The following is a 57,671-nucleotide window of genomic DNA, read 5'->3' on the forward strand; positions in this document are numbered from 1 at the left end:
TCGCCCGTCGAGGCGCTGATCCAACTGTTCGTCACGCACGCCAGGGACGTCAGCAACGTTGACAACCTGGACACCTGGCGCCTCGCCGTGGCCACCGCGCCGCACCTGTTGAGTAAATCCGTGCTGATCAGCGAAACCGACCACGGCAACCTGATCCAGCAGGTCGCTCACCGGATGGGTGTCGATGCGATGGCCGACATTCGACCCGCATTGTTGGTCCACACCAGTTTGGCCACAGTCCAATTCGTCCTCGACGGATGGCTGACCTCCGATGTCGGCGAAAGTCCGCCTTTTCACCAGCAATTGGAGCAAGCGCTGCGGCTCACCCTCGCCGGATTCGACTGAACCATGCAGTGCTGAACGAAACCGCCGTGACTTTGCCGACCGGCGCGTGAAACAATCGCTGGCCGTGAAGACCTTCGAGGATCTGTTCGCCGAACTGGGCGAGCGTGCCCGCACCAGGCCGGCCGGCAGCGCGACGGTCGCCGCGCTCGACGGCGGCATCCACGGGCTGGGCAAGAAGATCCTCGAGGAAGCCGGCGAGGTGTGGCTGGCCGCCGAACACGAACCCGACGACGCGCTGGCCGAGGAGATCAGCCAGTTGCTCTACTGGACACAGGTGCTGATGGTCGCCCGCGGGCTGTCCCTCGACGACGTGTATCGGAAGCTGTGACCATGCTGCGGGTTGCGGTTCCCAACAAGGGCACGCTGAGCGAGCCGGCCACCGAGATCTTGGCGGAGGCCGGCTACCGGCGCCGCACCGACTCCAAGGATCTGACCGTCATCGACCCGGCCAATCAGGTCGAGTTCTTCTTCCTGCGGCCCAAAGACATTGCCATCTACGTGGGTTCGGGCGAGCTGGATTTCGGCATCACCGGCCGCGATCTGGTGGGCGATTCCGACGCCCCGGTGCGGGAACGCCTGGCGCTGGGATTCGGTTCGTCGAGCTTCCGCTACGCCGCCCCGGCCGGGCGCGACTGGAAGATCGCCGATCTGGCCGGCAAGCGGGTCGCTACGGCGTATCCCAACCTGGTCCGAAAAGACTTGGCGGGCCGGGGTATTGAGGCGACCGTCATCAGACTCGACGGCGCGGTGGAGATCTCGGTGCAACTCGGCGTCGCCGACGCCATCGCCGACGTGGTCGGGTCCGGTCGCACCCTGAGCCTGCACAACCTGGTGGCCTTCGGTGATCCGCTGTGCGATTCGGAAGCCGTGCTGATCGAGAGCGACCAGGCCAGCCGCTCCGGGACGCAGGCCGCGCGCGATCAGCTGGTGGCGCGCATCCAGGGTGTGGTGTTCGGCCAGCAGTATCTGATGCTCGATTACGACTGCCCCCGCTCGGTGCTGGACAAGGCCACCGCGATCACCCCGGGGCTGGAGTCGCCCACGATTGCGCCCCTGGCCGATCCGGATTGGGTTGCCATCCGGGCGCTCGTCCCGCGCCGGGGAGTGAACGAAATCATGGATGAGCTGGCCGTCATCGGCGCCAAGGCGATCCTGGCGTCCGATATCAGGTTTTGCCGGTTCTGATTGCACACGCGGTGCGACCGCCGCGGCTGTGTTAGCGTCCGCCTCGGGGGACTGCCCGGGTTGGCGTAGGGGCCGTCCCTGAAAAGGTCGCCGGCTGATTCGTCCTCCAGGAGGTCTTCGTGACTCACGCGCTTGTTGTGTTGCTGGCTTTGTTGATTGGTGTCGTTGCCGGGTTGCGTTCGCTGACGGCGCCCGCGGTGGTCGCCTGGGCCGCCGCCCCCGCCCTCCTGGGGTGGATCGACCTGCACGGCACGTGGGCGTCCTGGATGGCCAGCATCGTCGCGGTGGTCGTCTTCACGGTCCTCGCCGTCGGCGAATTGATCAACGACAAGCTGCCCAAGACCCCGCCGCGCACGGCGGCACCGATCTTCGCGGGCCGCATCGTGATGGGTGGCCTCGCGGGCGCGGCGCTGGGCGCCTGGCCGCACTGGACCTTTACCGCGCTCGGCGCCGGCGTCATCGGCGCGGTGCTGGGCACCCTCGGCGGCTACCAGGCGCGCAAGCGGCTGGCCGCCGCGGCGGGCCGGGACCTGCCCATCGCGCTGCTCGAGGACGCGGTCGCGATCGTCGGGGGACTCGTCATCGTGGCCGTGACGGGCCACGTGCTGACGGAGTACCTGCTGACGGCGGTTAAGTGACAGAACATTTCGACGCGATCATCGTCGGTGCGGGCCAGGCGGGCCCGCCGTTGGCGGGGCGGCTGACGGCGGCCGGGCAGCGCGTCGCGATCGTCGAACGCAAACTGATTGGCGGCACCTGCGTCAACACCGGGTGCATCCCTACCAAGACGCTGGTGGCCTCCGCCCATGCCGCGCACCTGGCGCGGCGCGGCGCCGACTACGGCGTCGGCACCGGCGAGATCAGCGTGGACATGGCGAAAGTCAAGGCCCGCAAGGACGAGATCATGCTCGACGACCGCAAGGGTGTCGAAGACTGGCTCGAGGGCATGGACGGCTGCACCGTCGTCCGCGGGCACGCGGTATTCACCGATCCGCACACCGTGCGGGTCGGTGACGACCTGCTGCACGCCGACCGCATCTTCCTCAACGTCGGCGGCCGCGCCGTGGTGCCCGACGTTCCGGGGCTGGACGAGGTCGACTTCCTCACCAACGCGTCGATCCTCGAACTTGATGAACTGCCAACACATCTCGTCATCGTGGGAGGCAGCTACATCGCGCTGGAGTTCGCCCAGATGTACCGGCGCTTCGGGGCGCGGGTGACGGTGGTGGAGCGGGGTCCGCGGCTGGCGTCGCGCGAAGACGAGGATGTCTCGGCCACCATCGAAGACATCTTGCGGGCCGAGGACATCGACATCGTCGTCGACGCCGACGACGTGCGGGTCACCAAGACCGACAACGGGTTTGAACTCACCCCGCGCGACGGCGCCACGCCCATCCGGGGGAGTCATCTGCTGCTGGCGGTGGGCCGGCGCCCCAACACCGACGACCTGGGCCTGGCGGCCGCCGGTGTGCGGACCGACGCCCGCGGCTACATCGTCGTCGACGACCAGCTCAAGACCAGCGTCGAGCACATCTGGGCGATGGGCGACTGTAACGGCAAGGGCGCGTTCACCCACACGTCCTACAACGACTTCGAGATCGTCGCCGCCAATCTGCTCGATGACGACCCGCGGCGGGTGAGCGACCGCATCACCACTTACGCGCTCTACATCGATCCGCCGCTGGGGCGCGCCGGCCTGACCGTCGAGCAGGTCCGCGCGTCGGGGCGCAAGGCGCTCGTCGGAAAGCGGCCGATGACCAGAGTCGGCCGTGCGGTGGAAAAGGGTGAGACACAAGGCTTCATGAAAGTCGTGGTCGACGCCGAAACTAAGGAGATCCTGGGGGCCGCCGTCTTCGGGGTCGGCGGCGACGAGGCCATTCACTGCATCCTGGACGTCATGTCGGCCAAGGCACCGTACACCACGCTCTCCCGCACCATGCACATCCATCCCACGGTCAGCGAGCTCATTCCGACGGTGCTCCAGGAGATGTCACCGCTGGACTAGGCGCTACGCCGCCGGCTCGCTCGAGCGCGAATCGCTTTGCGCGTCAAACGATTCCGGCCAGCCCGGGTAGGGCGGCGGTGTCCCACCGAAAAGGGGGCAGTGCTGCTGGTGGGGGCACCAGTCGCACAATCGCGACTGGGTGGGACGGAAATCGCCCGTCTGACCGGCGGATTGGATGGCGCGCCAGATCGCGATCAGGGTCTTCTCGAAGCGCAGCAGCTCGTCGTGATCCGGCGAATAGTCCAGGACCTGGCCGTCGGCCAGGTAGATCAGCCGCAGCCGGGTGGGCGGCACGCCGCGAGAACGCAGCAGGGCCACCGCGTAGAACTTCATCTGGAACATGGCCTTGAACTCGGCCAGGGCCCGCGCTTCCGGCGGCGCCTTGCCGGTCTTGTAGTCGACCACCCGGAGCTCGCCGGTGGCGGCGACGTCGATGCGGTCGATGAATCCACGCAGCAGCGTGCCGTCGGCGAGTTCGACCTCCACGCGTTCTTCGCAGCATTGCGGGTCGAAACGCGTCGGGTCCTCGAGGCGGTAGTAGCCGGCAAGCAACGCCTGGGCCTCGGCCAGCAGCTGGGAGCGCTGGGCGGGGTCCAATCCCGCGGTCATCTCCGGCGTCGCGGCCATCACCTGCTCCCACGCGGGCTGCACCAGCGAAAGGGCAGTGTCGGGGCCGCGCTGCGCGGCGGGGAGCTCGTAAAGCTGCTGCAGGGCGGCGTGAACCAGGGACCCGCGCAGCTGCGCCGGCGACGGCGCCTCGGGCAGGCGGTCGATGGCCCGGAAGCGGTACAGCAGTGGGCATTGCTTGAAGTCCGCCGCCCGCGACGGTGACAGCGCCGGGCGGGACACCTGCCTCGCCGGGCCCGTCACCGACTGCGGCGCCTCCGGCTGGACGATCATGTCGAAAGCCTATGACCGGGCTCCGACAACCCCCAAGCACCCGTGCGGGCGAGTCGGCTGGCACGCTAGACCGCGTGTCCGTAACCGGCCCGTTCACCGTGGGCGAGCGTGTGCAGCTCACCGACGCCAAGGGCCGGCATTACACGATGGTGCTCGCCGAGGGCGCCGAGTTCCACACCCATCGCGGGTCGATCCCGCACGACGCGGTCATCGGGCTCGAGCAGGGCAGCGTGATCAAGTCCAGTAACGGCGCCGCGTACCTGGTGCTGCGGCCGCTGTTGATCGACTACGTGATGTCGATGCCCCGCGGCCCGCAGGTGATCTACCCGAAGGACGCGGCACAGATCGTTCACGAGGGCGACATCTTCCCCGGCGCCCGGGTGCTCGAGGCCGGGGCCGGTTCGGGCGCGCTGACCTGTTCGCTGCTGCGCGCCGTGGGGCCCGGCGGGCGGGTGGTCTCCTACGAGCAGCGCGCCGACCATGCCGAGCACGCCCAACGCAATGTGTCGGTGTTCGCCGGCGGCGAGGCGCCGGACAACTGGGATTTGATCGTCAGCAATGTGGCCGACTCCGAGCTGCCTGATGGATCCTTCGATCGCGCCGTGCTCGACATGCTCGCGCCGTGGGAGGTGCTGGAGTCGGTCGCGCGGCTGCTCATCCCCGGCGGTGTGCTGATGATCTATGTGGCCACCGTCACCCAACTGTCGCGCGCCGTCGAGGCCCTGCGGGCTCTGCAGTGCTGGACCGAGCCGCGGTCGTGGGAGACGTTGCAACGCGGGTGGAATGTCGTCGGGCTCGCGGTGCGCCCGCAGCATTCGATGCGCGGGCACACGGCCTTCCTGATCTTCACGCGACGGCTCGCCCCGGGGGTGGTTGCGCCCGCGCCGCTGGGCCGCAAGCGCGAAGGCCGCGACGGTTAGTGGCGATCGCAAGCGCGGCGTTGCCGGGCGCAGCGGGTCGCCATCGTCGGCTTAGTGGCGATCGCAAGCGCGGCGTTGCCGGGCGCGGCGGGTCGCCACCGTCGGCTTAGTGGCGGTCGCAAGCGCGGCGTCGCCGTCGACTAGGCCAGATCTTCGGGGCGCACCAGCGAGCGTCGCACCGACAGCAGCTCGAACTCGGGATGCGCGGCCACCAGCCGCTCGGCCGCGTCCAGCACGTCGACCGCGTGGCCGCGGTCACCCGAAACCAGGGCGACCCCGATGCCGGCCCGTCGATACAACTCGTGCGAACCCGTCTCGGCCGCCGAGACGCTGAACTTGCGCTGCAGTTCGGCGACGACGGGACGGACGACCGATCGCTTCTGCTTGAGCGAGCGAACGTCGCCCAGCAACACGTCGAACTCGAGCCAGCCGATCCACATCCGGCGCGTCAGCCCGGCGGGTTTTGGGACGGACCGGGTTCGGGAGCCGGCGGGGGAGGCGGCGGTGCGGGTTCGGGTGGGCTCGCGGGGGCGCCGGAGGACGGGGCCGCCGGCGACTTGCCCATGGCCAACAGCGTTTCGGCGGTGTGCCGGGAAAGCTGCCAACCGCCTTGGAAGGGAGCGAATTCCATCGGGAAGGTGAAGTTCGCGTTGTCGGCCTGGGCGGTGTGGACGGCGACGCTGGCCTTCACATTGGACGGGTTCTTGTCCGACCACGCGATGTCGGTCGCGGCGAAGGTCATCGGCAGGTAGCCGTTGTCCCGCAACGCGTTGGTGAACTTGTCCAACGTGGCCGCGCTCTCCGGGGTGGCGCCCTCCACCAGACTCACCTTGGCGTCGCCGGGGACGTTCGGATCGGCCAGGCGGGCCAGGACATCGGTGAGGGCTTCGGGCGGTGGCAGGGGAGCCGTGGCGGGCGCAGCAACTTGGCTGGAAGTGGCCGGTGGCAGCGACGAGACGGTCGACGACTCGCTTGCGGGGTGCTTCGACGAACACGCCGCAAGACCGACCACCGCCAGGGCGATGGCGGTGCTGAGCGCTACGGACAGTGGTCGATGCATCCAGTGGGTCGGCCGGCTAAACGGCTCTGGCCGCTTCGGGTGGGAGCGATGTCGCTAAGGTCGGGCCGATGGGTGCAACTGAAGTCACACCGGCGGTGACTGCGACGCGAGCCGAGCCGGTGGCGAGGCTTTTTGCGGTCACTGTGCCACCTCCCGAGGCCGTTTCGATCATCACGATTAGTGGCCGAGATTACCAGCGTGACGAAAATCTTAACTTTTCGTGGGTATTTGACTACGCACATCAATCGTCAATCGCCGGTAGCTTTGAAGTATCCGCCGCGCCAATTCGGTGTGGGAAAGGAGCGCAAGATGGGTAGCTCAGAGCGTTCTGAAGCTTTCGGAACCCCCCACGAATCAGACATGTCCAGCGGCGACGAGGCCGAGTTGGAGCAGCTACGCCGCGAGGCGGCGATGTTGCGCGAGCAGCTCGAGCACACGGTCGGTGCGCAAGGCGGCGCCCGCTCTGCCCGCGACGTGCATCAGCTCGAAGCGCGCATCGACTCCCTCGCGTCCCGTAACTCGAAGTTGATGGAGACCCTCAAAGAGGCCCGCCAGCAACTGCTGGCGTTGCGGGAGGAAGTCGACCGGTTGGGGCAGCCGCCCAGCGGCTACGGCGTACTGCTCGGCACGCACGAGGACGACACCGTCGACGTGTTCACGTCCGGCCGCAAGATGCGCCTGACGTGCTCGCCGAACATCGAAGTCGCGTTGCTGCGTAAGGGCCAGACCGTTCGCCTCAACGAGGCGCTGACGGTCGTGGAAGCGGGCACCTTCGAGTCGGTCGGCGAGATCTCCACACTGCGTGAGCTCTTGGCCGACGGGCACCGGGCGCTCGTGGTCGGGCACGCCGACGAGGAACGCATCGTCTGGCTCGCCGAGCCGCTGGTCGCCGAGAACCTGCCGGACGGTCATCCCGACGCCCTCAACGACGACACCCGGCCCCGCAAGCTGCGGCCCGGCGACTCGCTGCTGGTCGACACCAAGGCCGGCTACGCGTTCGAGCGCATCCCCAAGGCCGAGGTCGAGGACCTGGTGCTGGAAGAGGTGCCCGACGTCAGCTACCTGGACATCGGCGGCCTGACCCGCCAGATCGAGCAGATCCGCGACGCCGTGGAGCTGCCCTTCCTGCACAAGGAGCTCTACCGGGAGTACGCGCTGCGTCCGCCCAAAGGTGTGCTGCTCTACGGTCCGCCCGGCTGCGGTAAGACGCTGATCGCCAAGGCGGTGGCGAACTCGTTGGCCAAGAAGATGGCCGAGGTCCGCGGCGACGACGCGCGCGAGGCCAAGTCGTACTTCCTCAACATCAAGGGCCCCGAGCTGCTGAACAAGTTCGTCGGCGAGACCGAGCGCCACATCCGGCTGATCTTTCAGCGCGCCCGCGAGAAGGCGTCGGAAGGCACCCCGGTGATCGTGTTCTTCGACGAGATGGACTCGATCTTCCGCACCCGTGGCACGGGGGTGTCCTCGGACGTCGAGACGACCGTGGTCCCGCAGCTGCTCAGCGAGATCGATGGCGTCGAGGGCCTGGAGAACGTCATCGTGATCGGCGCGTCCAACCGCGAGGACATGATCGACCCCGCGATCCTGCGGCCGGGCCGGCTCGACGTCAAGATCAAGATCGAGCGCCCGGATGCCGAAGCGGCGCAAGACATCTTCTCGAAGTACCTGACCGAGGAGCTGCCGCTGCACGCCGACGACCTCGCCGAGTTCGGCGGCGACCGCACGGCCTGCATCAAGGCGATGATCGAGAAGGTCGTCGAGCGGATGTACGCCGAGATCGACGACAACCGGTTCCTGGAGGTCACCTACGCCAACGGTGACAAGGAAGTCATGTACTTCAAGGACTTCAACTCCGGGGCGATGATCCAGAACGTCGTCGACCGGGCGAAGAAGAACGCGATCAAGTCGGTGCTGGAAACCGGTCAACCGGGCCTGCGCATCCAGCATCTGCTCGACTCGATCGTCGACGAGTTCGCCGAGAACGAGGACCTGCCCAACACCACCAACCCCGATGACTGGGCGCGGATTTCGGGCAAGAAGGGCGAGCGGATCGTCTACATCCGCACGCTGGTCACCGGCAAGAGCTCGAGCGCGTCGCGGGCCATCGACACCGAGTCGAACCTGGGTCAGTACCTCTAGAGGTTGTCGGTACGCCCGGCTAGCGTCGTTCGGGTGCGGCTACATTTCGATCCCGGCGACGACGATGCGTACGGCGCCACGCGTGATGCGCTGCTCGACGAGCTTGACCGCTGGCTGGATCGGCCTGAGCAAGAACGGGCCGGAGTGGTCACCGATGTCGATATTTTCTTGGATTGGCGCTATCGCGAATCCAACGGCGTTCTCGACGAATTCGCCCCCAGCGACGTGGCGGAGTTTCTGCTTCAGTGGTGCCCGCGCCGGTTCAAAGGGCATCCCAGTGGCGCCGCCTACCTGTGCAACGCGGTCGGCGTCTACGTCGACTTCATGGCGGCCACCGGACGCTTGGTGGGCGGAGTCGAACGCGCGACCCGGCTGAGGAAACTGGCGGCCGACCTCGCGCCCGCCTTGCACGCAGAATTGCGCAATCCCACGCCGGAGGTGGATGCGTTCAGCCCGGACGACGTCGACGAAAAGCTCCAGGCCGCGCTGGGCGAAATCGACGAAAAGTACGGCCGCGCCGTGGAAGAGGAGCCCGAGCCGTACGAGTTGCCGTTCGTGTACGTTCCGCCTCCGGCGTGCGACGTGGCGGCCGCCGCGGCCGACGCGCCGATGCTCGCGAAATTTGAGTCTCTGCGCGAGTACCTTGGCGCGGGCGGCAAGCAATTGACCGACAAGGGAAACCTCAAACGGGTCGACGGCCGCGCGCTGGTAGATCTCCTCGACACCGGTGATGACATGGACCCGCAGATCGGCGACAAGACATTCCGGACCTCGTCCACGGCGAATTTGCCGCGCCTGAATTTGATAGTCGACCTGGCCAGGGGCGCCGGCGCTGTACGCGTGCATCAGCGTCGTTTGGTTCCCGTCAAGGGGTGGGCCGCCCATACCGCCGTGCAGCGGGCGGGGGCGCTCTTCGCGGCGATCATCGAAGTCGGACCGCTGGAGTCGCTTTACTCCGGCCGCGTCTGGTTCCTTGACGAACTGCACGAGGTGCTCGACGACGGGATCGTGCACTGGCTGGCGCCGTTGCTTGCCGACGACACCACCGAGTTACCTTTCGAGTCTTTCCTGCAGTGGGCCGAATCGGTGGTAGCCCAGCGAATCACGCCTTTCGTGCCGGAACGTCAGGAGCATCTCGACGAATTCACGCAACGCTACATGGGCCGTATTTTCGAGGTCCTCGAGGAAGCCGGGATCGTGCGGTGGACCGATCGGATCGAGTTGCCGCAGACCTACGGACCCAGTGATTGGACCGGCGGCACAGTTGCGCTCACCGCCCTTGGCCGCCATGTACTTCCGAATTTTCTCGATGATGCCGGATACGTGCTGCGGCGCGTGGACAACGTCGCCGATGGCGATGGCGCGGATTTGATCGAAGCCCTGTTGTCGGTGCCGGAATCCCACCAGAATGCGCTCATCGCGGGTTGGCAGGCCGACCGTCCGGCCGCCGAGCGGGTGCAGATGCTCACCGAGGCAGTCGCGGCGACACCGGGCGCGGCCGGCCGCCTGATGGGATTCGTCGCCCTGAACGAGTTCGACATCGACGTGGCCGAACCCTTCGTTCGTCAGCTGCTGGACAGCCCGGTCGCCGGCCACGCCGCGCTCTGGCTGATCCAGCGGGACCGCGCCGACGCCGAGACGCTCGCGAGCTTTGTCGACGTTGCCGTGCTCGTCGACGTCCTTGCGGGGACCCTCGAATCGCCCGAGGAGCTGTGCGGCCTCTTCGCCGGTTTGTCCGACCCGTCCCAGTTGCTGGACGACATCTGGCGTCATCCGGCGCCGGAGACCGCGCTCGTCCTCGACGCGCTCGGCCGTCACCTGCCGGACCGAGCACTGGCCAAGGCCGCGCGCAAAGCGGCGGTGCGGCACCAGAGTTGGATGGCAAATCGCCTGTGATGCGGCGTCAGTCCAACTGGAGCGAGTAGCTGTTCGTCAGATCGTCCTGCGTGACATGCGCGGAACGGGTGCGGGTGTCCACCCGCAACTCCTCGGTCAGCACGCGCGGCTGATAGGCCCACCCGTGCGGCAGGTTGAGCCGGGCGGCCAAGCCGGGCAGGTCGGCGCGCGACAAGGTGGGGTCGGCGACCTGGCTCCAAGTCTGCATGACCCAGCGCTGCCCGCCGGGATCGAGGAGTTCGTAGACCTCTTCACCCGGGTTGAAGACGAAGACCGTGTGGCGGTTGACCTGATTGGCGGTATAGGGCGCGGGGTTCATCGACGACAACAGGACCGTGGCCTGCTGAATCATCTCGATCCCGCCGAAGGTCTTGGTGATACGCGGCCCTTGCCGTTGCTTCTCGATGGCGTTCATCAGCCAGTAGCGCGGACCGTTGAGCAGCGCCGTGGCCGCCCCGTGCTCCTTGGCGATGGCCTGGGCGTCGAGCTTCGACCACAGCTCGGCCGGACAGTCGTTGAGCGGGAAGCTGTTGTACACCGTGGCCTGCGGTCCCGCCTCCCCGGGGGTCACGAGAAGCACTTCGCCGTAACGCTTCCCGGATAGGTCGGTCATCCCGTGAAGCTAATCACCGTCGTCGGCGGCGTCAACAGCAAACGCGATCACCGATGACCAGCGGCGCCGGGGCGCCGACGCCCGGGAGAAGGTCAATTCCGCACCTCGCCTAGTCTTTGAAGCATGCAAAGGATTATCGGGACGGAGGTCGAATACGGCATTTCCTCGCCATCGGACCCGACGGCGAACCCGATCCTCACGTCGACGCAGGCGGTCTTGGCTTATGCGGCCGCGGCGGGCATTCAGCGCGCCAAGCGGACCCGGTGGGACTACGAGGTGGAATCGCCGCTGCGCGACGCGCGCGGGTTCGACCTGAGCCGCTCGGCCGGCCCGCCGCCGGTGGTCGACGCCGACGAGGTCGGCGCGGCCAACATGATCCTGACCAACGGGGCACGGCTCTACGTCGACCACGCGCACCCCGAATACTCCGCGCCCGAATGCACCGACCCGCTCGACGCCGTGATCTGGGACAAGGCCGGCGAGCGGGTGATGGAGGCCGCCGCCCGACACGTCGCCAGCGTGCCCGGGGCCGCGAAATTGCAGCTTTACAAGAACAACGTCGACGGCAAGGGCGCCTCCTACGGGTCGCACGAAAACTATCTGATGTCGCGGCAGACGCCGTTCTCGGCGATCATCGCCGGGCTGACCCCCTTCCTGGTATCGCGGCAGGTGGTCACCGGCTCGGGACGCGTGGGCATCGGGCCCTCCGGCGACGAGCCCGGCTTTCAGCTGTCGCAGCGCTCGGACTACATCGAGGTCGAGGTCGGCCTGGAGACCACCCTCAAGCGCGGCATCATCAACACCCGCGACGAGCCGCACGCCGACGCCGACCGGTACCGGCGCCTGCACGTCATCATCGGCGACGCCAACCTCGCCGAGACGTCGACCTATTTGAAGCTGGGCACCACGTCGCTGGTGCTGGACTTGATCGAAGAGGGCCCGGCGCACGGAATCGATTTGAGCGATCTGGCCCTGGCGCGGCCGGTGCACGCGGTCCACGCGATCAGCCGCGACCCGTCGCTGCGCGCCGCGGTGGCTCTGGCCGACGGTCGAGAGCTGACCGGGCTTGCGCTGCAACGGGTTTACCTCGATCGGGTGGCGAAGCTCGTCGACAGCCGCGACCCCGATCCGCGCGCGGCCGACATCGTCGAAACCTGGGCTCACGTGCTCGACCAACTCGAGCGCGATCCGATGGAATGCGCCGAGCTGCTGGACTGGCCCGCCAAGCTGCGTCTGCTCGAAGGGTTCCGGCAGCGGGAGAACCTGAGCTGGTCGGCGCCGCGGTTGCACCTGGTCGACCTGCAATACTCCGACGTCCGGCTGGACAAGGGTCTGTACAACCGGCTGGTCGCGCGGGGCTCGATGAAGCGCCTGGTGTCCGAGCACCAGGTGCTCGAAGCGGTGGACAGCCCGCCGACGGACACCCGCGCGTACTTCCGCGGTGAATGCCTTCGCCGGTTCGGCGCCGACATCGCCGCGGCCAGTTGGGACTCGGTGATCTTCGACCTGGGGGGCGATTCCCTGGTCCGCATTCCCACGCTGGAGCCGCTGCGGGGCAGCAAAGCGCACGTGGGAGCGCTGCTGGACTCGGTGCACAGCGCGGCGGAACTGGTCGAACAACTCACCAGCTAGCCGCCGGTTCGGCCGGGGAACGTCGGGGTTGACCGGTAGGGTAGGAAAGACCAACGGGCGGCGTGGCTGGACAATTGAAAGGCCATTCAACAAGCCCAGACAACGCAGGAGGCGGCGATGGCTCAGGAGCAGACCAAGCGTGGCGGTGGCGGCGACGAGGACGACTTCGCCGGCAGCACGGCCGCGGGCCAAGAGCGCCGGGAGAAGCTGGCCGAGGAGACTGACGATTTGCTCGACGAGATTGATGACGTTCTCGAGGAGAACGCCGAGGACTTCGTGCGGGCGTACGTCCAAAAGGGCGGCCAGTGACCTGGCAGTTCTCTGATCGCCTACCCATCAACTCCGCACTTCCGGGAAACCCCGCTGTAGACCTTTCCTCGTTCGCCGACTTCCTGCGCCGTCAGGCGCCGGAGTTGCTGCCGGCCTCCTTCGGGGCCGTCCAGTCGGAAAGCGCCGGGGCGCAGCTGCCCCACGGGACTACCATCGTCGCGCTGAAGTACCCCGGCGGTGTGGTGCTCGCCGGCGACCGGCGCTCGACGCAGGGCAACATGATCGCCGGTCGTGACGTCAAGAAGGTGTACATCACCGACGACTACACCGCGACCGGCATCGCCGGAACCGCCGCCATCGCCGTGGAGTTCGCCCGCCTTTACGCCGTGGAACTCGAGCACTACGAGAAACTCGAAGGCGTGCCGCTGACGTTCGCCGGCAAGGTGAACCGGCTGGCGATCATGGTGCGCGGCAACCTGGCCGCCGCCATGCAGGGGCTGGTCGCGTTGCCGCTGCTGGTGGGTTACGACATCGACGCGCCCGATCCGGAAGGCGCCGGCCGCATCGTGTCGTTCGACGCCGCCGGCGGCTGGAACCTGGAGGAGGAGGGCTACCAGTCGGTGGGCTCGGGCTCGATTTTCGCCAAGTCGTCGATGAAGAAGTTGTACTCGCAGGTCACCGACGCCGACTCCGCGGTGCGGGTCGCGATCGAGGCGCTCTACGATGCGGCCGACGACGACTCCGCGACCGGCGGGCCGGATCTGGTCCGCGGCATCTATCCCACGGCGGTCACCATCGGCGCCGAGGGGGCGCTGGAAGTGCCGGAGGGCCGCATCGCCGAGCTGGCTCGTGAGGTGATCCAAAGTCGTTCGCGCGCTGACACTTTCGGCCCCGATGGTGGTGAGAAGTGAGCTTCCCGTATTTCATCTCGCCCGAACAGGCGATGCGTGAGCGCAGCGAGCTCGCGCGCAAGGGCATCGCCCGGGGCAAGAGCGTGGTCGCCCTGGTCTATGCCGGCGGGGTGCTTTTCGTCGCGGAGAACCCGTCGCGGTCGCTGCAGAAGATCAGCGAGCTCTACGATCGGGTGGGCTTCGCCGCCGCCGGAAAGTTCAACGAATTCGACAATTTGCGCCGCGGCGGAATCCAATTCGCCGACACCCGCGGCTACGCCTACGACCGTCGCGACGTCACCGGCCGCCAGCTGGCCAACGTCTACGCGCAGACGCTGGGCACCATCTTCACCGAACAGGCCAAGCCCTACGAGGTGGAATTGTGCGTCGCCGAGGTGGCGCACTATGGGGAGTCGAAACCGCCTGAGTTGTACCGCATTACCTATGACGGGTCGATCGCCGACGAGCCGCATTTCGTGGTGATGGGTGGCACCACCGAGCCGATCACCACCGCGCTCAAGGACTCGTACGCCGAAAACGCCAACCTGCGCGAGGCCACGCGCATCGCCGTGAAAGCGTTGCGGGCCGGCAGCGAATCCTCCAACGGCGACCAGTCCACCCTGGACGTGGCCAGCCTGGAGGTCGCCATCTTGGACGTCAACCGCCCGCGGCGGGCGTTCCGGCGGATCAACCGCGCCACCCTGGAGAATTTGCTGCGCGAACTGGATTCGAACGGATCCTCCGACGGCGACGAGTCGGAGTCGAACGGCGGCTCGCCCGACTAGACCACCGTCGGGCATAGCGTCCGACGCGGTGGTGCTGGTGTGGCTGCCGGTGCTCAAGGTGCCGATGAGGCTCGCATCTCCCCGGGGTTGCGCCCCGGCCGCGTCATCGCCAGGTGGAGCGGCGCGGCCATAAAACCGGACCGCGCAAAACTTCGTCGATCGATACGCGCGGCTTGCTCACCGTCATGCTCGGACAACCAGTACGCTCGATTACGTGCAGCGACGAATCATGGGCATCGAGACCGAGTTCGGGGTCACCTGCACATTCCACGGCCATCGCCGGCTCAGCCCGGACGAGGTGGCCCGCTACCTGTTCCGGCGGGTCGTGTCGTGGGGGCGCAGCTCCAACGTCTTCCTGCGTAACGGCGCCCGCCTCTACCTCGACGTGGGCAGCCACCCCGAGTACGCCACCGCCGAGTGCGACAGCCTGGTGCAGCTGGTCACCCACGACCGCGCCGGGGAATGGGTGCTCGAAGACCTGCTCGTCGACGCCGAGCAGCGCCTCGCCGACGAGGGCATCGGCGGCGACATCTACCTGTTCAAGAACAACACCGATTCGGCGGGCAACTCCTACGGGTGCCACGAGAACTACCTGATCGTGCGGGCCGGCGAATTCTCCCGGATCTCCGACGTCCTGCTGCCGTTCCTGGTCACGCGCCAGCTGATCTGCGGGGCCGGCAAGGTGCTGCAGACCCCGAAGGCGGCGACGTTCTGCCTTTCCCAACGCGCCGAGCACATTTGGGAGGGCGTCTCGTCGGCCACCACCCGCAGCCGGCCGATCATCAACACCCGCGACGAGCCGCACGCCGACGCCGAGAAGTACCGGCGCCTGCACGTGATCGTCGGCGACTCCAACATGTGCGAAACCACCACCATGCTCAAGGTGGGCACCGCCGCGCTGGTGCTGGAGATGATCGAAGCGGGCGTGCCGTTCCGGGATTTCTCGCTGGACAACCCCATCCGCGCCATCCGCGAGGTCAGCCACGACATCACCGGCCGGCGGCCGGTGCGGCTGGCGGGCGGGCGTCAGGCCAGCGCCCTGGACATCCAGCGCGAGTACTACAGCCGCGCGGTCGAGCACCTGCAGACCCGCGAACCCAACGCCCAGATCGAGCAGATCGTCGACCTGTGGGGTCGCCAGCTCGACGCCGTCGAGAGCCAGGACTTCGCCAAGGTGGACACCGAGATCGACTGGGTGATCAAGCGCAAGCTGTTCCAGCGCTACCAGGACCGCTACAGCATGGAGCTGTCCGACCCGAAGATCGCCCAGCTCGACCTGGCCTACCACGACATCAAGCGCGGGCGCGGCGTCTTTGATCTGCTGCAGCGCAAGGGACTTGCGGCCCGCGTCACCACCGACGAGGACATCGCCGAGGCGGTCGACAATCCGCCGCAGACCACCCGGGCGCGGCTGCGTGGCGAGTTCATCAGCGCCGCCCAGGCCGCCGGCCGTGACTTCACCGTCGACTGGGTGCACCTCAAGCTCAACGACCAGGCGCAGCGGACCGTGCTGTGCAAGGACCCCTTCCGTGCGGTCGACGAGCGGGTCAAGCGGCTGATCGCCAGCATGTAGCCGCGCCGACGCGGTTGCGCGACGCGGTGCGCGGGTGGAAGCGCCGGGCGGCGACCATCGAATAATCTGGTGCCAATGGCGACGTCAAAAGTCGAACGGTTGGTGAACCTGGTCATCGCCCTGCTGTCCACCCGCGGGTACATCACGGCGGAAAAGATCAGGTCGAGCGTGGCGGGTTACTCGGAGAGCGCGAGCGCCGAGGCGTTCTCCCGCATGTTCGAGCGCGACAAGAACGAGCTGCGCGACCTCGGCATCCCGCTCGAGGTCGGCAGGGTGTCGGCGTGGGACGCATGCGAGGGCTACCGGATCAACCGCGACGCCTATTCGCTCGCGCCGGTCGACCTGACCCCGGACGAGGCGGCCGCGGTGGCCGTCGCGACCCAGCTGTGGGAGTCACCCGAACTCATCACCGCCACCCAGGGGGCGCTGCTCAAACTGCGCGCCGCCGGCGTCGACGTCGACCCCCTGGATGACGGGGCGCCGGTCGCCATCGCGTCGCCGGTCGGAGTGCCGGGCCTGCGTGGCTCGGAGGATGTTCTCGGAATCCTGTTGTCGGCCATCGATTCCCGACGGGCGGTCCAGTTTCCGCACCGGCCGTCGCGGGCCGAGCCCTACGCCACCCGCACCGTCGAGCCCTGGGGTGTCGTCACCGAGAAGGGCCGCTGGTATCTGGTGGGCCACGACCGCGACCGCGACGCCACCCGGACCTTCCGGCTCTCCCGGATCGGCCCCGATGTCACGCCGATCGGCCCGGCGGGCGCGGTCACCGTGCCGGAAGGCATAGACCTGCGCCGGATCGTGGCCCAGACGGTCACCGACGTTGCAGCGACACCGGCCGGCGGGCTGGCCCAGGTGTGGGTGGCCGCCGGGCGGGCCACCGCGCTGCGCCGGGCCGGCAGGCACGTCGGCGAACGGCGACTGGGTGAGCGCGACGGCGAGGTGATCGAGCTCGACATCCGATCCACCGACCAGCTCGCCCGTGACATCGCCGGCTACGGCGCCGACGCCCTGGTGCTCGAGCCCCAATCGCTGCGCGACGACGTGCTGGCCCGGTTGCGGGCGCATGCGGGCGTGTCCGCATGACCGCCATCTCCACCCGCCTGGTCCGGCTGCTGAACATGGTCCCGTACTTCCAGGCCAACCCGCGGGTCACCCGGGCCAAGGCCGCCGCCGACCTCGGGGTTTCGGCCAAGCAACTCGAAGAGGACCTCAACCAGCTCTGGATGTGCGGCCTTCCCGGCTACTTCCCGGGCGACCTCATCGATTTCCAGTTCTCCGGGGACACCATCGAGGTGACGTTCTCCGCCGGCATCGACCGACCGCTCAAGCTCACCTCACCGGAGGCCACCGGCCTGCTGGTGGCGCTGCGGGCGCTGGCCGACATCCCCGGCGTCGTCGACCCCGAAGCCGCGCGCAGTGCGATCGCCAAGATCGAGGACGCCGCCGGGGCCCTCGGCCACGACACCGCACCCGCTGCGACGGCCGTCGACGAGCCCGCGCCGGCGGAAAGCCGGGCCGCCGCCGCGGTGCGCGCCGCCGTGCAGTCGCGACACGCGCTGGCCATCGACTACTACTCCGCCTCGCACGACACCCTCACCAGCCGGGTCGTCGATCCCATCCGGGTGCTGCTGATCGGCGGCCACAGCTACCTGGAGGCCTGGTCGCGGGAGGCAGAAGGGGTCCGGCTGTTCCGCTTCGACCGCATCGTGGAGGCCAGCGAACTCGATGAGCCCGCAGCGCCGCCCGAGCCGGCGCTGCACGCGCCCCCCGACACCTCACTGTTCGACGGCGATCCCTCACTGCCGTTCGCCAAACTACGGGTCGCGCCCACGGCGTCCTGGATGTTCGAGTACTACCCGATGCGCGACGTGCGCGAGTTGCCCGACGGATCCTGCGAGGCGGTGATGACCTACGCCTCCGAGGACTGGATGACGCGGCTGGTGCTGGGCCTGGGGCCGGCCGTGCGGGTGCTGGCACCGGAGTCGCTGGCACAGCGGGTGCGGGACGCCGCGGCGGCCGCGGTGGCGTCGTATGACGCCCTGAGCTCATAAAAGTCCAGGCAACGTGGCCCCTCGGCGCGGCGCGGGCCCACCGCCACGCGGCGCTGCTGCGGTAGCATCGGGTCAACGTCTGGAGGTAATCAAAGTGGGCAGTCTGAGTCCGTGGCACTGGGCGATCCTCGCGGTCGTGGTGATCTTGCTGTTTGGTGCCAAGAAGCTCCCCGACGCGGCGCGTTCGTTGGGCAAGTCGATGCGGATCTTCAAGTCCGAGATCCGGGAAATGCAGAGCGAGAACAAGCCGGAGACCTCGGCTTTGGGGACCCAAAGCGACGCCCCCGCGGCGAACCCGACGCCCGTGCAGTCGCAGCGGGTCGACCCTCCGGCGCCCAGCGAGCAAGGGCACAGCGAAGCACGCCCGGCGTAGCCGCCGTCATCGTCGCGGTGCCCGAGCGCCCCTGACCGAGCCCTAGACGAGCATCGTGAAATCACTCAAGGTTTCAGCGCGCACTTCTGGCCTGCTGAAGCGCCTCAACCCACGCAACAGACGCAGTCGCACCAACCCGGACGCGACCATGTCGCTGGTCGACCACCTCACCGAACTGCGCAGGCGGCTGCTGATTTCCCTGGCGGCCATCGTGCTGACCACGATTTTCGGGTTCGTCTGGTACTCGCATCCGATCTTCGGGCTGGAAAGCCTCGGCGAGTGGCTGCGTCATCCCTACTGTTCGCTGCCGCAGTCGGCGCGCGCGGACATCAGCGCCAACGGGCAATGCCGGCTGCTGGCCACCGCGCCGTTCGACCAGTTCATGCTGCGGCTCAAGGTGGGACTGACCGCCGGGGTGGTACTGGCCTGCCCGGTCTGGTTCTACCAGCTGTGGGCGTTCATCACCCCCGGCCTCTATCAGAAGGAGCGCCGCTTCGCGATCGCGTTCGTGGTCCCGGCCGTGGTGCTGTTCGGCGCGGGTGCGGCGCTGGCCTACTTCGTGCTGTCCAAGGCCCTGGGCTTTTTGCTGACGGTCGGCAGCGACGTGCAGGTGACCGCCCTGTCCGGTGACCGCTATTTCGGGTTCCTGATCAATCTGCTGGTGGTGTTCGGCGTCAGCTTCGAATTCCCGCTGCTGATCGTCATGCTCAACACGGTCGGCCTGCTGACCTACCAGCGGCTCAAGTCGTGGCGGCGCGGCCTGATCTTCGCGATGTTCGTGTTCGCGGCGGTATTCACACCAGGCTCCGATCCGTTTTCGATGACCGCACTCGGCTTGGCGCTGTCCGTCCTCCTCGAGTTCGCCATCCAGATCGCCCGCCTCCACGACAAGCGCAAGGCCAAACGCGAAGCCCAGACGGAGATCCCCGACGACGAAGCATCGGTCATCGATCGGCCCACCGCGATACCGGAGCCGTCGGTCACCGCCGGGCAACACGACGATGTCACCTGAACCGTCGGCGCCCCATGAGGTGGCGGAGCTGGTCGAACTCACCCGATTCGCCATGGATCTGCCCTTCGCGCTCGACGGCTTTCAGCATCGGGCGTGTGTGGCGCTCGAACGCGGCCACGGCGTGCTGGTCTGCGCGCCGACCGGCGCCGGCAAGACCGTCGTCGGGGAATTCGCGGTACACCTGGCGCTGGCGGCCGGCGGCAAGTGCTTCTACACCACGCCGCTCAAAGCGCTGAGCAACCAGAAGCACACCGACCTGACGGCGCGCTACGGCCGCGACCGCATCGGCCTGCTCACCGGGGACATGTCGGTAAACGCCGATGCGCCCGTCGTGGTCATGACGACCGAGGTGCTGCGCAACATGCTCTACGCGGATTCGCCTGCGCTGCAGGGCCTTTCCTACGTGGTAATGGACGAAGTGCACTTCCTGGCCGACCGGATGCGGGGCCCGGTGTGGGAAGAGGTGATCCTGCACCTGCCGGACGAAGTCCGCGTGGTCAGCCTGTCGGCGACGGTGAGCAACGCCGAGGAGTTCGGCGGCTGGATCCAGACCGTGCGCGGCGATACGACGGTCGTCGTCGACGAACACCGGCCGGTGCCGCTCTGGCAACACGTGTTGGTGGGCAAGCGCCTTTTCGACCTCTTCGATTACCGGCATTCGGACACCCCCGAGCAGCCGGGCGCCCCGCGCGAGCCGCGCGTCAACCCGGATCTGTTGCGGCACATCACCCATCGCCGCGAGGCGGATCGGATGTCGGATTGGCAGCCGCGGCGAAGTGCCGGACGCGGGCGTCCGCCAGCGCGGTCGGGCCGGCCCCGGCTCTACCGCACGCCGGCGCGTCCGGACGTGATCGCGAGCCTGGATGCCGAAGGGCTGCTGCCGGCGATCACGTTCGTGTTCTCGCGGGCCGGCTGTGACGCCGCCGTCCAGCAATGCCTGCGTTCGCCCCTGCAGCTGACCACTCAGGAAGAGCGGGCGCAGATCGCGGAGGTGATCGAGCACCGCTGCGGCGATCTCGCCGACGCCGACCTGGCCGTGCTCGGCTACTACGAGTGGCGCGAGGGGCTGCTGCGCGGTTTGGCCGCCCACCACGCCGGCATGTTGCCCGCCTTCCGGCACACGGTCGAAGAGCTGTTCACCGCCGGGCTGGTGCGGGCCGTGTTCGCCACCGAGACATTGGCGCTGGGGATCAACATGCCCGCCCGCACCGTGGTGCTCGAGCGGCTGGTCAAGTTCAACGGCGAGCAGCACGTGGCGCTGACGCCGGGGGAGTACACCCAGTTGACCGGGCGCGCCGGGCGGCGCGGCATCGATGTCGAGGGCCACGCGGTGGTGCTCTGGAATCCCACCGAAGAAACCACCGAACCCTCCGCGGTCGCCGGGCTGGCCTCCACCCGCACCTTCCCGCTGCGCAGTTCGTTCGCCCCGTCGTACAACATGACGATCAACCTCGTGCAGCAGATGGGCCCCGAGCAAGCACATCGCTTGCTGGAGCAGTCATTTGCGCAGTATCAGGCCGACCGTTCCGTCGTCGGGCTGGTGCGCGGCATCGAGCGGGGCGACGCGATGCTGGGCGAGATCGCCGGCGAGCTGGGCGGCCCCAAGGCGCCGATCCTCGAGTACGCCCGGATGCGCGCGCGCATCTCCGAGATGGAGCGCGCCCAGTCGCGTGCCTCGCGATTGCAACGCCGGCAGGCGGCCACCGACGCGCTGGCCGCGCTGCGCCGGGGCGACATCATCAACATCGCCCACGGCCGGCGCGGTGGGCTGGCCGTGGTGCTGGAATCCGCCCGCGACAGCTCCGACCCGCGGCCGCTGGTGCTCACCGAAAATCGTTGGGCGGGAAGGATTTCCTCGGCCGACTATTCGGGCATGTCGGCGCCGGTCGGGTCGATGCCCCTGCCGAAGCGGGTCGAGCACCGGCAGCCGCGCGTCCGCCGCGATCTGGCGTCGGCGCTGCGGTCGGTCGCCGCCGGGCTGGCCATTCCGGCGAAGCGCCGCGGCCGCGGGGACGCCGACGGCGAATTTCATGACCCCGAGCTGGCGAAGCTGCGCGAACAGCTGCGGCGGCACCCGTCGCACAACACGCCCGGCCGGGAAGAACAGGTCCGCCAGGCCGAGCGCTACCTGCGGATCGAACGCGACAACGCGCAATTGGAGAAAAAGGTTGCGGCAGCGACCAATTCGCTGGCCCGGACCTTCGATCGGATCGTCGGGCTGCTCACCGAGCGTGGCTTCATCGAAGGCGGCGACGGCGATCCCCGGGTCACCGACGACGGGCGGCTGCTGGCGCGCATCTACAGCGAAAGCGATCTGCTGGTCGCCGAATGCCTGCGCACCGGCGCGTGGTCCGGTTTGAAGCCCGCCGAGCTGGCGGCGGTGGTCTCGTCGGTGCTGTACGAGAGCCGGGGCGGGGACGGGCCGGGCGCGGCATTTGCCGCCGACGCCCCCACGCAGCCACTACGCCAGGCGTTGCAGCAGACGTCGCGGCTGTCGATGGCGTTGCGCGCCGACGAGCAGACGCACCGGATCGCCCCGAGCCGCGAACCCGACGACGGCTTCGTCAACGTCATCTACCGTTGGGCCCGGACCGGTGATCTGGCCGCGGCGCTGGCGGCGGCCGACCCGGCGGGCAGCGGCTCGCCCCTGCTGGCGGGCGATTTCGTGCGCTGGTGCCGGCAGGCGCTTGACCTGCTGGACCAGGTGCGCAACGCCGCCCCGGACGCCGAGGTTCGGGCCACCGCGAAGCGGGCCATCAACGACATTCGGCGCGGCGTCGTTGCAGTTGACGCCGGGTAGGCTAGGCCGGAGCTACCGTTAAACGCCGATAGTTCATGCCGAGACACAAGGGGCTGAGGAGAAAGATGAGCGGACCGCAGGGATCGGACCAGCAGTGGCAACCGCCCGGCCAAGGTCAAGGCAGCGACCACTCGTCGGACCCGACCCAGGTGGCGCCGTCCTGGCACGACCAGCAGACCCAGGAGGCCTCGTGGCAGGCGCCCGCCTACACGCCGCCGGCCGAATACCCGCAGTACCAGCAGCCGGCTGAACAGGCCTATCCGCAGCAGTACCCCCAGCAGCCGGGCTATGCCCAGCCCGGGCAGTACGGTCAGCCGGGTCAATACGCCCAGCCGGGTCAGTACGGGCAGCCGGGCCAGTACCCGCAGCCCGGCCAGTACGGGCAGCCGGGCCAATACCCACCGCCGGGTCAATACGGGCAGTACGGTCAATACGGCCAGCCGGGCCAGTACCCGCAGCAGTACCCGCCCTATGAGCAGCCTGGCAAGAAGCGACCGGTTGGGCTGATCGCCGGCGTGGGCGGCGGCATCGCGTTGCTGCTCGTCGTCGTCGTGCTGGTGCTGGGATTCTGGCAGCCGGGCTTCTTCGTCACCACCAAGCTCGACGTCAGCAAGGCGCAGGCCGGGGTTCAGCAGGTCCTCAGCGACGAAACGAACGGCTACGGCGCCAAGAACGTCAAGGACGTCAAGTGCAACCACGGCCAAAACCCGACCGTCAAGAAGGGCGCCACGTTCGACTGCGACGTCAGCATCGACGGCGCGCCGAAGCACGTGACGGTGACGTTCCAGGACAACAAGGGCACCTACGAGGTCGGCCGCCCTCAGTAGCGGACCCTCAGGTCGGCAGCGCGTCGAGCGCTTTCTGCAGGCGCGCGACCGACGATCCGACGCCCAGTTCGGTCGCCAGCTTGGCGGTTCGTTGCGGATCGGCCGCGACCAGCGGTAGTTCGTCGCTGGCCGTCGAAAACGTGACGTGCGCGTCGGTGGCCACCCGCACCACGTCGCCGGCCGCCTCGATGTAGTCCAGCGCGCCCAGCAGTTTCGCCCGCAGGCCCTTGGGCATCTTCGACTTCGGATCGTGGGCGGCGGCCAGGATCTGTTCCAGCGAGCCGTGCTGGGCCAGCAATGAGGCCGCGGTCTTCTCGCCGACGCCCGGGACGCCCGGTAGGCCGTCGGACGGGTCGCCGCGCAGCAACGCGAGTTCGGCGTAGGCGGGCCCGGCCCGCTCGACCGGCACGCCGTAGTGCTCGGCCACCTCGGCGGGCCCGAACAACGTGGCTTTGCTCAGCCCGCGGCCGAGGTAGAGCACCCGCACCGGGACCGGATCGTCCGACACCACCTGCATCAGGTCGCGGTCACCGCTGACCACCACGACCGGGTCGTCGCGTTCCCGCGCCGCCAACGTGCCGAGCACGTCGTCGGCCTCGAAACCCTCCGCGCCCGCCGTCGGAATCCCGAAGGCGTCAAGCAATTCGGCGATCATGTCTATCTGGGGCGTCAGGTCGTCGGGGACCTCCTCGATGTCCGGTTCGCCCGGCGGCTCGGGCTCGGCCACGCGGTGGGCCTTGTAGGACGGCACGAGGTCGACCCTGAACTGCGGCCGCCAATCCAGGTCCAGGCAGACCACCAGCCGGCTTGGTCGCTGTTGGGTAATCACGAAGGCGACGGAATCGATGAATCCGCGAACCGCGTTGACGGGCCGGCCGTCTGGGGCGGTGATCGAGGACGGGACCCCGAAATACGAACGGAACCACATGCTGGCGCCATCGAGCAGCACTAGTGGTCCTGGCATGCCGCATATGGTCTCACGCCGTCGAACGTCGACTTGTTGTCGGCCGGGCGACTCCACCCCGTCGAACGTCGAGTTGTTGTCGGCCCACGGGCGAAATCGGCGCAACAAGTCGACGTTCGGCGGGCGGGTTAGCCTGACTGCCATGGAGTCACACCGCTTCGACGCAGCCGTGTATGCCCGTCGATTGGCCGCGGCCGCTGCCGCGGCCGCCGATGCGGGTCTGGCCGGGCTGGTGATCACGCCGGGGTATGACCTGCGCTACCTGGTCGGGTCGCGCGCCCAGACCTTGGAGCGGCTCACCGCGCTGGTGTTGCCCGCGTCCGGTGACCCGACGGTGGTGGTGCCGCGACTGGAGCTGGCCTCGCTGAAGGGGTCGGCCATCGCCGAACTCGGCCTGGCGGTGGTCGATTGGGTCGACGGCGACAATCCCTACGATCTGGTGGGCGCCGGGCTGGGCGGTGCTCCCGCCGCGACCGCCGTGACCGATTCCATGCCGGCGCTGCATCTGCTCCCGCTGGCCGGTGTGCTCGGCGCGCTGCCGGTGCTGGCCACCGACGTGTTGCGCACGCTGCGAATGGTCAAGGAGGAGTGCGAAGTCGACGCGCTGCGCAAAGCCGGCGCGGCCATCGATCGGGTGCACGCCCGGGTGCCGGAGTTTTTGGTGCCCGGCCGCACCGAGGCCGACGTCGCCGCCGACATCGCGGACGCCATTGTGGCCGAAGGGCATTCGGAGGTGGCGTTCATCATCGTCGGATCCGGGCCGCACGGCGCCGACCCGCATCACGGGTATTCGGATCGCGAACTGCAGGCCGGTGACATCGTCGTTGTCGACATCGGCGGCGCCTATGAACCCGGGTACAACTCCGATTCGACGCGCACCTACAGCATCGGTGAGCCGAATCCAGAAGTGGTTGAACAGTATTCGGTGCTGCAGCGCGCCCAGCGCGCCGCTTATGAGGCGGTACGCCCGGGCGTGACGGCCGAGCAGGTCGACGCGGCCGCCCGCGATGTGCTGGCCGCCGAAGGACTCGCCGACTATTTCGTGCACCGCACCGGGCACGGCATCGGCTTGTCGGTGCACGAAGAGCCCTACATCGTCGCCGGAAACGACCTCCCGTTGACCGCGGGCATGGCGTTTTCCATCGAGCCGGGCATCTATTTCCCAGGCCGCTGGGGCGCGCGCATCGAGGACATCGTCGTCGTGACCGAGGACGGCGCCCTGACCGTCAACAACCGGCCGCACGAACTGATCGTCGTTCCGGTCGGCTGACGCTGTGGATGCCTGAGTTGTGGCGGCTCGGGGGCGCGGCTAGCTTGGCGGCAGCGATCATTGGGTGAGTAGCGTCGCCGGACGGGCCTGAGCGAAAATTTCCCGTGTGGCTCCCTTGGCCGTTGATCCGGAGGCGATGTACGCCGCGGGCAGCGCGGTGGTTGCCGCTGGTGATGGCCTTGCCGCGAGTCTGGCCATCCTGACCGCTGGTTTGTCGGCCCACACCGGGGTGGACCGCGCCGGCGAGGTGTTCGGCTTGGGGTATCAAGACACGGCGGAATCGCTGCTGAAAGCGGCGGCGGCGGCCGTCAACGCGTGCCGGAAATGCGGGGCCATCATCCAGCAGGGCGCGGCGAACTATTCGAACGTCGACGCGGCTTCGACGCTGGGCGGCGGTGGCGGCGTATTGCAGTCGCCATCTCCGCCGGCCGAGCTCGCCGCGCCCAAAGCCCCGGGAACGATGGGGCCCGGCTAGCCGCCACCGATGCTGTGGGCGGTCGTGCAGTCGTTTGTTCTCGAGTTGTGGCCCGACGGCGATGTAGCGGGTTTGCGTGCGGCCACATCTCGTTGGCGTGGCTTCGCCGCGGCGGCCAAAGGGGTGGAAAACGGTCGAGCTTCCACGACTCATGGACAATCCACGTGTCACCAAGATCGTGATCATCGATCCCGAAACAGGTGCTGAAACAACGGTTTTCGAGCGATGAAGGAGCCGAGGATGGATCCGGCCGACATTAGCGCCGCAATTGTCGTGGCCATCAGCGACACCACCGTTCCTCATATCGACAAACAGAAGGTGCTGGAGGTGTACGGGCCATCGCAAGCCGAATTGCTGGTTTCGCGTATTTCCGCACTGGTGCGTGAGGCAGTTGGCATGCCGATCGAGTGGGGCAATATGACGTTAGCGGAGGGCGTGAACGATATCCTCCGACGATTCCATCAAAAGCATCCAGAGTTATCCCAGGAAGCGTTGCATGAGATTGGCCGATGCGTTGGATGGAATCTTCGTTAACGGATGCTGCGATCGGCAAACTGCTAGACCAAGTTATCGCACCGGCGGCCTAGGCGTAGTCCGGCCCGGCTGACCTAGAAAAAATGTAATGAAATATGACGACACCTACTTTTCGCGAGACGATAGGTATTCGATCGGCGTCGAGACGATGTCGGGTCGATACTACGCTTCCATACCTGTGAGCAACGGAATCGTTGACTACGAAGAATATTACGAGCTCACGCCGAGTCAATACCACGAGTTTCTACGCGACAGCGGAGCGGCAATTCAATTCGTAGAAGCTTGCCGCAGGCATGAGCATGACGACCTACTGCTACAACAACCAGGCAATAATCGCGGAACTCCGGTGTGAAGGCCGAACACAGTCGCCGTCGGTCGGTCGCGGCGAGATCCGAGGCGATCCGTCTCGGCGCTCTTACGCGCCCCGGTCCAAAAGATCCGACGACCCGAGCACCCGCTCCACCTGAACCTCGATGACCACGCGCCGCGGGTTGGGGCGCGGCGTGCGGTAGCGCTGGGCGTAGCGCAACTCGGCGTCGCGCACCGCGTCGGCGTCGCTGTTCACCTTGGACCGGCCCTCCAGCGACAGCCAGCGCGCGCCGTCGACCTGGCTCAGCACGGCCAGCCCGCCGCGATCGGCGTTGACCGCCTTCTGGGACCCGCCGGTGGTGATGACCCGCGCGATGTGCGTCCTGGGGTCGAAGGTGAAGCCGACTGCCACCACGTGCGGCGAATTGTCGGCTCGCAACGTGGTGAGCATGGCCAGATGGCGTTCCGACAGAAACGCGAGGGCCTCGTCGGTTAGTCGGGTCGTGGTATTCGCCATCACCGCTCACGCTAGCGCAGGTAATAATCGCAGCCGTGGACGACACGGGCGCGGGTCCAGTACTAATCCTGGGCGGACGCAGCGAAATCGGGGTCGAGTTGGCGCGACGCCTGGCCCCCGGGGCGACGGTGGTGCTGGCCGCGCGCCGCGCCGATCAGCTCGCTGACCAGGTCAGCGCGCTCAAAGCGGCCGGCGCCGCCGCGGTCGACACCAGGGAATTCGACGCCGACGACCTGGCCTCGCACGCCGCCCTGGTCGCCTCGGTCGTCGCCGACCACGGGCCCATCGGCACCGCGGTGCTGGCCTTCGGAATCCTGGGCGACCAGGCTCGCGCCGAGACCGACGCCGCGCACGCGGTCGCCGTCGTGCACACCGATTACGTCGCCCAGGTCAGCATGCTCACCCACCTCGCCGCCGCCATGCGCAACGCCGGCAAAGGCCGACTGGTGGTGTTCTCCTCGATCGCCGGTGCCCGGGTGCGGCGCGCCAACTACGTCTACGGCTCGGCCAAAGCCGGCCTGGACGGCTTCGCCAACGGTCTGGCCGACGCGCTGCACGGCACCGGGGTGCGGGTGCTGATCGCCCGCCCGGGATTCGTCATCGGGCGTATGACGGAAGGCATGACGCCCGCGCCCCTGCCCAGCACGCCCACGAAGGTGGCCGCCGCGACCGCGCGGGCGCTGGCGAAAGGCCGGCGCACCGTGTGGATCCCATGGGCGCTGGGACCCGCGGCCGCCGTGATGCGATTGGTGCCCGCGTTCCTCTGGCGCAGGATGCCGCGATGATGCGCGCCCGCGGCGATGAGGGGCCGCGCTCGTGATCGTCGTCGTCGGTATCGGCGCCGACGGCATGGCCGGTCTCGCCGAAGCATCGCGAGCCGAATTACGAAGGGCCACAGTTATTTACGGCTCCCAGCGCCAACTTAACGTGCTCGACGACACGGTGCCCGCGCGCCGCCGGGAGTGGCCCTCGCCGATGCTGCCCGCCCTGAAAGCGCTGCCCATGGACGACGACATCCACGTGGTGGCCAGCGGCGACCCGCTGCTGCACGGCATCGGCGGCACGCTCATCCGCCTACACGGCCCCGAGAAGGTACGGGTGCTGCCGCACGTGTCCTCGGTGACACTGGCGTGCGCGCGGATGGGCTGGAACGTCCACGACACCGAGGTGATCAGCCTTGTCACCGCGCAACCGCACACCGCGGTGCGCCGCGGCGGGCAGGCGATCGTGTTGTCGCAAGGCAGATCCACACCCACCGAGCTGGCCACCCTGCTCAACGCGCACGGCCGCGGTGATTCGCAGCTCACCGTGCTCGAAAGGCTCGGCGGCCCAGACGAACACCGCCGCGACGGCACCGCCCGCGACTGGGCCGGCGGCGCGCCCGGCCACGTCGACGACCTCAACGTGATCGCCGTGCGCTACCTGCCCGACGAACGCGTCTCCCCAATACCCGACGACGCATTCACCCACGACGGCCAGATCACCAAACTCGGGATCCGCGCGGTGACGCTGGCCGCCCTGGCGCCGCGGCCGGGGGAGCGGTTATGGGACGTCGGCGCGGCCTCGGGCAGCATCGGCGTCGAGTGGTGCCTGAGCGGACCGGGTTGCGGCGCAATAGCCTTCGAACGCGACGAACAACGCCGTCACAACCTTGAGCGCAATGCCGCGGCTTTCGGCGTCGGCATCGAGGTGCGCGGCGACGCCCCCGAGGCCTTTGACGGCGCCGCGCCGCCGTCGGCGATCTTCATCGGCGGCGGCCTGACCCAGCCCGGCCTGCTCGACGCCTGTCTCGACCACCTGCCCGCCGGCGGGCGGCTTGTCGCTAACATGGTCACCACCGAATCGGAAGCCGCTGTCACACAGGCATATACGCGCCTCGGCGGTGAGCTGCGACGCTTCCAGCACTATCACGGCAAGGCCCTGGGCGCCTTCACGGGCTGGCAGCCGCACTACCCGGTCACCCAGTGGGTGATGACCAAATGACGGTATATTTCATCGGCGCCGGGCCGGGCGCCGCCGACCTGATCACCGTCCGCGGTCAACGGCTCCTCCGAACCTGCCCCGTGTGCCTGTACGCCGGGTCAATCATGCCCGACGACCTGCTGGCGCTCTGCTCTAAGGACGCGAAAATCGTTGACACGGGCCCGCTCACGCTGGAACAGATCATCGCCGAACTACGTGACGCGCATGCCGCAGGACACGACGTGGCGCGGCTGCACTCCGGCGACCCGTCGCTGTACAGCGCGCTGGCCGAACAGTGCCGCCGACTCGACGCGCTGGGCATCGACTACGAAATCGTGCCGGGCGTACCGGCTTTCGCCGCCGCTGCGGCCGCCCTGAAGCGCGAGCTCACCGTCCCCGGCGTCGCGCAGACGGTGACGCTGACCCGGGTGGCGACCCTGTCGACCGCGATGCCGCCCGGCGAAGACCTGGCGACGCTCGCCCGATCCGGCGCCACCCTGGTCCTGCATCTGGCGGCCGCCCAGATCGACGCCATCGTTCCGCAACTGCTCGACGGCGGCTACCGCCGCGAAACACCCGTCGCCGTCGTGGCTTTCGCGAGCTGGCCGCAGGAGACGGTGCTGCGCGGCACGCTTGCCGACATCGCCGCCCAGATGCACGAGGCCGACATCACCAAGACCGCGGTCATCGTCGTCGGCGACGCGCTGACCGCGGGGGAATTCACCGACAGCTATCTGTATTCGACCGGGCGGGCCCGGGGGAGCAGGCATTGATGCGCGTCTTGCTGCTCGGCGGCACCGGCGAGGCGCGCGCGCTGGCGAAAACCCTGCACCCCCGCGTCGACGTCATCAGCTCCCTGGCGGGCCGGGTGCCGGACCCGGCGCTGCCCGTCGGCCCCGTGCGCATCGGCGGCTTCGGCGGCGTGGACGGCCTGCGGCGCTGGCTGCGCGACGAAGGCATCGACGCCGTCGTCGACGCCACCCACCCGTTCGCGGCCACCATGACGGCGCACGCCGCCACCGCATGCGGCCAATTGCGGATACCTCATCTGATCCTGGCGCGCCCGGCCTGGGATCCCGGCGAGGCACTTGTCGTCGGGTCGGACACGCATGCGGCGCAAACGGTTGCCCGGCAGGGCTATTCGCGCATATTCCTCACCACCGGTCGCTCCGGCGTCCACGCCTTCGCCGGCAGCGACGCGTGGTTTTTGATCCGGGCGGTCACCGAACCCGACAGCGCCTCGCTGCCGCGTCATCACCGGCTGGTGCTCTCGCGTGGCCCGTACCGCTACGACGAGGAAGTCGCGCTGTTGCGCGAGCACCGCATCGACGCGCTCGTCACCAAGAACAGCGGGGGGCAGATGACGCGGGCCAAACTGGATGCCGCCGCCGCGCTCGAGGTGCCGGTGGTGATGGTGGCGCGCCCGCCGCTACCCGAAGGCGTCACCACCGTCGGCACCGTGGCCGACGCCGCGGAATGGGTTGGCGCGCTAGCCGGTTAGGTCGCTGCGCTCGCCGTCGGCCAGCAACGCATCGCGGGCGCGCGCGACCCGGGAGCGGATGGTGCCCACCGGGCAACCGCACACCGCGGCGGCGTCGGCGTAAGGCAGCCCGAGCAACTGGGTGAGCAAAAGCGCTTCCCGCTGTTCGGGATTGAGGCCGGCGATCATCGTCGTAACCTCAACGAGGTCTTCGAACCCGCGGGCGTTGCGGTCGCCGCGCACCACGTGTTCGGGATCGGCGCCCAGCGCGGCACGCGGCCGCGACTGCAGCTGGCGGATGTGATCGGCCACGACCCGGCGCGCGATGGACAGCAGCCAAGTCCGGGCGCTCGAGCGTCCGGAGAACCGCTCGATGGCGCCGATGGCGCGCAGGAAAGTCTCTTGGGTCAGATCGTCGGCATTGCCGGCATCGGAGAGGTAGGCGACGAACCGCCACACGTCTTGCTGGGTGGCTTTGATGAACGCCTCAAGCGCTCGCGCGTTCCCGCGCGCGGCGGACAAAGCAAGCTCGGTTACCGCCTCGTCGTCGCTCGGCGCGATCATGCTCAACCACCTTAGTTGCGCGGGTTTTCCGATCCTACGACGGGTCGTCGTAGAGGGCGCGGCGTGGTCGGGGGCGGCGTGGTTGATCGGCCGCAGGTGCCCGCGCCGTCGACCGCTCGACGGGTCGGCCGCCGAGGCGGGATAGTCGGCGTCGACCGAGCCATCGGAGCCGTGCCGCCGGTGCGAGCCCACGCGCTCGCGCGCCACCAACAACGCGAATGCCAGGCCCAACAACAGCGGCATGTGGCTGGCGATCCGGGTGGCCGTGACCTGTCCGTCGAAGGCGTCGACAATCACATAACCAAGCAGCGCAACGGAATACACGCCGGTGATCGCCGCCACCCCCGACGCGGAGGCGGGCCAGACGCCGGCGGCGACCATCGCCAGGCCCAACGCCAACAACCACGCCGTGGACTCGTGCATCAGGTGCTCGCCGGACATCGCGCCGTGCATGTGACCGGACACCATGCCGAAATCGACCCCACTGATCTGGGCCGCGGCAATCGCCACCTGGAACAGGCCCACCGCGATCAAACCCCAGCGCCGGTAGTGCGACCGCAACCAGCGCATCCACCTCGGGTGTCCGGAGGCTTGGTCGTCGATGCTGGCCATGATCTTGTCGACCAGGTCGGGTCCCTCGCCGGGCGCCACCGAGGCGAACCGACGGGTCTGCGCCGCCGCCCCGATAAGCCAGGAACGGCAACTGCGGCACGATTCAAGGTGGGCGTCGACCTGCTGCGCGAGCACCTGGGGTCGCTCGCCATCCAATCGAGCCGACAGCGCTTCACGCGCAACGTCACACCGCATCCCTGCATCGTTGCAGCACGACCGTTCGCGCGCAAAGAAGCCCGGCTTTTTGGCACCCGAACGAAATGGCGGGGAACTAAACGGCCGCCGCAACCGACCTCTGGTCGTACGCATCGCCAGCCCATCCACGAGATTCCGAAGAGGTATTCGTGTTCTTGCCTGAAGGCCCTAGACGATGACCGCCCCGATCTTTGCCGCGTTTCCTCCCGAAGTGCACTCGACCTTGCTCAGCAGCGGCCCCGGCCCCGCCCCGCTGCTGGCCGCGGCGACGGCATGGTCGTCGATGAGCACCGACTACGCGACCGCGGCGGCCGAGCTCAGCGGGTTGCTGGGCGCCGTGCAGGCCGGCGCGTGGGACGGGCCCAGCGCCGACCAGTACGTGGCCGCGCACGTTCCCTACCAGGCCTGGCTGGCGGAGAGCGCGGCCAAGAGCGCGACCGCGGCCAGCCTGCACGAGACCGCGGCCACCGCCTATACCGCCGCGTTGGCCGCCATGCCCACGATGGGCGAACTCACGGCCAACCACGCGGTGCACGGGGCGCTGGTCGCCACGAACTTCTTCGGCATCAACACCATCCCGATCGCCGTCAACGAAGCCGATTACGCGCGCATGTGGGTGCAGGCCGCGACGACGATGACCACCTACCAAGCCGTTAGCGAAGCCGCCCTGGCCGCGGTCCCGCCGACCACTCCCGCGCCGCCGATCGTCGTCCCGGGCGCCGAGGCCGGGACCGCCGGCGCCGCGGCGATGCAAGCGGCCGCCGTGGCGCCGGCGACGGATTCCGGCTCCAACCTCAACAACGCCGACACCTCGAGCGCCCAGCAGCAGGCCACCACCACGACGCAGTACCCGTCCTGGATGGACCAGCTGACCAAGTGGCTGCAGCAGTACACCCAGAATTTCGCGTGGCCGGTGTCCAAGGACCTCAACCCCGGTGGGTGGCCGTTCCCGCCGGTGCCGTGGGTCAACAGTCTCGCCTCGTTCTTCGGGCAGCTGGGACTGTCTCCGGCGCTGTCGACGGCGCTGGGTTGGGCCATCTTCCACACCTTGATGATCTTCTGGCCGTTCATCCAGCTGGCGATCCAGATGGCCGTGGTGCTGGCGCCGGTCGTCGTTGCCGCCATCGGCGCGGCCGCGGCCGGTGGGGCGGCTGCGGCGGTCACCGCGATCAGCGTCGGGATCCCGCTCGCGTCTGCCCCGCCCCTGCCGGCCGTCGCGGCGGCGCCCGCACCGGTGGTTGCTCCGGCGCCGACGATTGCCACCGCGCCCGCCAGTGTCAGCCACGTGTCGGCACCGTCCACCGCCCCCGCGACGGCGGTTGCCGGGTCGGCCGGCGGCGGACCGGTCGGCGGCGGACCCGGGGTGGGCTTCGGTCCGACGGCGACCGACGGAATCGGCGCGGGCCTCTCCAACGCCCTGTATGCGGTGGGGTTGTCGGGACTGTCGGCGCGCGGCAGCGCGAGCAGCCGGTCACGGCGCAAGTCGGAGGAGCCGTCCTCGGACGACCTCGACGCGCCCGCCGGCGCGGCCGCTGCCGCCGCAGCCAAGAAGAAGGCCCGGGCCCGTCGGCGCCGCGGCGGAACCGCCACCGAACGCGCCTACCGCTACGAATTCATGGACCTGGACCAGGATCTGGATCCGGGCGTTGATGCCGAGGATCCGGACGCCGCACGGCCCTCCGAGGACAGTGCGGGGCCGCTCGGATTCGCCGGTGCCGCAGCCAAATCCGACGCGGCCCGGGCCGCCGGATTGGCGACGCTGACCCGGGACGGATTCAGCGACGGTCCCAGCATGCCGATGATGCCGAGCACCTGGGACCGCGACTAGCCCTACGACGATGCAGCCCGCGTAGTGGGGTGCGGAGGAGTAGGGCAATCGGACTGAGCCCTATGACGATGCAGCCCGCGTAGCGGGGTGCGGAGGAGTAGGGCAATCAGACTGAGCCCTATGGCTGATAGCGCCGGGGAGTGAAGACCCGGTCCTCAGTGGAATCGGCTGAGTACCACTGGGTTTGCGATGACCCGACGATCAGCAGGCAGCGCATGTCGATCTCGGCCGGGTTGAGATCGGCCAGCCGGACGACGCGGACGTCTTCGTCGTCGCCCGACACGCTGCGGCCGATCACCACCGGCGTGCCCGGCTCGCGGTGGGCCAGCAAAATGTCGCGCATCGCACCGACCTGCCAGGTCCGCGTCTTCGACGCCGGGTTGTAGATCGCGAGCACCAGGTCGGCGGCCGCGGCGGCCTCAAGCCGCGCGGAGATCACCTCCCACGGCTTGAGCCGATCCGACAGCGAGATCACCGCGTAGTCGTGGCCCAGGGGCGCGCCGACCCGGCTGGCCACCGCCTGGGCCGCGGTCATCGCCGGGATCACCCGGATCTGCACGCCCGGCCATTGTTTGGCCTCTTCCAGCACCGCGGTCGCCATCGCGAAGACACCCGGGTCGCCCGACGACACCACCGCCACGGCCCGGCCCTGCTCGGCCAGCGCGCAGGCCAGCCGCGCGCGCTCGGGCTCGTCGCGATTGTCGCTGGGGTGCCGCTGCTGGCCCTCGTGCACCGGGACGCGATCCAGGTAACCGGCATAGCCGATCAGGTCGGTCGCCGCGGCCAGCTCCCGCCGGCTCTGCGGCGTCATCCAGTCCACGTCGCCGGGGCCCAGGCCCACCACCGCGACGCTGCCCGCCGCCTGCACCTCGGCGGCGCGCCGGTGCAGCCGACGGCCGCCGGGCAGCATGGCCAGCGAGAAGTACGGCACGCTGGTCTCGTCGACCTCCGCGGCGGGCAGGATGCGTTGTCCGGCGCTGCTGGCGCGTTCGACATAAAACGTGTCGTCGAGCTGTCCCGACGCCGAAAGCGCTTCCCGCACAGCGTGATATGAGCGCCCCAACTTGAGGACCACGGCGGCGTCGGCGTCGGCGAGCCGGCGGGTCAGTTCGGCGACCGGCAACGTGCCCGGCAGCACCGACAGCACCTCGTCGCCGGCCACCAGCGGCGTCGCCAGGGCCGCCGAGGCCGCGCTCACCGACGTGACGCCCGGAACGATGACCGCATCGAATCGCTCGGTCAGCCGCGTGTGCAGATGCATGTAGGAGCTGTAGAACAGCGGGTCGCCCTCGGCCAGCAGAGCCACGTTGCGCCCGCCGTCCAGGTGGGCGGCGATGCGTTCGGTGGCCTCGGCGTAGAAGTCCTCGAGCGCGCCGGCATAGCCGCCCGGATGGTCCGTCACCTCGGTCGTCACCGGGTAGACCAGGTGCTCCTCGATCTGGCCGGGCCGCAGATACCGTTCGGCGATGCCGCGCGCGATGCTGCGACCGTGCCGGGCGCTGTGATAGGCGACCACGTCGGCCTCGCCGATCACCCGCGCGGCCTTGACGGTCACCAGTTCCGGGTCGCCAGGTCCCAGCCCGACGCCCCACAGCGTCCCCCGGGCGGTCATTCGGCGTCGCTCGCGATCGCGTTGACGGCGGCAGCGGCCATGGCACTGCCGCCCCGCCGGCCCTGCACCACCAGATACGACATTCCGCGCGGACGGTCGACGAGCTCCTGTTTGGACTGCGCCGACCCGACGAATCCCACCGGCCCACCGAGCACGCCGGCCGGCGGCGCAAGCCCCTCGTCGATCAGCTCGAGCAGCCGGAACAGGGCCGTCGGTGCGTTGCCGATGGCCAGCACGGCGCCGTCGAGCCGCTCGGCCCACAGCTCGACCCCGGCCGCCGAACGGGTGGTCTGCCGGCGCGCGGCCAGCTCGGCCGCCCGCGGGTCGGCCACCAGCGACACGACCTCGTTGCCGGCGGGCAGCCGTGCGGTGGTGATCCCGGCGGCCACCATCGACGAGTCGCACAACACCGGGGCGCCGCCGCGCAGGGCCGCGCCGACGCGCTCGACGACGTCGTCGGTGAACGCGACGTGCTCGGCGACGTCGACCTGGCCACACGTGTGGATCAACCGGACGACGACGCGGGCCACGTCGGCGGGGAATCGGGCCAGGTCGGCCTCGGCGCGGATGGTCGCGAACGACTGGCGATAGATCTCCGCGGCATCGCGGATGTAGTCGAGCACCCGCTCACCCTAAGGCTTGTCAGGTTCGCAGCATCCGGTATCCGTCGCCGGTGGCGACCAGCACCTGACCGGCCGGCGGGCTGCCGCACGCGCGCTCGCAGCCCACGAAGTGCCGGTGCAGCGTGACGTCGGCGTCCAACGCCTCGGCGGCGTCGGCCCGCACGTCGGCGGCCGAGTGCGCACACCCGGGGCTGCCCGTGCAGGCGCTCACGGTCAGCCAGGGGGAGTTCTCGTCGAACACCAGCCCCAACGGGGCCAGCACGCGCAGCGCGGTGTCGGCCACGGATTCCTGCAGATCGCATACCAGCACCGAGCGCCACGGGGTGATCACCAGCGGCGCCTCGATCGCGGCCAGGTACTCCGCGACCCGCGCGGGCAGCACACCCAGTGGCGCCGCGGCCCCCAGCGTCACCCGGCCGTCATCCTGATCGATCCAGCCCACCGGCGCCTTGGTGACGACGGGAAAAGGTGTCCCACCCGGCTCGGCGTCGGGTAGTAGCCGACGGAGGTCAGCCAATTCCTGGACGCGCCAGGCGGTTTCGCGGATCTCGACGAAGCGCGTCGCGAGAGCGACGAGCGTCTCCACCACCTCGCCGGCGGCCAGCCGCACGCCGGTGTCACGTCCGGCGAGCAGCAGCGCGCAACCGTCGGGCGACGCGTGCACGCCGATGTCGGCGCGCAGACCGGACACGTCGGCCCGCCCGTCGTCGAGGCTGAACCAGAACCGGCCGCCCAGGTCCGCGAGGCGTGGCGCCGCGCAGATCGCGGCGTCCAGGTCGCCGACCCAGCCGCGCACGTCGACGTCGCCCCCGGCCCGCCCCGACAGCGGCGACGCGACGATGTTGCGGACGCGCTCATGCGTCGTCGACGGCAACAGGCCTGCGGCCGCCAGCGTCTCGGCCACCGCGGTGACGTCGGTCAGCCCGCGCAACTGCACGTTGCCCCGCGCGGTGAGTTCGAGCGTTCCCGACCCTGACTGCGTGGCGGCGGCGCTCAACGCCGCCAGCTGCGCGGCCGTGAGCATGCCCCCGGGTAACTGCACCCGGGCCAAAGCGCCGTCGGCGGCCTGGTGCACCTGCAGCGCACCCGGGCAAGCGTCGGTGTCACGCGTCCTGGCCACCTGTACACGGTACGGCCACCGGCTGAACACGGCGGCCGACATTGGCTTCAGGCAGACGTAAACCCTTACCCACGGCAACGGTCGCGCCCTACCGTCGGCACGGTGAGCATTGCCACCGCGCTCGACGCTGCCCCGAAACAGCCCGGGAGCGCCCAAACCGGCGCGCCGGGCGGGTTATGGGCGCGCCGCAAATGGGAGATCGTGCGTATCGCTTCCCCGCTGGCGTTGCTGGCCCTGTGGCAGCTGGGCAGCGCGGTCGGTGTCATCCCGCAAGATGTGCTGCCCGCGCCGTCGCTGATCGTCGAGGCCGGAGTCGAGTTGATCCGTGACGGCCAGCTCGCCGCCGCGCTGCAGGTCTCCTCCGTCCGTGTTGTCGAGGGGCTGGTCCTGGGTGGGGTGATCGGGGTCGGCGCGGGCGCGGCGGTCGGACTGTCCCGTTGGCTCGAGGCCACCGTGGACCCGCCCATGCAGATGATCCGCGCGCTGCCGCACCTGGGCCTGATCCCCCTGTTCATCCTGTGGTTCGGGATCGGCGAGCTGCCCAAGATCCTGCTGGTGGCGCTGGGGGTGGTCTTCCCGCTCTACCTGAACACCTTCTCGGCGATCCGCCAGGTCGATCCCAAAATGGTGGAAACCGCTCAGGTGCTGGGCTTTTCGTTCGCGCAGCGGTTCACCCGCATCCTCGTGCCCAGCGCGGCGCCGCAGGTGCTCGTCGGCTTTCGGCAGTCGCTGGCGATCGCGTGGCTGACCTTGATCGTCGCCGAGCAGATCAACGCCGACAAGGGAATTGGCTTCCTGATCAACAACGCCCGAGATTTTCTGCGGATCGACATCATCATCTTCGGACTGACCATCTATGCGCTGCTGGGCATCGTCACCGACGCGATCGTCCGCCTCATCGAGCGCCGCGCCCTACGCTACCGACACTGAAAGGTTCACGGTTGACAGTCATCGCAGAATCCGACGCCCACCCGCGGGTGCGGACCGAGGTCGCGGGGGAGCTGCGCCACGTCGACAAGTGGTACGGGAATCGCCATGTCCTCAAAGACGTTTCGGTGCGGGTGCGCGGCGGCGAGATCGTCGCGCTGGTCGGGCGCAGCGGGTCCGGCAAGTCGACGGTGCTGCGGGTGCTGGCCGGGCTCTCGCGTGACCACAGCGGCGAGCGCGTGGTGGCCGGCGCCCCGGCCCTGGCCTTCCAGGAGCCGCGGCTCTTTCCGTGGCGCGACGTGCGCACCAACGTCGGCTACGGCCTCACCCGCAGCCGCCTCCCGCGGCCGCAGGTGCGACAGCGCGCCGAGCGTGCGCTGGCCGACGTCGGGCTAACCGACCGCGCCGGGTCCTGGCCGTTGACCCTGTCCGGCGGGCAGGCGCAACGGGTTTCGCTCGCGCGGGCGTTGGTCGCCGAGCCGCGGCTGCTGCTGCTCGACGAGCCGTTCGGGGCGCTGGACGCGTTGACCCGGTTGACGATGCACGCCTTGTTGCTGGATCTGTGGCGCCGGCACGGGTTCGGGGTGTTGCTGATCACTCATGACGTCGACGAGGCGGTGGCGTTGGCCGACCGCGTGCTGGTGCTCGAGGACGGGCGCATCATTCACACGCTGACGATCGGCGAGCCGCGGCGCACACCCGGTCATCCCGGCGCCCATACCGAGCGGCATCGCGCCGAGTTGCTGGATCGACTAGGTGTGCAATCGTGAACCGAGAACAGGCCGATCCTTGCGACGTCGAATCGAACTCCACCGCAACGGCATCGCCCGGCTCGCCGTTTGGGATCACGGCCCCAGGGGCACACTCGTGGCCGTGGACACGGTGGAATACGCCCCCGGACGCTTAGCCGACGTCTTCGGCGACTCCCGACGTCCCACCGTCCTGCTGTGGCACGGCATGCAGACCGATGCCCGCGCGGCGTTCGGACCCCTGGCCGGTATGCTCAGCGACCGCGGCGCGGCCGTGGTGGCGCCGGACTGGAATTCCCATGCCGACGACGGCGGCCGGGCGGATCTGTTGGGATCGCTCGATTTCACCCGCGACTTCGCGGGCCCCGGCAACGGCATCGTGCTCGTCGGGTGGTCCATGGGCGGTTGCGCCGCGGCGGGTCTGACGCTCAACGCGGCGCGGTTCGACGCCACCCTCGTCCACACCGTGTGTCTGGCCGGCGCGTTCATGGTGCCCGATCCGCTCTCCGGTCAGGCGCCGGCCGACGCGCTATCGGATGGCCGCGCCGGCACGCCGTTCACGCTGCTGCACGGGCTGGCCGACGACGCCGTCCCGGTGAGTGCCAGCCGGGAGTTCGCCACCGCCCTGGGCCGCGCCGGCTGGCCGGTCGAGTTGGTGGAGCTCGACGCCGACCATGGTTCGATCGCCGGCGCCGACTACGACCCGGTGGCGGATCGCTACGAGCCCGGCATGAGCGAGGAGGCGCTGCGCGTCGCCGGGGAGGTCGCCACGCGGATTGCGGCCCTGATCGGTCACTGACCGACGCGAATCACCCGTCCGCGAGGCTCAGACGCCACCTCGCTCGACGCCACCAGCGCTGTGCCGCAAGAGTTTTCCGGGAGGGGAGGAAGCGCGAGTAAAGTGACGTCGGTGGCCGCGGCTTCGTCGAATGACCGGATGATCGCCGGGGTCGCCGCTGCCTCCGTCGCGCTCGGTGTCACCCAACTGGCCAGCATCCCGTTCGGTGCGCGGGCCGAACCCCGCGCCGCCGTGGGTTCTGCGGTCGTCGACCTGACACCGGGGCCCGTCAAAGAGTGGGCCATCCAAACGCTTGGCCCGCTGGACAAACCGTTCCTGGCCGTCGTCGTGCTCGTGGTGATCGCGACGATCGCGGCGATCGCCGGGACCCTCGAGACGCGGCGCCGCCCGTTCGGCAGCGTGGTGATCGCCGCGGCGGGCGTCCTCGGCTGCATCGCCGTGCTGTCGCGACCAGGCGGGACGGCGCCCGATACGCTCCCCACCATCGTCGGTGCCGCGTGTGGCGTAGGGGTGCTGCGGGTGCTCACCCGGCGGTTCTCGCCTGAGCCGGACGACGACGCAGACGACCAGGAGGTGGCACATCCAAGCCGGCGCAGGCTGGTCATGTACGGGTTGCTCGGACTGGGCGTCGTCAGTGGGGTAGTGGGGGCGTTCGGTACCCGGCTGGCGCATTCGGTGGAAGCCGACCGTAAGACGTTCGCCCTACCCCGGCCACGATCCCCGGCGCGTCCGATACCGGCCGAAGTGCAGCCGAAAGGCGTTGCGTTGCCGAGCTTTATCACTTCAAGTGCTGACTTCTACCGGGTCGACACCGCGCTGAGCGTTCCCCAGCTCAGCCGCGGCGACTGGCGCCTGCGGATCCATGGGATGGTGGACCGCGAGATCACCTTGAGCTTCGACGACCTCGCCCGCTTCGACATCGTCGAGACGGTGACCACGTTGACATGTGTATCCAACCCCGTTGGTGGAGATCTCATTTCAACGGGCATCTGGACCGGCTACCGGCTGGCGGAGCTGCTGGCCGCGGCCGGTGTACACCGCGATGCCGACATGGTGCTCTCAACGTCGATCGAGGGATTCACCGTCGGCACCCCTGTGCAGGCGGTCACGGACGGCCGCGACGCGTTGCTGGCGGTCGGCCTCAACGGTCAACCGCTGCCGGCCGAGCACGGCTACCCGGCCCGCATGGTGGTGCCGGGACTCTATGGCTACGTCTCGGCCACCAAGTGGGTGGTGGATTTGGAGCTGACCCGGTTCGATCGGGCCAAGGCCTACTGGACGCGGCAGGGCTGGGCGGCGCAAGCGCCCATCAAGACGGAGTCGCGGATCGACGTGCCCAGGGGTGGCCAGACGGTGCCGGTGGGGCCGGTGGTGTTCGGCGGCGTTGCGTGGGCACAAAATCGTGGCGTGCGGGCGGTCGAAGTCCGCATCGGCGACGGCGGCTGGCAACCGGCCGAACTGGGCGCGAGTTATTCCAATGAGACATGGCGATTGTGGCGCTTCCCGTGGCAGGCGAAAAGCCCCGGGCGGGAAACCATCACCGTGCGAGCCATCGACAACACCGGTGCCGTCCAGACCGAAGAGCGCGCCAATCCCGTCCCCGACGGCGCCACCGGCTGGCACACGGTGAACTTCGCCGTCGTGCCGGCGTAGCAGCCTATTTCGACGAGAGCTTCCGCCAACTGATCACCGCGATCGCTATGCCGACGAGCGCTGTGATCGGCCCGATGACGGACCAGGTGGTGGTGTTGCTCATCGGGCTGCCGCCAAGCACCCCGAACCCTTGCAGTGCCCAGATCACCCCGAACAACGCGATGATCAGCCCAACCGCGAAAGTGACGACGAATCCTCTGCTCATAGAGGGACCCTACGTGCCGATTCGGCGGTCCGAAGCCGCTGCGGTACGAATGACGGGTGGCTGAACCGACCATCCTGCTGCTGTCGACATCCGACACGGACCTGATCAGCGCCCGTTCCAGCGGGAAAAACTACCGGTGGGCCAACCCCTCGCGGCTCTCAGAGGACGAACTGCCCGACCTGCTGGCCGGCGTCGCCATCGTGGTGGTCCGGATCCTGGGCGGCTACCGGGCCTGGCAGGGCGGGATCGACACGGTGATCGCCAGCGGCGTGCCCACGGTGCTGGTCAGCGGCGAGCAGGCCGCCGACGCCGAGCTGACCGGCTTGTCCACGCTGGCGGCCGGCATCGCGGTCCAGGCGCACATCTACCTGGCCCACGGCGGCGTGGACAACCTGCGGCAGCTGCACGCCTTCCTCTCCGACACCGTGCTGATGACCGGGTTCGGGTTCACCCCGCCGGTCGTGACGCCGACGTGGGGCGAGCTGGCGCGGCCGAATGCCAAGGATGTCGATGGGCCGACGATCGCCGTGCTGTACTACCGCGCTCAGCATCTGGCCGGCAACACCGGTTACGTCGAATCGCTGTGTGGGGCCATCGAGGACGCCGGTGCACAGCCGCTGCCCGTCTACTGCGCATCGCTGCGCACCGCCCAACCCGAACTGCTGCAACGGCTCAGCGCCGCCGACGCGATGGTCGTGACCGTCCTGGCCGCCGGGGGACTCAAACCGGCCACCGCGTCCGCGGGCCGCGATGACGACAGCTGGAACGTTGAACACCTTGCCGCGCTGGATATTCCGATCCTGCAGGGGCTGTGCCTGACCAGCCCGCGCGCCCAGTGGTGCGAAAACGACGACGGCCTGAGCCCGCTCGACGTGGCCAGTCAGGTGGCCGTGCCCGAGTTCGACGGCCGCATCATCACGGTCCCGTTCTCCTTCAAAGAGATCGACGAGGACGGCCTGATCTCCTATGTCGCGGACGCGGAACGCTGCGCCCGGGTCGCCGGGCTGGCGGTGCGGCACGCGCGGCTGCGCCACGTCGCGCCGCCCGACAAACGGGTCGCCCTGGTGTTTTCGGCCTATCCCACCAAGCACGCCCGTATCGGCAACGCGGTGGGGCTGGACACGCCCGCGAGCGCCGTCGCGCTGCTGCGGGCGCTGCGCGATCGCGGGTACCACGTCGGTGACCTGCCCGGCGTCGAGGCGAACGACGGCGACGCCTTGATTCACGCGCTGATCGAACGCGGCGGCCAAGACCCCGACTGGCTCACCGAAGGCCAATTGGCCGGCAACCCGATCCGCGTGTCCGCCAAGGACTACCGCGCCTGGTTCGCGACCCTGCCCGCCGAATTCACCGACGCCGTCGTCCAGCATTGGGGACCGCCACCGGGGGAGCTGTTCGTCGACCGCAGTAACGACCCCGACGGTGAAATCGTGATCGCGGCAATCCAATCGGACAACGTGGTGCTGATGGTGCAGCCGCCCCGCGGCTTCGGCGAGAACCCGGTGGCCATCTACCACGATCCCGACCTGCCGCCCAGCCACCACTACCTGGCCGCCTACCGCTGGCTGGACACCGGGTTCGGGGCGCACGCCGTGGTGCATCTAGGCAAACACGGCAACCTGGAATGGCTGCCGGGAAAAACCCTGGGCATGTCGGCGGGCTGCGCGCCCGATGCCGCGCTGGGCAACCTGCCGCTGATCTACCCCTTCCTGGTCAATGACCCCGGCGAGGGCACCCAGGCCAAGCGGCGCGCGCACGCGGTGCTCGTCGACCACCTCATCCCGCCGATGGCGCGCGCCGAAACCTACGGCGACATCGCCCGTTTGGAACAGCTGCTTGACGAGCACGCCAACGTCGCCGCGCTGGATCCCGGCAAGCTGCCCGCGATCCGCCAGCAGATCTGGACCCTCATCCGGGCCGCGAAGATGGACCACGATCTCGGGCTCACCGAACGTCCCGCCGAGGACTCGTTCGACGACATGCTGTTGCACGTCGACGGCTGGCTGTGCGAGATCAAGGATGTCCAGATCCGCGACGGCCTGCACATCCTGGGCCAAAAGCCCACGGGGGAGCCCGAACTGGACCTCGTGCTGGCGATCCTGCGTGCCCGCCAGCTCTTCGGCGGCGAGCACGCCATTCCCGGCCTGCGCCAGGCGTTGGGTCTGGCCGAGGACGGCACCGACGAACGAACCAGCGTGGACGCGACCGAGACGGTGGCGCGGGAGTTGGTCGCGGCGCTGCAGGCCTCCGGCTGGGATCCCGATGCGGCCGAACGGCTCAGCGACAACCCGGACGTGGCGCGAGTGCTCCGGTTCGCCGCCACCGAAGTGGTGCCCCGGCTGGCCGGCAGCTCCGCCGAAATCGAGCAGGTGCTGCGCGCCCTGGACGGACGATTCATCCCGGCCGGCCCCTCGGGCTCCCCGCTGCGCGGCCTGGTCAACGTGCTGCCCACCGGGCGCAACTTTTACTCCGTCGACCCCAAGGCCGTGCCCTCCCGGCTGGCCTGGGAAGCCGGTGTGGCGCTGGCGGATTCGCTGCTCGCCCGCTACCGCGACGACCACGGTCGGTGGCCGCGATCGGTGGGACTGTCGGTCTGGGGGACCTCGGCGATGCGCACCGCCGGCGACGACATCGCCGAAGTGCTCGCGCTGCTGGGCGTTCGGCCTGTGTGGGATGACGCGTCGCGCCGTGTCGTCGACCTCGCCCCGATTCCCCTGAGCGAGCTCGGGCGCCCCCGCATCGACGTGACGGTCCGGATCTCCGGCTTCTTCCGGGACGCCTTCCCGCACGTGGTGACGATGCTCGACGACGCGGTGCGGCTCGTCGCCGGGCTCGACGAACCGGCCGACGACAACTTCGTGCGGGCCCACGCTGAGGCCGATCTGGCTCAGCACGGCGATCAACGCCGCTCGACCACAAGGATTTTCGGATCGAAGCCGGGCACCTACGGCGCCGGACTGCTGCAGCTCATCGACAGCCGCAACTGGCGTGATGACGCCGACCTCGCCGCGGTCTACACCGCGTGGGGCGGGTTCGCCTACGGACGCGACCTGGACGGCCGCGAGGCAGTCGACGACATGAACCGGCAGTATCGGCGTATCGCGGTGGCCGCCAAGAACACCGACACCCGGGAACATGACATCGCCGACTCCGACGATTACTTCCAGTACCACGGCGGCATGGTGGCGACCGTGCGGGCGCTGACCGGCCAAGCGCCCGCGGCCTACATCGGCGACAACACCCGCCCCGATGCGATCCGCACCCGCACCCTGTCGGAGGAGACCACGCGCGTGTTCCGGGCCCGGGTGATCAATCCGCGCTGGATGGCGGCGATGCGCCGGCATGGTTACAAGGGCGCGTTCGAGATGGCGGCGACCGTGGACTACCTGTTCGGCTACGACGCGACGGCTCAGGTGATGGCCGACTGGATGTACGAACAGCTCACGGAGCGTTACGTTTTGGACCCGGAGAACCGGAAGTTCATGGCCGAGTCGAATCCCTGGGCGCTGCACGGCATGGCCGAACGGCTGCTGGAGGCGGCCGGGCGCGGCATGTGGGCGCAGCCGCAACCGGAGACCCTCGACGGGCTGCGCCGGGCGCTGTTGGAAACCGAGGGCGACCTGGAGGGCTAGTTCTTCCGGCGAGCAGACACAAAAGCACCTATTTCCACGGCGTGTCGGGTGCTTTTGCGTCTGTTCGCGAGGCGCACTCGACCTCAGATGAAGTCCGAGCCGCCGTCCACGTTGACCGTCGCGCCGGTGACGTAGCCATTTCGCCGCGATGCCAGGTAGGCGGTGATGGAGGCGACCTCTTCGGGGAGGCCCGCACGGCCGAGGTCGCAGGGCTGGTGAAAGTTGTTGTCGATCCAGGTCATGACGTCGACCGGATCGGTGGCGTCGAGGCCATCGGCGGCCAGGATGTCCTTGAGGTTTTCGGTGAAGCTGGCGGTCACGATGGTCCCGGGACACACACAGTTGACCAGAATGCCGTCCTTGGCAAGGCTTTTCGACAGATTCTTGGTGACACTAGCCAACGCCGCCTTCGATGCCGTGTAGGCGACGATCCGCGGGTTCTGGCGCTGAATCGAGTGCGCCGAGAACGTCACCACGCGGGCCCAGTCCGCGGAGCGCAGCAGCGGCAAGGAAGCGCGGATCGATCGCACAGCCGACATCGTGCCGAGGCTGAACGCCTCGTCCCACTGGGTGTCGTCCATCTGCTCGAAATAGCCGTCGCCCGGCCCGATCGTGTGGATCAGGCTGTTGAGCTGCCCCCAACGGTCGGCGACGGCGGCGAAACCCGCGGCGATGGATGCGGCATCGGCCATATCCACGCTGATCCCCACGGCATCCGGAGCGCCGGCCTCGCGCAGCGACGCCACGGCCGCATCGAGCGCACCCTGGCCCCTGGCCATCACCGCCACCCTGGCCCCTTCGGCCGCAAGGGTTTCGGCGATCGCCAAACCCATACCCTTGCTGCCACCCGTGACCACGGCGGTCGATCCCGCAAAACCCAAGTCCATCGCTAGTCCCTTTCCCTCACGTCGAACACACTTTGTCGATCGCCTCAGCCGCTACACCGAGACCGCGCAGGCAGAAGCATTGGATGCGCCGCCGCAGTTGCTCGCGGCCACCGGCGCCCTTCGCCCAGTGCTGGTCGATTCCCGCCCACACCACCCCATGGATGAACTCGGCGTCGGCCACCGGATCGACCCCGTGGAAGACACCGTCGTGTAGGCCGCGCCGGATCGCCTCGCGCAGCGGTGTGAGCATCTCCGCATAGGCCGGCTGAACCACACCGCGGGCCGCGACGGTCTGCGATTGAGCTTCTAACGACAAGCGCCGCAGATCGTTTGCGAGCCGCTCGTCGAATGCCAGGTCGAGTCGTGCGTCGATCCACGCCGCGACGGCCTCGATTTCTGTTGCAGCGCTGCCCATTCGGCGCTTGAGGCGCCGCTTTTCGGCGCGCGCACCCTCCAGGAAGACCGCGGCGACCAGGTCGTCCTTCGACCCGAAATGCCGATAGAACGCTCGTGTGCTCAACCCGGCCCGTTGCAGGACGGCGGCGACGCTTAGTCCGTCGACCCCATGCTCGCGCACCGTTGTCGTCGCCGCGGCCAGGATCTGGCGGCGGACCGTCGGATCTGGGCCCAGCTTCTCGCGTTGCCGCGTGCGGGGAGCGCTCACGATTGCGTGCTCTTCTCGGGACCGTGGCCCTTAAATGAAAACGCTGTTTTCGTTTAAGGCCTTATGACTATCGCAGCGCAGCGGCAAGGATGTCAACGTCGAATCGCCACGAGCGGTAGGTTGGCACCGTGACACCGACGTTCGCCGACCTCGCCAAGGCGCAATACATCCTGTTGACCACGTTCACCAAGGATGGCAGGCCCAAGCCGACACCGATCTGGGCCGCCTTGGACAGAGACCGGCTCCTGGTCATCACCCAGGAAAAGTCGTGGAAGGTCAAGCGGATCCGCAACACCCCGCGCGTCACGCTGGCCACCTGCACGATGAACGGCCGCCCCACCAGTGAGGCCGTCGAGGGGAGCGCCGTCATCCTCGACAAGTCGCACACCGCCGCGGTCTACGACGCGATCGGCAAGCGCTACGGCATCGTGGGCAAGGTGTTCAACTTCTTCAGCAAGTTGCGCGGCGGCATGGAGAACAATGTGGGGCTCGAGCTGAAAGTGGCGTGAACGCTAGGCCGTTGCCCCGGCCGCCAGGTGTTCGCCGAAGAACGCGAAAACGCGGCGCCAGGCGTCCTCTGTGGCGTCCTCGTTGTAGCCGAAGCCGGTGATGCGAAGCAGACCCTGGGCGGGAAGTTCGTTGGCGAAGCTGTGCCCGGCGCCGGGGTAGACCTTCACATCGGCGGTGATGTTCTTGTCGGCGATCGTCTTGCGCAGCTTCTCGGGTGCGCCCCGTCCCAGCGGGTCACGGCCGCCCAAGCTGGCCACGATCGGGCACGCCCCATCGAGCGTCTTGTCGAGGTTGCGGGGCAGGGGAGTGCTGTAGAAGGGCGCGGCGGCACCAAAACCCTTGGGCGACATCACAAGTGCGAACTGTCCGCCCATGCAGAAACCGGCGATGCCCACCTGACCGGAACATTCCGGCAGGGCTTTCAGGTGATCGCGCGCGGCCAGGATGTCGGTGAGGGCCCGGCCGCGCTGCGTCTGCAATTCCTTCATGACCCGCGAGATGCAACGGATCCGGCCACCGCGGGCATACATGTTCGGGGTGAGCGCCAGATATCCCGCCCGGGCGATGCGGTCGTTGGCCGACTGCTTGTCCCGGCCGTAGCCGAACGCATCGTGGATCACCACCACGCCCGGCCACGGGCCCTGTCCCGATGGCGTGCTCAGTAACGCATCGATCGGTCCGTCGGGGGTATCGATCTGAATCGTCGTCATATCGTCATCTAACTGCAATCGCGAGGGAGAGCACCACGGGAACTCGGGCGCGGTCCGCGGACGTTGGCCTGACATGGTGTCGCGGCTGTTGCTCGTCTATGCCGTCGTCGAACTGGCGGTGCTCTTCGCGCTGGTGTCGACGATCGGATGGGGTTGGACCCTGCTGATGCTGTTGGCGACGTTCCTGCTCGGGTGGGGCATCGTCGCTCCGATGGCAGGGTCCCACCTCATCCGTCGAATCGGGAGATTGCGCTCCGGGCCGGCCGGCTCACGCGACGCGGCCGGCGACGGCGCGGTGATCAGTTTGGCCGCGCTGCTCGTCCTCATGCCCGGGCTGGTCAGCACGGCGCTGGGCCTGTTGCTGCTCATTCCGCCGGTGCGGTCGGCCGCCGGCCCCGGGCTGGGCGCCATGGCGGTGCGCACGCTGCGGCGCCGGGTGCCCGGAATCAGTTACGCCACCACCTTCCGCGGCGATCCCTATCCGGCCGGTCCTTACCCGGGTGACGCCCACGGCCGCGGCGACTACATCGACGGCGAGGTCATCGACGTCAAGGACGTCGAGCCCGTGCGGACCCCGCGCTTCGACGGGCGCTGAGCCAGGAACGCTCGCCTCGCGCTGACCGTTATCGCCGCGCGACCGGCTGCACGTAGTTTTGGCGTGTGCTCGACAGTCCCGTTGATAGCCCGGTGACCCTGCTCGTCAACGGCCGGGTGCACAGCCCCGCGCACCCCGACGCGACCGCGATGGCGGTCCGCGGCGGCGTCATCGCCTGGCTGGGCAGCGACGAGGTCGGGCGCAACATGTTCCCCGATGCCGACGTCGAAGACGTCGACGGCGGTTTCGTGGCGCCGGGATTCGTCGACAGCCACATCCACCTGACCGCGACCGGCCTGACACTGAGCGGACTGGACCTGCGCCGGGCCGGCTCGCGCGCGCAATGCGTTCAGATGGTCGCCGACTACGCCGCCGCCCACCCCGGCCGACCGGTATGGGGGCACGGGTGGGATGAAACCTCGTGGCCGGACAACACCCCGCCCGGCACCAGCGACCTCGACGCCGTTCTCGGCGACCGACCCGCCTACCTGGCACGCGTGGACGTGCACTCCGCGGCGGCCTCGACGGGCCTGCGACGCCTCGTCGCGGAACTTCCCTCGGCGCCCGGCTTCAGTGAGCAGCGGCCCCTTGCCGGCGACGCGCACCATCTGGTGCGCGCCGCCGCCCGCGACCTGCTGACCCCCGAGCAGCTCGCCGAGGCCCGCGCCGCGGCGCTCGAGGCCGCCGCGGCGGCCGGCATCGTCGCGGTGCATGAGTGCGCCGGTCCCGAGATCGGCGGGATCGACGACTGGTTGCAGCTGCGGGCCCTCGATCACGGTGTCGAGGTGATCGGCTACTGGGGCGAGGCGGTGCGCACCCCGGAGCAGGCCCGCGAGGTGATGGCCGCGACCGGGGCGCGCGGCCTGGCCGGTGACCTGTTCGTCGACGGCGCGATCGGGTCGCGCACCGCCTGGCTGCACGAGCCCTACGCCGACGCGCCGGACCGCGTGGGCACCTGCTACCTGGACGCCGACGCCGTGGAGGCCCACGTGCGGGCGTGCACCGAGGCCGAGATCACCGCCGGGTTCCACGTCATCGGGGATGCCGCCGTCGCCACCGTGGTGGGCGCCTTCGAGCGGGTCGCCGCGGACCTCGGGCCGGTCGCCGTCGCGCGTTGCGGGCACCGCCTCGAGCACGTCGAGATGATCAACGCCGAGCAGGCCACCAAACTGGGTCACTGGGGCGTCGTCGCCAGCGTGCAGCCCAATTTCGACGCCCTCTGGGGCGGCGCCGACGGCATGTATGCGCGCCGGCTCGGCGCCGAGCGAGGCAGTCGGCTCAACCCGTTTGCGCTGTTAGCATCCCAAGGCGTGCCCCTCGCGCTAGGTTCCGACGCCCCGGTGACGGCTTTCGAACCGTGGATGAGCGTGCGCGCGGCCGTCAACCATCGCACCGCGGGCAGCGCCGTCTCGGCGCGGGCCGCGTTTGCTGCGGCCACCCGCGGTGGCTGGCGCGCGGCGGGTGTCCGCGACGGCAAGGCGGGCACCCTGACGCCGGGTGCGCCGGCGTCGTACGCCATCTGGGATGCCGGGGCGCTGGAGGTGCACGCCCCGCGCGACACCGTGCAGCGGTGGTCGACCGACCCGCGGTCCCGCGTGCCCGCGTTGCCGCGCCTGGGCCCGGACGACGCCCTGCCGCGGTGCCGGCGAACCGTGCATCGGGGCGCTGTCATCCATGGCTAGGCACTGGTCGGGCGGTGAGGAGCCCCCGGACCAAGACGAACCGGACCAAACCGCCGCGGCCGACCCGGTGGACGAGCGGGCCGACCCGATCAGCGACGACGCCGAATCCGAGCGCGACGACGAGCCCGCCGACGCGCACCCGAACCGGCCCCGCAAGCGCGCGCGGCTGACCGACCGACTGGGGACCGCGGCCCGCCGGACGGCGACCGGGCTGGTGACCGCGGTGATCGCGAGGCTGCCCGCCGCCGAGGCCGCACTGTTGCCCCGGCTGAGCCGGCTGATCTGCGCCGTGGTGGGCGGCCTGCTGCTGTGCGCCAGCTTCCCGACTCTGAACTGGTGGTGGGCTGCCGTGATTGCCGCGGCGCTGCTGGCGTGGGTGCTGACCCATCCCGCGACGACGCCGGCGGGCGGGCTGGGCTACGCGTTCCTGTTCGGCCTGGCCTTCTACCTGCCGCTGCTGCCGTGGGTCGGGCTCCTGGTCGGTTCCGTGCCGTGGGTCGCGCTGTCGGCCGTGTCGGCGCTGTTTCCCGCCGCTTTCGGTCTATGCGCCGTCGTCGTGCGCCGGCTGCCCGCCTGGCCCATCTGGTTCGCGCTGCTGTGGGCCGCACAGGAGTGGCTGAAGTCGGTCTTCCCGTTCGGCGGCTTCCCCTGGGGCTCGGTGGCGTTCGGCCAGACGCACGGACCGTTCCTGCCGCTGGTTCAGCTCGGCGGCGTCGCGCTGCTGTCCATGGCCATAATGCTGGTGGGTTTCAGCGCGACCGCCATCGCGCGGGAGATCGTGAAGTGGTGGCGCGCGGGCCACCCGGTGCGGGGCGCGGCCGAGGGAGCGGAAACCGAGCCGCCGCCGCCCGCGGTGGTGCTGCCCGGCGTCTGCATCTGCCTGGTGCTGTTCGCGTCGGCCATGGTCTGGCCGCCGGTGCGGCACGCCGGCACCGGCTCGGGAGGCGAGCCGTCCGTGACCGTCGCCGCGGTGCAAGGCAACGTGCCGCGGCTGGGTTTCGAGTTCAACGAGCAGCGACGGGCGGTGCTGGACAACCACGTCCGCGAGACGCTGGCGCTGGCCGACGACGTGCGCGCCGGGGCCGCGCCGCAACCCCAATTCGTGATCTGGCCGGAGGACTCATCCGACATCGACCCGCTGGTGAACCCGGACGCCGCGCTGGAGATATCGCAGGCCGCGGCAGCGATCGGCGCCCCGATCCTGATCGGCAGCGTGCTCGAAGTCCCCGGACGCCCCCCGCAGGATCCGCACTACACGAACACGATGATCGTGTGGAACCCGGCCACCGGCCCGGCCGAACGCCACGACAAGGAGATCGTGCAGCCGTTCGGCGAGTACCTGCCGATGCCCTGGCTGTTCAAGCATCTGTCCGGGTACGCCGGCCGCGCCGGGAGCATGGTGCCCCGGCCGGGCAGTGACGTCGTGCACATGGCGGGGGTGCCCGTCGGGGTCGCGACGTGCTGGGAAGTGATCTTCGACCGCGTCCCGCGGCACGCGGTCCTGGGCGGCGCCCAGCTGCTGACGGTGCCGGCCAACAACGCCACCTTCAACAAGACGATGAGCGAACAGCAGCTGGCGTTCGCCAAGGTCAGGGCAGTCGAACACGACCGATACGTGGTAGTCGCGGGCACGACGGGGATCAGCGCCGTGATCGCCCCCGACGGCGGCGAGTTGGCGCGTACCGACTTCTTCCAGCCCGCCTACCTGGACATGCCGGTGCGCCTCAAGACCAAGTTGACGCCGGCAACCCGCTGGGCGCCGCTGTTGCAGTGGGTCATGGTGGCAGCGGCCGGGGCGGTCATTTTGGCCGGGATACGGCACAATGGATGGTTCCCGCGTCCGAGTCGTCTCAGGACCAGGTCCTCGGGTCGATCGGCACGTCCTTCCAAAACGGCCGGTACGACCCCGGGCACATCCCCGCCCGACGAGCACGACTCAGACACCGCGCCCGACGAGGGCGGGGATCGCACGCCGGCAGACAACGGCGGGTGACGACACTCCGTCCCACCCGGGGACGGCCGACTTGCTTTCAATTCGGGCGACACAGAGGAGCTACATGACCACCGGCCAGCCGGCGCCCCACGCCCCGGGCAATCGTCCCAGCCAGCGCGTCTTGGTGATCATCCCGACCTACAACGAGCTGGAGAACCTGCCGGTGATCCACCGGCGGCTCAAGGACGCGTGCCCGCACGTGCACCTGCTCATCGTGGACGACAGCAGCCCCGACGGCACCGGCCAGCTGGCCGAGGAACTGGCCGCGGCCGACGCCGGTCGTACGCACATCATGCACCGGACCGCCAAGGACGGCCTGGGCGCGGCGTACCTGGCGGGCTTCGCCTGGGGACTGAGCCGTGACTACTCGGTGCTCGTCGAAATGGATGCCGACGGCAGCCACGCCCCCGAACAGCTGCACCGCCTGCTGGACGCGGTCGACGGCGGCGCCGACCTGGCCATCGGCTCGCGCTACGTCGACGGCGGGACGGTGCGCAACTGGCCCTGGCGGCGGTGGGCGCTGTCCTGGACCGCCAACACCTACGCGCGGCTGGCGCTGGGCATCGGGGTGCACGACATCACCGCCGGCTACCGCGCCTACCGGCGCGAGGTTCTCGAGGCGATCGACCTCGACGGCGTCGACTCCAAGGGCTACTGCTTCCAGATCGACCTGACGTGGCGGACCATCTGCAACGGGTTCACCATCGTCGAGGCGCCCATCACGTTCACCGAACGCGAGCTCGGCGTGTCCAAGATGAGCGGATCCAACATCCGCGAAGCCCTGGTCAAAGTGACCCGATGGGGCATTCAGGGCCGCCGGTCGGGCGCGCGGGCCACCAGGGCGGACAACCGCAGCTAAACCGCGCGGTCAGCCCCGTCGACGGGTCTTGATGATCTCGAGGCGCTCCTTGAGCAGCTCTTCGAGTTCTTCGACCGAGCGGCGCTCCAGCAGCATGTCCCAGTGCGTGCGCGGCGGCTTCACCTTCTTGGGCTCGGGCAGGTCGCCCTCGATCAGGGTGCCTTCCAGCCCGTTGCGGCACAGCCAGGTGCCGGGGATTTCGGCGTCGTCGGCGAAGGGGACCTCGAACTCCTCGCCGTTCTCGGTGCGGTACTTCGCGAGCTGGCGCGGCGCCAGGTCATGGTTGCGGTCGGTCTCGTAGCTCACGGCTCCGAGGCGACTGCCTCTCAGTACGCGATCAGCCATGGGTGCTACTCCTTTAAGTCGTTTCGGAGCCCTGCGGCCCCCTGTGGTGCAATTCTCTCTCGATTAGCAACGCTGTGGCGATCTGCGCAGTTCCCCGGCGTACAGCCGGCGTACGCGACGCGACCATCAATGATACCGGGATCGCAGGAGATCCCCGACTAAAGTCGGCAGGCGTGAGTCGCCGTACCCACCCGCAGCCCTGCCGCTGGTGCGGTCGAGACGTCGCCGACGTGGGGATGGGTCGCCGCCGCCAGTACTGCCGGCAGTCGTGCCGGCAGCGGGCCTACGAGCAACGTGCCTCGTTGAACCGGCACGGCGCGGCGGCGGTGCCCGACGACGCGGTGGTGCTGTCGGCTGACGACGCGGCCGACCTCTCCGACCGCGTCTACCAGGTGCGGTGCGCCGCAGAGGACGTTGCCACCGCCCTCGAGGAAGGCGCCGAGGCCACCGAACTGCGCCGGTTGTGCGACGCGCTGATCCACGCGGCCCGCGCCGCCGACGGCTGGCGCCGAGCGGGTGTATGACACTGCGCCTGACCACCGACTATGGCTAGACGGGTACAGTCTCGCCATGGACCACGGGCCACGTCTGCAGCGGGCTGTGGTCCATCGAGTTCACCGGGCTGCGCGCGGCGCACCTCGCCTGAGCGGGCGCCGCACCTGTCCAAGCCGGTCCTCCTGTAGCAATCGGGAGCAGCGGACGTTTTGAAATCCAGTCGGAGTTGGCCATACTCACCAGCAACATTCTTGGGTCGGAAAGCTGCACGACGCTGGTCGAAAGAAACACGGCGTCGCCTCGTGCAGCGAATCCCGTGAATCGGCGACAACCGCAGCCGGCGGGACACGACGGCCAGACATTAGGTGAGGGTTAGGGCGAGGTTTAGTGATGGTGGACCAACTCCAGCATGCGACCGAGGCGCTGCGGAAAGCGCTGGTCCAGGTTGAACGCCTGAAGCGCACCAATCGCGCGCTACTGGAGCGGTCAAGCGAGCCGATCGCGATCGTCGGTATGTCCTGCCGCTTTCCCGGCGGCGTCGACAGCCCCGAGTCGTTGTGGCAAATGGTGGCCGACGGCCGCGACGTGATCTCGGAGTTTCCCGCCGACCGAGGATGGGACCTGGGGGCGCTGTACGACCCCGATCCCGACGCCCGCCACAAGTGCTATGTGAACGCCGGCGGTTTCGTCGACGGTGTCGCGGATTTCGATCCGGCCTTCTTCGGCATCGCGCCCAGCGAAGCGCTGGCGATGGATCCCCAGCACCGGATGTTGCTGGAGCTGTCCTGGGAAGCGTTGGAGCGGGCCGGGATTGACCCCAGTGGCCTGCGCGGCAGCGCCACCGGGGTGTTCGCGGGGCTCATCGTGCAGGGCTACGGCATGCTCGCCGAGGAGATCGAGGGCTACCGGCTGACCGGCATGACCTCGAGTGTGGCCTCGGGTCGGGTGTCGTATGTGCTGGGGCTGGAGGGTCCGGCGGTGTCGGTGGACACGGCGTGCTCGTCGTCGTTGGTGGCGTTGCACATGGCGGTGCAGTCGCTGCGTTCGGGGGAGTGCGACCTGGCGCTGGCCGGTGGCGCGACCGTCAACGCCACGCCGACGGTTTTCGTGGAATTCAGCCGGCACCGCGGCCTGGCGCCCGACGGGCGATGCAAGGCGTACGCCGGCGCGGCCGACGGCGTTGGCTGGTCCGAGGGCGGCGCCATGCTGGTGGTGGAGCGCCTGTCGGACGCGCAGCGACTCGGGCACCCGGTGCTGGCGGTGGTGCGCGGCTCGGCGGTCAACCAGGACGGCGCCTCCAACGGACTGACCGCGCCCAACGGTCCCTCGCAGCAGCGGGTGGTGCGTGCCGCCCTCGCCAACGCCGGGTTGGCCACCGCCGACGTCGACGTGGTCGAGGGGCATGGCACCGGAACCACTTTGGGTGACCCGATCGAGGCCCAGGCGCTGCTGGCGACCTACGGGCAGGATCGCAGCGAGCCGCTGTGGCTTGGGTCGATCAAGTCGAACATGGGCCACACGCAGGCCGCCGCCGGGGTTGCCGGCGTCATCAAGATGGTGCAGGCGATGCGCCACGAGACACTGCCCGCGACGCTGCACGTGGACGCGCCCAGCCCGCATGTGGATTGGTCGGCCGGTGCGGTGTCGTTGCTGACCGAGGCACAACCTTGGCGGGCCGAGCGCCCCCGCCGGGCGGGCGTGTCGTCGTTCGGCATCAGCGGCACCAACGCGCACGTCATCGTCGAGGCCGCCCCGGCCGAACCGGTGCGCAAGGCCGCCCCGGCGCGGCCGGTGGTCCCGTGGGCGGTGTCGGCGAAGTCCCCGTCGGCGTTGGCCGCGCAGGCGGCCAAGTTGGCCGAATACGTTCGCGCGCATGATGATCTGGACGTCGCCGACATCGGATGGACGCTGGCCGGTCGCGCGACGTTCGAGCATCGGGCCGTCGTGGTGGCCGCCGATCGGGACCGGTTGCTGGCCGGGCTGGACGAGCTGGCCAACGATGACCCGACCGGGACCGTCCTGCGGGGCATCGCGACGCCGGCGGGCAAGACCGTGTTCGTCTTCCCCGGACAGGGCTCCCAATGGCTGGGCATGGGCATCGAATTGCTCGATACCGCACCGGTATTCGCACAACAGATCCAGGCCTGCGAAGAGGCGTTCTCCGAATTCGTCGACTGGTCGCTGATCGACGTGCTGCGCGGCGCACCCGGCGCACCGGGAATGGATCGCGTCGACGTGGTGCAGCCGGTGCTCTTCGCGGTGATGGTGTCGCTGGCCGAGCTGTGGAAATCGGTCGGGGTGAGCCCGGACGCGGTGATCGGCCACTCGCAAGGCGAAATCGCCGCGGCCTACGTCGCCGGAGCCTTATCGTTGCGCGACGCCGCCCGGGTGGTCACGCTGCGCAGCAAGCTCCTGCGCTCGCTGGCCGGCCCCGGGGGCATGCTGTCGATCGCCTGCAGCACCGAGCGGGCCCGGGAGTTGTTGGCGCCCTACGGTAGTCGGGTCAGCATCGCCGCCGTCAACGGCCGGTCGGCCGTCGTGGTATCGGGCGACGTGGCCGCGCTCGACGAACTCGTCGGGTTCTGCGCCGACCTCGAACTGCGGACCCGGCGCATCGACGTGGACTACGCCTCGCACTCGGTGGAGGTCGAGGCGATCCGCGACGACCTCGCCCAGGCGCTGTCCGGCATCGAGCCGCGTTCCTCGCGCATCGCGTTCTTTTCCACCGTGACCGGAAACCGCCTGGACACAGCGGGTTTGGACGCCGACTACTGGTACCGCAACATCCGGCAGACCGTGCAGTTCGACCAGGCCGTGCGGAGCGCGAGCGAGCACGGATACCGGACGTTCATCGAATCCAGCCCCCACCCGGCCCTGGTCGCGGGCATCGAGGACACCGCCAACCACCATCCCGGCCGCGACGCCGAGGCCTCCGAAGCCAAGGTCATTCCGACCCTGGGTCGCGACGACGGCGGGCTCGACCGATTCCTGACGTCCGCTGCCACCGCGTTCGTCGCGGGAGTGAGCGTGGGTTGGCGTGGTGTGCTGGACGGGGCCGGCTTCGTCGAACTGCCCACGTATGCCTTTGACCGCCGGCGGTTTTGGCTGTCCGGCGAAGGCGCTGCGGCCGACGCCACCGGCCTGGGCCTGGGAGCCAGCGAGCACCCGCTGCTGAGCGCAGTCGTCGAACTGCCGTCCTCGGGCGGGGTCGTGCTGACGGGCCGCCTGTCGCCCAGCCTGCAGGGCTGGCTGACCGACCACGCCGTCTCCGGTGCGGTCGTGTTCCCCGGCGCCGGCTTTGTGGAATTGGCGATCCGCGCCGGCGACGAAGTCGGGTGTTCGACGGTCGACGAACTGACCCTGCAGGCGCCATTGATGTTGCCCGCCAAGGGCTCCGGAGCGGGATCGGTGGCAGTACAGGTCGTGGTGGGCCCGGCCGCGGAAACCGGTCAGCGCGTCGTGTCGATCTTCTCGCGGCCGGACACCGGCTCGGGCTGGGTATGCCACGCCGAGGGCACACTGAGCACCGGCTCGGTCGAGCCGGGCGCGGACCTGTCGGCCTGGCCGCCGGCGGGCGCCGTCGCGGTCGACCCGGCCGACGGTTACGAGCAATTGGCCGCCCGCG

At 69.1% G+C, this 57,671-nt stretch carries 53 protein-coding genes and 2 pseudogenes (2 of these 55 cut by a window edge); 39 read left to right on the top strand and 16 right to left on the bottom strand.

Features of this window, described 5'->3' with window-relative positions; genetic code table 11:
* The 5 genes from W7S_RS11535 to W7S_RS11555 form a co-directional block, all read left to right on the top strand.
* Positions 1–345, top strand: partial view of a TetR/AcrR family transcriptional regulator gene (locus W7S_RS11535; RefSeq protein WP_014711537.1) — the 3' portion only. 258 nt of this gene lie to the left of the window's left edge; 345 of the gene's 603 nt are visible here — the last part of the coding sequence; the start codon falls outside the window, past its left edge; it ends in the stop codon at positions 343–345.
* Positions 346–391: 46 nt separating this feature from the next.
* Positions 392–673 carry a phosphoribosyl-ATP diphosphatase gene (locus tag W7S_RS11540; RefSeq protein ID WP_009953388.1) on the top strand — a complete coding sequence of 94 codons (282 nt, stop codon included), beginning with the start codon at positions 392–394 and terminating at the stop codon, positions 671–673.
* A 2-nt stretch (positions 674–675) separates the two neighbouring features.
* Positions 676–1,530, top strand: a complete 855-nt coding sequence (hisG, locus tag W7S_RS11545; RefSeq protein WP_008256290.1) for an ATP phosphoribosyltransferase — start codon at positions 676–678, stop codon at positions 1,528–1,530.
* Positions 1,531–1,649: 119 nt separating this feature from the next.
* Positions 1,650–2,168, top strand: a complete 519-nt coding sequence (locus W7S_RS11550) for a membrane protein (RefSeq protein ID WP_026071592.1) — start codon at positions 1,650–1,652, stop codon at positions 2,166–2,168.
* Positions 2,165–3,535, top strand: coding sequence for an FAD-containing oxidoreductase (locus tag W7S_RS11555; RefSeq protein WP_014711538.1), 1,371 nt, complete (start codon positions 2,165–2,167; stop codon positions 3,533–3,535). Before W7S_RS11550 ends, W7S_RS11555 begins: the two co-directional genes overlap by 4 nt.
* A gap of 3 nt (positions 3,536–3,538) precedes the next feature.
* On the opposite strand, the gene W7S_RS11560 is transcribed toward W7S_RS11555, so the two are convergent.
* Positions 3,539–4,435: a RecB family exonuclease gene (locus W7S_RS11560; protein WP_014711539.1), complete on the bottom strand. Its 897-nt coding sequence runs from the start codon at positions 4,433–4,435 to the stop codon at positions 3,539–3,541.
* Positions 4,436–4,509: 74 nt separating this feature from the next.
* Here W7S_RS11560 and trmI point away from each other — a divergent pair, with 74 nt between their 5' ends.
* Entirely contained in the window at positions 4,510–5,355 is an 846-nt protein-coding gene (gene trmI, locus W7S_RS11565) for a tRNA (adenine(58)-N(1))-methyltransferase TrmI (protein WP_014711540.1), read from the top strand.
* Positions 5,356–5,495: 140 nt separating this feature from the next.
* Here the strand turns inward: trmI and W7S_RS11570 are convergent, their stop codons facing one another.
* Together W7S_RS11570 and W7S_RS11575 are read right to left on the bottom strand one after the other, a co-directional pair.
* Positions 5,496–5,795: a DUF503 domain-containing protein gene (locus tag W7S_RS11570; protein WP_008256301.1), complete on the bottom strand. Its 300-nt coding sequence runs from the start codon at positions 5,793–5,795 to the stop codon at positions 5,496–5,498.
* An 8-nt stretch (positions 5,796–5,803) separates the two neighbouring features.
* Complete coding sequence (locus W7S_RS11575) at positions 5,804–6,415, bottom strand: hypothetical protein (RefSeq protein ID WP_014711541.1); 612 nt, start codon at positions 6,413–6,415, stop codon at positions 5,804–5,806.
* A gap of 309 nt (positions 6,416–6,724) precedes the next feature.
* On the opposite strand from W7S_RS11575, the gene arc reads away from it, so the two are divergent.
* Together arc and W7S_RS11585 are read left to right on the top strand one after the other, a co-directional pair.
* The gene (gene arc, locus W7S_RS11580) at positions 6,725–8,554 is read left to right on the top strand and encodes a proteasome ATPase (RefSeq protein ID WP_008256304.1); all 1,830 of its coding nucleotides are present in this window, start codon (positions 6,725–6,727) and stop codon (positions 8,552–8,554) included.
* A gap of 3 nt (positions 8,555–8,557) precedes the next feature.
* Positions 8,558–10,450, top strand: a complete 1,893-nt coding sequence (locus tag W7S_RS11585) for a hypothetical protein (protein ID WP_238535842.1) — start codon at positions 8,558–8,560, stop codon at positions 10,448–10,450.
* 7 nt (positions 10,451–10,457) lie between these two features.
* Here W7S_RS11585 and W7S_RS11590 read toward each other — a convergent pair whose 3' ends face one another.
* Positions 10,458–11,063: a hypothetical protein gene (locus W7S_RS11590; protein WP_008256307.1), complete on the bottom strand. Its 606-nt coding sequence runs from the start codon at positions 11,061–11,063 to the stop codon at positions 10,458–10,460.
* Positions 11,064–11,186: 123 nt separating this feature from the next.
* Here W7S_RS11590 and dop point away from each other — a divergent pair, with 123 nt between their 5' ends.
* From dop to W7S_RS11645, 11 genes are all read left to right on the top strand, one after another.
* The gene (gene dop / locus W7S_RS11595) at positions 11,187–12,695 is read left to right on the top strand and encodes a pup deamidase/depupylase (protein WP_008256308.1); all 1,509 of its coding nucleotides are present in this window, start codon (positions 11,187–11,189) and stop codon (positions 12,693–12,695) included.
* Between the two features lie 117 nt (positions 12,696–12,812).
* The gene (locus tag W7S_RS11600) at positions 12,813–13,004 is read left to right on the top strand and encodes a ubiquitin-like protein Pup (protein ID WP_008256309.1); all 192 of its coding nucleotides are present in this window, start codon (positions 12,813–12,815) and stop codon (positions 13,002–13,004) included.
* The gene (gene prcB, locus W7S_RS11605; RefSeq protein ID WP_008256310.1) at positions 13,001–13,876 is read left to right on the top strand and encodes a proteasome subunit beta; all 876 of its coding nucleotides are present in this window, start codon (positions 13,001–13,003) and stop codon (positions 13,874–13,876) included. The genes W7S_RS11600 and prcB overlap by 4 nt, the downstream gene beginning before the upstream one ends.
* Positions 13,873–14,640: a proteasome subunit alpha gene (prcA, locus tag W7S_RS11610; RefSeq protein WP_008256312.1), complete on the top strand. Its 768-nt coding sequence runs from the start codon at positions 13,873–13,875 to the stop codon at positions 14,638–14,640. Before prcB ends, prcA begins: the two co-directional genes overlap by 4 nt.
* A 214-nt stretch (positions 14,641–14,854) precedes the next feature.
* Positions 14,855–16,213: a Pup--protein ligase gene (pafA, locus tag W7S_RS11615; RefSeq protein ID WP_008256314.1), complete on the top strand. Its 1,359-nt coding sequence runs from the start codon at positions 14,855–14,857 to the stop codon at positions 16,211–16,213.
* Between the two features lie 75 nt (positions 16,214–16,288).
* Positions 16,289–17,296, top strand: a complete 1,008-nt coding sequence (locus tag W7S_RS11620; protein WP_008256316.1) for a YafY family protein — start codon at positions 16,289–16,291, stop codon at positions 17,294–17,296.
* Positions 17,293–18,264 (top strand): YafY family protein, encoded by a 972-nt coding sequence (locus W7S_RS11625; RefSeq protein WP_008256317.1) that lies wholly within the window; start codon positions 17,293–17,295, stop codon positions 18,262–18,264. The genes W7S_RS11620 and W7S_RS11625 overlap by 4 nt, the downstream gene beginning before the upstream one ends.
* Positions 18,265–18,358: 94 nt before the next feature.
* A complete protein-coding gene (tatA, locus tag W7S_RS11630) occupies positions 18,359–18,637 on the top strand; it encodes a Sec-independent protein translocase subunit TatA (RefSeq protein WP_008256319.1) in 279 nt (92 codons plus the stop codon).
* A gap of 55 nt (positions 18,638–18,692) precedes the next feature.
* Entirely contained in the window at positions 18,693–19,649 is a 957-nt protein-coding gene (gene tatC / locus W7S_RS11635; RefSeq protein ID WP_008256322.1) for a twin-arginine translocase subunit TatC, read from the top strand.
* Between the two features lie 19 nt (positions 19,650–19,668).
* Complete coding sequence (locus W7S_RS11640; protein ID WP_008256325.1) at positions 19,669–22,449, top strand: RNA helicase; 2,781 nt, start codon at positions 19,669–19,671, stop codon at positions 22,447–22,449.
* Between the two features lie 65 nt (positions 22,450–22,514).
* Positions 22,515–23,276 carry a DUF4333 domain-containing protein gene (locus W7S_RS11645; protein WP_008256331.1) on the top strand — a complete coding sequence of 254 codons (762 nt, stop codon included), beginning with the start codon at positions 22,515–22,517 and terminating at the stop codon, positions 23,274–23,276.
* A 7-nt stretch (positions 23,277–23,283) separates the two neighbouring features.
* Here W7S_RS11645 and W7S_RS11650 read toward each other — a convergent pair whose 3' ends face one another.
* Positions 23,284–24,240, bottom strand: coding sequence for a 5'-3' exonuclease (locus tag W7S_RS11650; RefSeq protein ID WP_008256332.1), 957 nt, complete (start codon positions 24,238–24,240; stop codon positions 23,284–23,286).
* Between the two features lie 142 nt (positions 24,241–24,382).
* On the opposite strand from W7S_RS11650, the gene W7S_RS11655 reads away from it, so the two are divergent.
* The 4 genes from W7S_RS11655 to W7S_RS26205 all read left to right on the top strand — a co-directional run bounded on the left by W7S_RS11655 (position 24,383) and on the right by W7S_RS26205 (position 26,871).
* Entirely contained in the window at positions 24,383–25,510 is a 1,128-nt protein-coding gene (locus W7S_RS11655; protein WP_008256333.1) for a Xaa-Pro peptidase family protein, read from the top strand.
* 106 nt (positions 25,511–25,616) lie between these two features.
* Positions 25,617–25,985, top strand: coding sequence for a hypothetical protein (locus tag W7S_RS11660; protein WP_225337376.1), 369 nt, complete (start codon positions 25,617–25,619; stop codon positions 25,983–25,985).
* Between the two features lie 240 nt (positions 25,986–26,225).
* Entirely contained in the window at positions 26,226–26,519 is a 294-nt protein-coding gene (locus W7S_RS11665; protein WP_014711543.1) for a hypothetical protein, read from the top strand.
* Positions 26,520–26,607: 88 nt separating this feature from the next.
* A complete protein-coding gene (locus W7S_RS26205; protein ID WP_080687334.1) occupies positions 26,608–26,871 on the top strand; it encodes a hypothetical protein in 264 nt (87 codons plus the stop codon).
* A 63-nt stretch (positions 26,872–26,934) separates the two neighbouring features.
* Here the strand turns inward: W7S_RS26205 and W7S_RS11670 are convergent, their stop codons facing one another.
* On the bottom strand, positions 26,935–27,345 hold the full coding sequence (locus W7S_RS11670; protein ID WP_008256343.1) for a F420-dependent biliverdin reductase: 411 nt from the start codon (positions 27,343–27,345) through the stop codon (positions 26,935–26,937).
* A 35-nt stretch (positions 27,346–27,380) separates the two neighbouring features.
* Between W7S_RS11670 and W7S_RS11675 the strand changes: the two genes are divergently transcribed.
* The 4 genes from W7S_RS11675 to W7S_RS11690 are packed head-to-tail and all read left to right on the top strand — an operon-like array spanning position 27,381 to position 30,808.
* Entirely contained in the window at positions 27,381–28,130 is a 750-nt protein-coding gene (locus W7S_RS11675) for an SDR family NAD(P)-dependent oxidoreductase (RefSeq protein ID WP_008256344.1), read from the top strand.
* A 31-nt stretch (positions 28,131–28,161) separates the two neighbouring features.
* Positions 28,162–29,328, top strand: coding sequence for a bifunctional cobalt-precorrin-7 (C(5))-methyltransferase/cobalt-precorrin-6B (C(15))-methyltransferase (locus W7S_RS11680; protein WP_008256345.1), 1,167 nt, complete (start codon positions 28,162–28,164; stop codon positions 29,326–29,328).
* A complete protein-coding gene (gene cobM, locus W7S_RS11685; protein ID WP_008256346.1) occupies positions 29,325–30,080 on the top strand; it encodes a precorrin-4 C(11)-methyltransferase in 756 nt (251 codons plus the stop codon). The genes W7S_RS11680 and cobM overlap by 4 nt, the downstream gene beginning before the upstream one ends.
* Positions 30,080–30,808, top strand: coding sequence for a cobalt-precorrin-6A reductase (locus W7S_RS11690; protein ID WP_008256348.1), 729 nt, complete (start codon positions 30,080–30,082; stop codon positions 30,806–30,808). Before cobM ends, W7S_RS11690 begins: the two co-directional genes overlap by 1 nt.
* Here W7S_RS11690 and sigC read toward each other — a convergent pair.
* On the bottom strand, positions 30,797–31,351 hold the full coding sequence (gene sigC / locus W7S_RS27535) for an RNA polymerase sigma factor SigC (protein WP_225337380.1): 555 nt from the start codon (positions 31,349–31,351) through the stop codon (positions 30,797–30,799). The genes W7S_RS11690 and sigC overlap by 12 nt on opposite strands.
* Before the next feature lie 126 nt (positions 31,352–31,477).
* Positions 31,478–32,272, bottom strand: a pseudogene (locus tag W7S_RS27700) (DUF2275 domain-containing protein); the annotation flags it as partial.
* Between the two features lie 61 nt (positions 32,273–32,333).
* Here W7S_RS27700 and W7S_RS11700 point away from each other — a divergent pair.
* On the top strand, positions 32,334–33,986 hold the full coding sequence (locus W7S_RS11700; RefSeq protein WP_008256352.1) for a PPE domain-containing protein: 1,653 nt from the start codon (positions 32,334–32,336) through the stop codon (positions 33,984–33,986).
* A 118-nt stretch (positions 33,987–34,104) separates the two neighbouring features.
* On the opposite strand, the gene W7S_RS11705 is transcribed toward W7S_RS11700, so the two are convergent.
* The 3 genes from W7S_RS11705 to cobG are packed head-to-tail and all read right to left on the bottom strand — an operon-like array spanning position 34,105 to position 37,341.
* Entirely contained in the window at positions 34,105–35,598 is a 1,494-nt protein-coding gene (locus W7S_RS11705) for a precorrin-2 C(20)-methyltransferase (RefSeq protein WP_008256354.1), read from the bottom strand.
* Positions 35,595–36,221, bottom strand: a complete 627-nt coding sequence (locus W7S_RS11710) for a precorrin-8X methylmutase (RefSeq protein ID WP_008256356.1) — start codon at positions 36,219–36,221, stop codon at positions 35,595–35,597. Before W7S_RS11710 ends, W7S_RS11705 begins: the two co-directional genes overlap by 4 nt.
* A 19-nt stretch (positions 36,222–36,240) precedes the next feature.
* Entirely contained in the window at positions 36,241–37,341 is a 1,101-nt protein-coding gene (cobG, locus tag W7S_RS11715) for a precorrin-3B synthase (RefSeq protein ID WP_008256359.1), read from the bottom strand.
* A gap of 102 nt (positions 37,342–37,443) precedes the next feature.
* Between cobG and W7S_RS11720 the strand changes: the two genes are divergently transcribed.
* The 4 genes from W7S_RS11720 to W7S_RS11735 all read left to right on the top strand — a co-directional run bounded on the left by W7S_RS11720 (position 37,444) and on the right by W7S_RS11735 (position 41,469).
* Positions 37,444–38,271: an ABC transporter permease gene (locus W7S_RS11720; RefSeq protein WP_008256361.1), complete on the top strand. Its 828-nt coding sequence runs from the start codon at positions 37,444–37,446 to the stop codon at positions 38,269–38,271.
* Positions 38,272–38,282: 11 nt separating this feature from the next.
* Positions 38,283–39,038, top strand: a complete 756-nt coding sequence (locus W7S_RS11725; protein WP_008256363.1) for an ABC transporter ATP-binding protein — start codon at positions 38,283–38,285, stop codon at positions 39,036–39,038.
* A 103-nt stretch (positions 39,039–39,141) separates the two neighbouring features.
* Complete coding sequence (locus W7S_RS11730; protein ID WP_036429219.1) at positions 39,142–39,816, top strand: S9 family peptidase; 675 nt, start codon at positions 39,142–39,144, stop codon at positions 39,814–39,816.
* A 138-nt stretch (positions 39,817–39,954) separates the two neighbouring features.
* Positions 39,955–41,469 (top strand): molybdopterin-dependent oxidoreductase, encoded by a 1,515-nt coding sequence (locus tag W7S_RS11735; protein ID WP_268818657.1) that lies wholly within the window; start codon positions 39,955–39,957, stop codon positions 41,467–41,469.
* A 4-nt stretch (positions 41,470–41,473) separates the two neighbouring features.
* Here the strand turns inward: W7S_RS11735 and W7S_RS11740 are convergent, their stop codons facing one another.
* Positions 41,474–41,674, bottom strand: coding sequence for a hypothetical protein (locus W7S_RS11740; protein WP_020822433.1), 201 nt, complete (start codon positions 41,672–41,674; stop codon positions 41,474–41,476).
* Positions 41,675–41,730: 56 nt separating this feature from the next.
* On the opposite strand from W7S_RS11740, the gene cobN reads away from it, so the two are divergent.
* Positions 41,731–45,306 (top strand): cobaltochelatase subunit CobN, encoded by a 3,576-nt coding sequence (gene cobN, locus W7S_RS11745; RefSeq protein ID WP_008256369.1) that lies wholly within the window; start codon positions 41,731–41,733, stop codon positions 45,304–45,306.
* An 83-nt stretch (positions 45,307–45,389) separates the two neighbouring features.
* On the opposite strand, the gene W7S_RS11750 is transcribed toward cobN, so the two are convergent.
* Positions 45,390–46,193, bottom strand: coding sequence for an SDR family NAD(P)-dependent oxidoreductase (locus W7S_RS11750; protein WP_014711545.1), 804 nt, complete (start codon positions 46,191–46,193; stop codon positions 45,390–45,392).
* Between the two features lie 16 nt (positions 46,194–46,209).
* Positions 46,210–46,857: a TetR/AcrR family transcriptional regulator gene (locus W7S_RS11755; protein WP_014711546.1), complete on the bottom strand. Its 648-nt coding sequence runs from the start codon at positions 46,855–46,857 to the stop codon at positions 46,210–46,212.
* A 128-nt stretch (positions 46,858–46,985) separates the two neighbouring features.
* On the opposite strand from W7S_RS11755, the gene W7S_RS11760 reads away from it, so the two are divergent.
* On the top strand, positions 46,986–47,366 hold the full coding sequence (locus W7S_RS11760) for a PPOX class F420-dependent oxidoreductase (protein WP_014711547.1): 381 nt from the start codon (positions 46,986–46,988) through the stop codon (positions 47,364–47,366).
* A 3-nt stretch (positions 47,367–47,369) separates the two neighbouring features.
* Here W7S_RS11760 and W7S_RS11765 read toward each other — a convergent pair whose 3' ends face one another.
* On the bottom strand, positions 47,370–48,077 hold the full coding sequence (locus W7S_RS11765; RefSeq protein WP_014711548.1) for a dienelactone hydrolase family protein: 708 nt from the start codon (positions 48,075–48,077) through the stop codon (positions 47,370–47,372).
* Positions 48,078–48,150: 73 nt separating this feature from the next.
* Here W7S_RS11765 and W7S_RS11770 point away from each other — a divergent pair, with 73 nt between their 5' ends.
* The 3 genes and pseudogenes from W7S_RS11770 to lnt all read left to right on the top strand — a co-directional run bounded on the left by W7S_RS11770 (position 48,151) and on the right by lnt (position 53,206).
* On the top strand, positions 48,151–48,672 hold the full coding sequence (locus W7S_RS11770) for an FxsA family protein (protein WP_014711549.1): 522 nt from the start codon (positions 48,151–48,153) through the stop codon (positions 48,670–48,672).
* 149 nt (positions 48,673–48,821) lie between these two features.
* Complete coding sequence (locus W7S_RS11775) at positions 48,822–50,354, top strand: amidohydrolase (RefSeq protein ID WP_085976496.1); 1,533 nt, start codon at positions 48,822–48,824, stop codon at positions 50,352–50,354.
* Positions 50,347–53,206: pseudogene (gene lnt, locus W7S_RS11780) on the top strand (apolipoprotein N-acyltransferase). Before W7S_RS11775 ends, lnt begins: the two are co-directional and overlap by 8 nt.
* Positions 53,207–53,215: 9 nt before the next feature.
* Here lnt and W7S_RS11790 read toward each other — a convergent pair.
* On the bottom strand, positions 53,216–53,551 hold the full coding sequence (locus W7S_RS11790; RefSeq protein ID WP_007770897.1) for an RNA polymerase-binding protein RbpA: 336 nt from the start codon (positions 53,549–53,551) through the stop codon (positions 53,216–53,218).
* A 173-nt stretch (positions 53,552–53,724) separates the two neighbouring features.
* Here W7S_RS11790 and W7S_RS27305 point away from each other — a divergent pair, with 173 nt between their 5' ends.
* Complete coding sequence (locus tag W7S_RS27305; protein ID WP_081490098.1) at positions 53,725–54,075, top strand: hypothetical protein; 351 nt, start codon at positions 53,725–53,727, stop codon at positions 54,073–54,075.
* Positions 54,076–54,436: 361 nt separating this feature from the next.
* A protein-coding gene (locus tag W7S_RS11800; protein WP_014711554.1) for a type I polyketide synthase crosses the window boundary here: on the top strand, positions 54,437–57,671 show its 5' end (the start). 9,311 nt of this gene lie beyond the right edge of the window; only the first 3,235 of its 12,546 coding nucleotides appear in the window; it begins with the start codon at positions 54,437–54,439; its stop codon lies beyond the right edge, outside the window.

The organism is Mycobacterium sp. MOTT36Y, from assembly GCF_000262165.1.
GTDB lineage: Bacteria > Actinomycetota > Actinomycetes > Mycobacteriales > Mycobacteriaceae > Mycobacterium > Mycobacterium intracellulare.

Excerpts from the sequence above, each read along its gene's own strand:
- W7S_RS11600 (WP_008256309.1), top strand. The coding sequence starts at position 12,813 with ATGGCTCAGGAGCAGACCAAGCGTGGCGGTGGCGGCGACGAGGACGAC.
- W7S_RS11690 (WP_008256348.1), top strand. The coding sequence starts at position 30,080 with ATGCGCGTCTTGCTGCTCGGCGGCACCGGCGAGGCGCGCGCGCTGGCG.
- cobM (WP_008256346.1), top strand. The coding sequence starts at position 29,325 with ATGACGGTATATTTCATCGGCGCCGGGCCGGGCGCCGCCGACCTGATC.
- W7S_RS11665 (WP_014711543.1), top strand. The coding sequence starts at position 26,226 with ATGGATCCGGCCGACATTAGCGCCGCAATTGTCGTGGCCATCAGCGAC.
- W7S_RS11645 (WP_008256331.1), top strand. The coding sequence starts at position 22,515 with ATGAGCGGACCGCAGGGATCGGACCAGCAGTGGCAACCGCCCGGCCAA.
- W7S_RS11770 (WP_014711549.1), top strand. The coding sequence starts at position 48,151 with ATGGTGTCGCGGCTGTTGCTCGTCTATGCCGTCGTCGAACTGGCGGTG.
- dop (WP_008256308.1), top strand. The coding sequence starts at position 11,187 with ATGCAAAGGATTATCGGGACGGAGGTCGAATACGGCATTTCCTCGCCA.
- W7S_RS11705 (WP_008256354.1), bottom strand. The coding sequence starts at position 35,598 with ATGACCGCCCGGGGGACGCTGTGGGGCGTCGGGCTGGGACCTGGCGAC.
- W7S_RS11670 (WP_008256343.1), bottom strand. The coding sequence starts at position 27,345 with ATGGCGAATACCACGACCCGACTAACCGACGAGGCCCTCGCGTTTCTG.
- W7S_RS11790 (WP_007770897.1), bottom strand. The coding sequence starts at position 53,551 with ATGGCTGATCGCGTACTGAGAGGCAGTCGCCTCGGAGCCGTGAGCTAC.
- W7S_RS11590 (WP_008256307.1), bottom strand. The coding sequence starts at position 11,063 with ATGACCGACCTATCCGGGAAGCGTTACGGCGAAGTGCTTCTCGTGACC.
- W7S_RS11620 (WP_008256316.1), top strand. The coding sequence starts at position 16,289 with ATGGCGACGTCAAAAGTCGAACGGTTGGTGAACCTGGTCATCGCCCTG.
- W7S_RS11575 (WP_014711541.1), bottom strand. The coding sequence starts at position 6,415 with ATGCATCGACCACTGTCCGTAGCGCTCAGCACCGCCATCGCCCTGGCG.
- arc (WP_008256304.1), top strand. The coding sequence starts at position 6,725 with ATGGGTAGCTCAGAGCGTTCTGAAGCTTTCGGAACCCCCCACGAATCA.
- W7S_RS11560 (WP_014711539.1), bottom strand. The coding sequence starts at position 4,435 with ATGATCGTCCAGCCGGAGGCGCCGCAGTCGGTGACGGGCCCGGCGAGG.
- W7S_RS26205 (WP_080687334.1), top strand. The coding sequence starts at position 26,608 with ATGAAATATGACGACACCTACTTTTCGCGAGACGATAGGTATTCGATC.
- W7S_RS11655 (WP_008256333.1), top strand. The coding sequence starts at position 24,383 with ATGGAGTCACACCGCTTCGACGCAGCCGTGTATGCCCGTCGATTGGCC.
- hisG (WP_008256290.1), top strand. The coding sequence starts at position 676 with ATGCTGCGGGTTGCGGTTCCCAACAAGGGCACGCTGAGCGAGCCGGCC.
- W7S_RS11625 (WP_008256317.1), top strand. The coding sequence starts at position 17,293 with ATGACCGCCATCTCCACCCGCCTGGTCCGGCTGCTGAACATGGTCCCG.
- W7S_RS11750 (WP_014711545.1), bottom strand. The coding sequence starts at position 46,193 with ATGGACTTGGGTTTTGCGGGATCGACCGCCGTGGTCACGGGTGGCAGC.
- W7S_RS11650 (WP_008256332.1), bottom strand. The coding sequence starts at position 24,240 with ATGCCAGGACCACTAGTGCTGCTCGATGGCGCCAGCATGTGGTTCCGT.
- W7S_RS11700 (WP_008256352.1), top strand. The coding sequence starts at position 32,334 with ATGACCGCCCCGATCTTTGCCGCGTTTCCTCCCGAAGTGCACTCGACC.
- W7S_RS11735 (WP_268818657.1), top strand. The coding sequence starts at position 39,955 with ATGATCGCCGGGGTCGCCGCTGCCTCCGTCGCGCTCGGTGTCACCCAA.
- W7S_RS11765 (WP_014711548.1), bottom strand. The coding sequence starts at position 48,077 with ATGACGACGATTCAGATCGATACCCCCGACGGACCGATCGATGCGTTA.
- W7S_RS11740 (WP_020822433.1), bottom strand. The coding sequence starts at position 41,674 with ATGAGCAGAGGATTCGTCGTCACTTTCGCGGTTGGGCTGATCATCGCG.
- sigC (WP_225337380.1), bottom strand. The coding sequence starts at position 31,351 with ATGATCGCGCCGAGCGACGACGAGGCGGTAACCGAGCTTGCTTTGTCC.
- W7S_RS11570 (WP_008256301.1), bottom strand. The coding sequence starts at position 5,795 with ATGTGGATCGGCTGGCTCGAGTTCGACGTGTTGCTGGGCGACGTTCGC.
- W7S_RS11775 (WP_085976496.1), top strand. The coding sequence starts at position 48,822 with ATGGCGGTCCGCGGCGGCGTCATCGCCTGGCTGGGCAGCGACGAGGTC.